49 protein-coding genes and 2 tRNA genes (2 of these 51 cut by a window edge) are annotated in these 57671 nt (G+C 33.9%); 4 read left to right on the top strand and 47 right to left on the bottom strand.

The genetic code is table 11. The features are described from left to right. From minC to QE109_RS09315, 16 genes are all read right to left on the bottom strand, one after another. A protein-coding gene (minC, locus tag QE109_RS09390) for a septum site-determining protein MinC (RefSeq protein ID WP_281094202.1) crosses the window boundary here: on the bottom strand, nt 1–43 show its start. The gene continues 650 nt to the left of window position 1, outside the view; only the first 43 of its 693 coding nucleotides appear in the window; the start codon lies at nt 41–43; its stop codon lies beyond the left edge, outside the window. A 121-nt stretch (nt 44–164) separates the two neighbouring features. Continuing rightward, nucleotides 165–3038: a penicillin-binding transpeptidase domain-containing protein gene (locus QE109_RS09385; protein WP_281094201.1), complete on the bottom strand. Its 2874-nt coding sequence runs from the start codon at nt 3036–3038 to the stop codon at nt 165–167. Then, on the bottom strand, nt 3031–3528 hold the full coding sequence (mreD, locus tag QE109_RS09380; protein ID WP_281094200.1) for a rod shape-determining protein MreD: 498 nt from the start codon (nt 3526–3528) through the stop codon (nt 3031–3033). Before mreD ends, QE109_RS09385 begins: the two co-directional genes overlap by 8 nt. 1 nt (nt 3529) lies before the next feature. Beyond that, nucleotides 3530–4396 (bottom strand): rod shape-determining protein MreC, encoded by an 867-nt coding sequence (mreC, locus tag QE109_RS09375; protein ID WP_281094199.1) that lies wholly within the window; start codon nt 4394–4396, stop codon nt 3530–3532. An 18-nt stretch (nt 4397–4414) separates the two neighbouring features. Then, complete coding sequence (locus QE109_RS09370) at nt 4415–5440, bottom strand: rod shape-determining protein (RefSeq protein WP_281094198.1); 1026 nt, start codon at nt 5438–5440, stop codon at nt 4415–4417. A 19-nt stretch (nt 5441–5459) separates the two neighbouring features. Then, nucleotides 5460–6134, bottom strand: a complete 675-nt coding sequence (gene radC, locus QE109_RS09365; RefSeq protein ID WP_281094197.1) for a RadC family protein — start codon at nt 6132–6134, stop codon at nt 5460–5462. A gap of 12 nt (nt 6135–6146) precedes the next feature. Next, on the bottom strand, nt 6147–6722 hold the full coding sequence (locus QE109_RS09360) for a Maf family protein (protein ID WP_281094196.1): 576 nt from the start codon (nt 6720–6722) through the stop codon (nt 6147–6149). Beyond that, nucleotides 6719–6967 carry a DUF4321 domain-containing protein gene (locus QE109_RS09355; protein WP_281094195.1) on the bottom strand — a complete coding sequence of 83 codons (249 nt, stop codon included), beginning with the start codon at nt 6965–6967 and terminating at the stop codon, nt 6719–6721. The genes QE109_RS09360 and QE109_RS09355 overlap by 4 nt, the downstream gene beginning before the upstream one ends. A 313-nt stretch (nt 6968–7280) precedes the next feature. Continuing rightward, on the bottom strand, nt 7281–8108 hold the full coding sequence (locus QE109_RS09350) for an RnfABCDGE type electron transport complex subunit B (RefSeq protein ID WP_281094194.1): 828 nt from the start codon (nt 8106–8108) through the stop codon (nt 7281–7283). Nucleotides 8109–8118: 10 nt separating this feature from the next. Next, complete coding sequence (rsxA, locus tag QE109_RS09345; RefSeq protein WP_281094193.1) at nt 8119–8700, bottom strand: electron transport complex subunit RsxA; 582 nt, start codon at nt 8698–8700, stop codon at nt 8119–8121. A gap of 12 nt (nt 8701–8712) precedes the next feature. Next, nucleotides 8713–9306 (bottom strand): electron transport complex subunit RsxE, encoded by a 594-nt coding sequence (gene rsxE, locus QE109_RS09340; RefSeq protein ID WP_281094192.1) that lies wholly within the window; start codon nt 9304–9306, stop codon nt 8713–8715. Continuing rightward, complete coding sequence (locus QE109_RS09335) at nt 9303–9896, bottom strand: RnfABCDGE type electron transport complex subunit G (RefSeq protein WP_281094191.1); 594 nt, start codon at nt 9894–9896, stop codon at nt 9303–9305. Before QE109_RS09335 ends, rsxE begins: the two co-directional genes overlap by 4 nt. Next, the gene (locus QE109_RS09330; protein ID WP_281094190.1) at nt 9896–10831 is read right to left on the bottom strand and encodes an RnfABCDGE type electron transport complex subunit D; all 936 of its coding nucleotides are present in this window, start codon (nt 10829–10831) and stop codon (nt 9896–9898) included. The genes QE109_RS09335 and QE109_RS09330 overlap by 1 nt, the downstream gene beginning before the upstream one ends. 13 nt (nt 10832–10844) lie before the next feature. Next, the gene (rsxC, locus tag QE109_RS09325; protein WP_281094189.1) at nt 10845–12158 is read right to left on the bottom strand and encodes an electron transport complex subunit RsxC; all 1314 of its coding nucleotides are present in this window, start codon (nt 12156–12158) and stop codon (nt 10845–10847) included. A 424-nt stretch (nt 12159–12582) separates the two neighbouring features. Next, nucleotides 12583–12945, bottom strand: a complete 363-nt coding sequence (locus QE109_RS09320; RefSeq protein ID WP_281094188.1) for a response regulator — start codon at nt 12943–12945, stop codon at nt 12583–12585. Nucleotides 12946–12960: 15 nt separating this feature from the next. Next, the gene (locus QE109_RS09315; RefSeq protein ID WP_281094187.1) at nt 12961–13671 is read right to left on the bottom strand and encodes a sulfite exporter TauE/SafE family protein; all 711 of its coding nucleotides are present in this window, start codon (nt 13669–13671) and stop codon (nt 12961–12963) included. Nucleotides 13672–13811: 140 nt separating this feature from the next. On the opposite strand from QE109_RS09315, the gene QE109_RS09310 reads away from it, so the two are divergent. Continuing rightward, nucleotides 13812–13896 (top strand) — tRNA-Leu (locus tag QE109_RS09310). A gap of 114 nt (nt 13897–14010) precedes the next feature. Here QE109_RS09310 and QE109_RS09305 read toward each other — a convergent pair. The 9 genes from QE109_RS09305 to QE109_RS09265 all read right to left on the bottom strand — a co-directional run bounded on the left by QE109_RS09305 (nt 14011) and on the right by QE109_RS09265 (nt 23650). After that, nucleotides 14011–15048 (bottom strand): nicotinate phosphoribosyltransferase, encoded by a 1038-nt coding sequence (locus QE109_RS09305; protein WP_281094186.1) that lies wholly within the window; start codon nt 15046–15048, stop codon nt 14011–14013. Between the two features lie 58 nt (nt 15049–15106). Continuing rightward, on the bottom strand, nt 15107–15763 hold the full coding sequence (gene coaE / locus QE109_RS09300) for a dephospho-CoA kinase (RefSeq protein WP_281094185.1): 657 nt from the start codon (nt 15761–15763) through the stop codon (nt 15107–15109). Continuing rightward, complete coding sequence (polA, locus tag QE109_RS09295) at nt 15750–18380, bottom strand: DNA polymerase I (RefSeq protein ID WP_281094184.1); 2631 nt, start codon at nt 18378–18380, stop codon at nt 15750–15752. The genes coaE and polA overlap by 14 nt, the downstream gene beginning before the upstream one ends. Before the next feature lie 105 nt (nt 18381–18485). Further along, entirely contained in the window at nt 18486–19220 is a 735-nt protein-coding gene (locus QE109_RS09290; protein WP_281094183.1) for an SIMPL domain-containing protein, read from the bottom strand. Next, a complete protein-coding gene (locus QE109_RS09285; RefSeq protein ID WP_281094182.1) occupies nt 19210–20559 on the bottom strand; it encodes a DUF4349 domain-containing protein in 1350 nt (449 codons plus the stop codon). The genes QE109_RS09290 and QE109_RS09285 overlap by 11 nt, the downstream gene beginning before the upstream one ends. 15 nt (nt 20560–20574) lie before the next feature. Beyond that, nucleotides 20575–21141 (bottom strand): RNA polymerase sigma factor, encoded by a 567-nt coding sequence (locus QE109_RS09280; RefSeq protein WP_281094181.1) that lies wholly within the window; start codon nt 21139–21141, stop codon nt 20575–20577. Between the two features lie 127 nt (nt 21142–21268). Continuing rightward, on the bottom strand, nt 21269–22234 hold the full coding sequence (locus QE109_RS09275; RefSeq protein WP_281094180.1) for a metal-dependent hydrolase: 966 nt from the start codon (nt 22232–22234) through the stop codon (nt 21269–21271). Nucleotides 22235–22354: 120 nt separating this feature from the next. Then, the gene (locus tag QE109_RS09270; RefSeq protein WP_281094179.1) at nt 22355–23422 is read right to left on the bottom strand and encodes an aminopeptidase P family protein; all 1068 of its coding nucleotides are present in this window, start codon (nt 23420–23422) and stop codon (nt 22355–22357) included. 141 nt (nt 23423–23563) lie between these two features. Continuing rightward, a tRNA-Leu gene (locus QE109_RS09265) sits at nt 23564–23650 on the bottom strand. A gap of 140 nt (nt 23651–23790) precedes the next feature. Between QE109_RS09265 and QE109_RS09260 the strand changes: the two genes are divergently transcribed. Further along, nucleotides 23791–24726 (top strand): stalk domain-containing protein, encoded by a 936-nt coding sequence (locus QE109_RS09260; protein ID WP_281094178.1) that lies wholly within the window; start codon nt 23791–23793, stop codon nt 24724–24726. Nucleotides 24727–24788: 62 nt separating this feature from the next. Here QE109_RS09260 and QE109_RS09255 read toward each other — a convergent pair whose 3' ends face one another. From QE109_RS09255 to QE109_RS09235, 5 genes are all read right to left on the bottom strand, one after another. Next, nucleotides 24789–26909 (bottom strand): EAL domain-containing protein, encoded by a 2121-nt coding sequence (locus QE109_RS09255; RefSeq protein WP_281094177.1) that lies wholly within the window; start codon nt 26907–26909, stop codon nt 24789–24791. Nucleotides 26910–27126: 217 nt separating this feature from the next. Then, entirely contained in the window at nt 27127–28479 is a 1353-nt protein-coding gene (gene hflX / locus QE109_RS09250) for a GTPase HflX (RefSeq protein WP_342637126.1), read from the bottom strand. Between the two features lie 390 nt (nt 28480–28869). Continuing rightward, complete coding sequence (locus QE109_RS09245; protein WP_281094176.1) at nt 28870–30696, bottom strand: polysaccharide deacetylase family protein; 1827 nt, start codon at nt 30694–30696, stop codon at nt 28870–28872. Between the two features lie 8 nt (nt 30697–30704). Continuing rightward, a complete protein-coding gene (locus QE109_RS09240; protein WP_281094175.1) occupies nt 30705–32123 on the bottom strand; it encodes an MBOAT family O-acyltransferase in 1419 nt (472 codons plus the stop codon). A 44-nt stretch (nt 32124–32167) separates the two neighbouring features. Next, nucleotides 32168–32842, bottom strand: a complete 675-nt coding sequence (locus QE109_RS09235; protein ID WP_281094174.1) for a helix-turn-helix domain-containing protein — start codon at nt 32840–32842, stop codon at nt 32168–32170. Between the two features lie 182 nt (nt 32843–33024). Here QE109_RS09235 and QE109_RS09230 point away from each other — a divergent pair, with 182 nt between their 5' ends. Together QE109_RS09230 and QE109_RS09225 are read left to right on the top strand one after the other, a co-directional pair. Then, nucleotides 33025–35478 carry a heavy metal translocating P-type ATPase gene (locus tag QE109_RS09230; protein WP_281094172.1) on the top strand — a complete coding sequence of 818 codons (2454 nt, stop codon included), beginning with the start codon at nt 33025–33027 and terminating at the stop codon, nt 35476–35478. A gap of 11 nt (nt 35479–35489) precedes the next feature. Then, nucleotides 35490–35807 (top strand): metal-sensing transcriptional repressor, encoded by a 318-nt coding sequence (locus QE109_RS09225; protein ID WP_281094171.1) that lies wholly within the window; start codon nt 35490–35492, stop codon nt 35805–35807. Nucleotides 35808–35896: 89 nt separating this feature from the next. On the opposite strand, the gene QE109_RS09220 is transcribed toward QE109_RS09225, so the two are convergent. The 17 genes from QE109_RS09220 to QE109_RS09140 form a co-directional block, all read right to left on the bottom strand. Then, a complete protein-coding gene (locus QE109_RS09220) occupies nt 35897–36895 on the bottom strand; it encodes a LacI family DNA-binding transcriptional regulator (protein ID WP_281094170.1) in 999 nt (332 codons plus the stop codon). Between the two features lie 48 nt (nt 36896–36943). Continuing rightward, entirely contained in the window at nt 36944–38029 is a 1086-nt protein-coding gene (locus QE109_RS09215; protein ID WP_281094169.1) for an ABC transporter ATP-binding protein, read from the bottom strand. A 32-nt stretch (nt 38030–38061) separates the two neighbouring features. Beyond that, nucleotides 38062–38970 (bottom strand): sugar ABC transporter permease, encoded by a 909-nt coding sequence (locus QE109_RS09210; protein ID WP_281094168.1) that lies wholly within the window; start codon nt 38968–38970, stop codon nt 38062–38064. Continuing rightward, complete coding sequence (locus QE109_RS09205) at nt 38970–41063, bottom strand: carbohydrate ABC transporter permease (RefSeq protein ID WP_281094167.1); 2094 nt, start codon at nt 41061–41063, stop codon at nt 38970–38972. The genes QE109_RS09210 and QE109_RS09205 overlap by 1 nt, the downstream gene beginning before the upstream one ends. A gap of 13 nt (nt 41064–41076) precedes the next feature. Next, a complete protein-coding gene (locus QE109_RS09200) occupies nt 41077–41526 on the bottom strand; it encodes a hypothetical protein (RefSeq protein WP_281094166.1) in 450 nt (149 codons plus the stop codon). A 117-nt stretch (nt 41527–41643) separates the two neighbouring features. Continuing rightward, complete coding sequence (locus QE109_RS09195; protein WP_281094165.1) at nt 41644–42990, bottom strand: sugar ABC transporter substrate-binding protein; 1347 nt, start codon at nt 42988–42990, stop codon at nt 41644–41646. A gap of 419 nt (nt 42991–43409) precedes the next feature. Then, nucleotides 43410–45284 (bottom strand): ABC transporter ATP-binding protein, encoded by a 1875-nt coding sequence (locus tag QE109_RS09190; RefSeq protein WP_281094164.1) that lies wholly within the window; start codon nt 45282–45284, stop codon nt 43410–43412. Continuing rightward, nucleotides 45281–47392, bottom strand: coding sequence for an ABC transporter ATP-binding protein (locus tag QE109_RS09185; RefSeq protein WP_281094163.1), 2112 nt, complete (start codon nt 47390–47392; stop codon nt 45281–45283). The genes QE109_RS09190 and QE109_RS09185 overlap by 4 nt, the downstream gene beginning before the upstream one ends. A 33-nt stretch (nt 47393–47425) precedes the next feature. After that, the gene (locus QE109_RS09180; protein ID WP_281094162.1) at nt 47426–47875 is read right to left on the bottom strand and encodes a MarR family winged helix-turn-helix transcriptional regulator; all 450 of its coding nucleotides are present in this window, start codon (nt 47873–47875) and stop codon (nt 47426–47428) included. A 285-nt stretch (nt 47876–48160) separates the two neighbouring features. Then, nucleotides 48161–51088, bottom strand: coding sequence for an N-acetylmuramoyl-L-alanine amidase (locus QE109_RS09175; RefSeq protein ID WP_281094161.1), 2928 nt, complete (start codon nt 51086–51088; stop codon nt 48161–48163). A gap of 169 nt (nt 51089–51257) precedes the next feature. Then, on the bottom strand, nt 51258–51845 hold the full coding sequence (locus QE109_RS09170) for a PI-PLC domain-containing protein (RefSeq protein WP_281094160.1): 588 nt from the start codon (nt 51843–51845) through the stop codon (nt 51258–51260). 10 nt (nt 51846–51855) lie between these two features. Continuing rightward, the gene (locus QE109_RS09165; protein ID WP_281094159.1) at nt 51856–52581 is read right to left on the bottom strand and encodes a glycosyltransferase family 2 protein; all 726 of its coding nucleotides are present in this window, start codon (nt 52579–52581) and stop codon (nt 51856–51858) included. A 38-nt stretch (nt 52582–52619) separates the two neighbouring features. After that, nucleotides 52620–53012 carry a GtrA family protein gene (locus tag QE109_RS09160; RefSeq protein ID WP_281094158.1) on the bottom strand — a complete coding sequence of 131 codons (393 nt, stop codon included), beginning with the start codon at nt 53010–53012 and terminating at the stop codon, nt 52620–52622. Nucleotides 53013–53015: 3 nt separating this feature from the next. Then, on the bottom strand, nt 53016–54659 hold the full coding sequence (locus tag QE109_RS09155; protein ID WP_281094157.1) for an NTP transferase domain-containing protein: 1644 nt from the start codon (nt 54657–54659) through the stop codon (nt 53016–53018). 16 nt (nt 54660–54675) lie between these two features. Continuing rightward, nucleotides 54676–55776, bottom strand: coding sequence for a class II aldolase/adducin family protein (locus tag QE109_RS09150; protein ID WP_281094155.1), 1101 nt, complete (start codon nt 55774–55776; stop codon nt 54676–54678). A gap of 9 nt (nt 55777–55785) precedes the next feature. Further along, complete coding sequence (locus tag QE109_RS09145) at nt 55786–56466, bottom strand: HAD family hydrolase (protein ID WP_281094154.1); 681 nt, start codon at nt 56464–56466, stop codon at nt 55786–55788. After that, on the bottom strand, nt 56456–57671 hold the 3' portion of the coding sequence (locus QE109_RS09140; protein ID WP_281094295.1) for a hypothetical protein. Its footprint extends 803 nt past the window's final position; the window shows 1216 of its 2019 coding nt (coding positions 804–2019); the start codon falls outside the window, past its right edge; its stop codon occupies nt 56456–56458. The genes QE109_RS09145 and QE109_RS09140 overlap by 11 nt, the downstream gene beginning before the upstream one ends.

Genomic DNA, 57671 nt, shown 5'->3' with positions numbered 1-57671 from the left:
CATTCAATTTCCCTTTGAATTCAACTGGACCCTTCAAGGCCATTCCATCACCACCAACTTAACTTATTTTTGTATTACCAAAATTATAAAAATTTAAGTAATACACATTTAAACTTTGCATTATTTATATTTTAACTTATTTTCACATAATTCACAACAACTCATTATTCTTCAACTGTAGGTATTTCAATTACTTCTGTTGTTTCTTGTGGTGGAGTCAAATTAAAATACTGTGCATATACATCTCTTGCAACTGGTGCAGAATAATATCCTTGACCACCCTGAGGAATAAAGATTACTACGGCAATTTCCGGATCGTCATAAGGTGCAAAAGAAACAAACCAAGAATAGTTATCATAAGGTAATCTAAACTGATTTAAATCTTCATCAGTTATAGTGAAATCTGACATTTCCTTAATTGCATCTCTCATTGCAGTTCCTTTATTGAGATAATCCTTTTGAATCAAAGCATCTAACTTGTCAGATTTGATTTGCTTATCTTCTTCAGATTCAGCTTCATCTTTCTGTTTTTCAAGTGTTGCCATCTCTTCACTTCGTAATTTTATGATCTCTATCGTTTTCGCTTCAACATCTTCAATATTTAAAGAAGGTGCAATCTCGTTAAGGTATTCCGTCAAGTAAGCAACTTCATCTAAAGGTGGGATAAGCCCCTCTTTTTGAGCGGTGCCTGTTTTAGCAGCTATATCAACTGGCATGGTTCTGAAAATTTTGTTTACTGAAGAAGAGGTTCCTTTTGTCACTTGTAACATTGCCTTTTTAACATAATCAAGATTACCCTTAGTATCAAAACTTTCGATAACATCTTGATTTTTGTCAATATTGACATCTCCAATTTTTTTGATTAAAGTAAACTCATTTAAGTACCCGCCATTTGCAATAGTAGCAATATATCTTGCTATTTGCATAGGTGTATACGTATGATCCCCTTGACCGATTGATAAGTTAAGTGTATCACTTTCATACCATTTCATTAAGTTAAAATAATCGTATTTAATTATGTCAGCAAGTGCTTCTGTCACATAGTAATCAGGATTACTGCCCAAATCTAAAAGCCTATTGATTAATTCTCCCCTTCCAGGGTTATCGTTAGACCAGCTCACAATTGTGCTTACTAATGCATTTAATTTATCTTCATCATCAATCAACTCTTCTGGAAAATAATTCTTTGCAATTAAATGAAGTTGATTCGATAATAACGCCATAATGGTTTTTTTCTTTTTTTCAGGGTCTGGTAATCCCATTGAAACTTCATTAATTTCAACACCTGTTTTTGAATCAAGTCCAAAAAGCTTTGAGTATTCCGTCATTACTGTGGGATTCATCTCAAAGTTAAGTGGTATTCCTCTATAGTAATCCTTTCCATTTGCAATATTAAAAAAATAATAGTTACAAGAGACTTCTATCGCTTTAAAGAAGTCCGTAGGACCATGCTTACCACCATAATCATTCCAGTACCAACAACCGAATCTCTGGTTTCCAATTTCCACAAACCCATCAGAGTAAAGTTTTTGATAAGGATCAAGTCCTTGCTGAAGTGCTGCGAAGCCTGTCATCATTTTATAGATCGACCCAGGTTGTACAGCCATCATCGTTGCTGAATTATATAAAGGACGCGCAGCTAATGGATTTCTCTTATTTACTGGATTCAGTGCATTCCAATCATCTTGACTAATGCCAGTTGAGAACAAATTGACGTCGTATGAAGGATAGCTAGCTGAAGCTAACACTTCGCCAGTTTTCACATCGACAACAACACCTGCAGCGGTTTCAGCTTTGTCATATTGACTATATTGATAATCACCCCAAGGGCTATCATATATTCCACCTGTTTGCAGCGCATGCAATGCTTTTTCGAGCCCCTTTTCAAGAACGACTTGTAAATCTAAGTCCAATGTTAAATAAAGGTCGTCTCCAGATGAAGCATTTTTGCTATCTAACCCATATGCCGCTTCATCCACATCCGCAACATACTTGCCATAAACATCTACTTCTATATACTTATAGCCATTTTCACCGTGCAAGTCTTGTTCATATACGCCTTCAATCCCAGTTTTACCAATAATTTGATTAGGATTGTATTTTTGTTGATTGACATATGTCTCTATCTCAGTTTCAGTAGCAATTTTTCCCATGTAACCTAGAATATGTGCTGCTGTAGATTTGTTTGGATAAGTACGAATAGTTGTATAATTAACGGTAAAACCTGGAAACTCATATCCTTTTTCTTGCACAAGAACAGCAGTTTCTTTAGAAACTGATGACGCAACTGTAATTGGTTCATATTTAAGATAACCTTGTTCTTTAATCGTATGTTTAAAGATCAAAATTTTATATGCATCTTCATCGGAATAATTACTTGAAATTTTAAATTCTGAACGACTTCTAATTTTATGAAAAGCTTCTTCTGCTGAAATGTCCGCATCAAGACCATACATTTTCAAAAATGTTGTTTTATATATTTTCTCTAAGAACAACATTTTAGAAGTTGATATTGGTAAGTACTTACCTTGATTGTATAAAATACGGTAAGCCTCATAAGCGCTCAATTCAGGATCAATATAGTTTACCGCTCTGATATCATCAAAAACTGCCTTAGCAGTCCACGATTCATCATATCCATTACTTTCTAACCATTTTTTTATACTCTCATCATATCTGTATTTATATACACCATTTTCAATATAGATTGGAAACTCAAGATGGGATTCTCCTTGAGCTTCTAAAAAATCATAAACTTGAATCATGATTTCCGCAAAATTATCTGCTGGTACTATACTGCTATTGAGTTCAATCGAAAAACCTATGTCACTAGTAGCGAGTAACTTACCATTACGATCATAAATATCACCACGATTGGCTAGCGTCTCAATTTTCTTGATACGATTACTTATGGATTTTTGATAATATTCGTCCCCATGCGTTATAGTCACATCATATAAACTATAGGCAAGAAAAATGAAAATCAAAATAAAACCAATAAAAATATGACTTTTTCTATTTTTAAGTAAATTAAGCATTAAAGTCTCCTAATTTATATCCATGAACACGCTTGAAAACCGCAGCATAAAGAAAATAACCAATAATAGCATTTAATAACACTTCAGTCATTATCTTTGTGAGCATTAAACTGAATGGTATCGTTGACTGAACAAAAAACATAATTAAATAAAATACAAAATGATAAATTAAAGTTCCCATTGCCATTAAAAATATAGGCGTTATAAAATTGCCTTTAAACATGATTTCAATTAAGTATAAAACTAAATATACAATGATCCCATATATTAAAAAATTAACCCCTAACATCCGCCCGAGAAAAATATCTTGCATCGCTCCTGATGTAAAAGCAAATATATATGCAGATCTACTTGAAGAAAGTGATGCTAATACAACTGAAAAAATAATAACAAAATTGGGTAATGCGCCATTAATTCTAAACAATTGCATAATTGTACTTGCTAAAATATAGTTTGCAATTGCAAGAAGGATGATGTAACGATATTTCATATCACTCACCACCCTCAGTTTCAATTATAGCTTCGTCATTTTCCTTTTGTTCAGAATAAGGAATAACCATTACTTTATCGATTTTTCTAAAATCTACAACTGGTGTTACTTTGATCCTATTTAAAATTAAATCTTTATCTACAATAACTTCATAAATTTTACCTATCAATATTCCCTTTGGATACATTCCAAGACCAGAAGTCACAATATAGTCGCCAACTTTGACACTCGCTTTAGGATCAAATAAATCACCAATCAGCTCATAATTTGTAGTTCCACTTAAGATCCCATCATAATCGTCAGTTACACGAAGCATTTCAAAACCTACAGAAGATTTTTGATCGATAATTGAGATTACTTTGCTCCAGTTATCTCCAACCTCATATACCAAACCAACTAAACCGTTCCCATTGATAACAGTACTGTTTTTTGTAATACCTTGATTACTTCCCGCATCGATTGTAAACATGTTGAACCAATTGCCAATATCCTTTGAAACAACATTACAAGAAACATAGTTTGTGTTTAGATCAGAGTCGACATATTTTAATGCGCGTTTAAGCTCTTTGAGTTCTGTTAATTCCTTTTGGGACATTGTCAAAGATACAATCTGCTCTTTTAGTGCTTCGTTTTCTTTTGATAGGTTATCATTTAAATCTTTGTAATTTAAGACATTTATGATCGGTTCAGTTTTCTCATCTACAAAGTTTCCAATTGATGTGAAGAACCTTTGTACAGGCATAATAAAAGAACCTAATTTGCTCTCGATGAAGGTGATACGATCACGACCACCAAACGAGAGCACCATAAGGATCAACAACAATGTTCCAACAAAAATTAATATATATTTTCTATAGCGACTGTTCATTATCCACCATCATTTTGACTATAAATTTCTTGAACTAATAAACACTTCTCTAAGCTCATTAAAACTTTCAACAGCTTTACTTGTACCAATCGCAACACAATCAAGTGGATTGTCAGCGATTCTAACTGGCATACCTGTTTCTTTCTTGATTAATTTATCTAAATCCGTTAATAGTGCACCTCCACCAGCTAAAACAATACCCGATTGATATATATCTGAAGCTAATTCAGGTGGTGTTTTTTCAAGTGTTGATTTGATGCCTTCAACGATTGACTGTATTGGCTCTCTAATCGCTTCAAAAATCTCACTTGAATGCAATAAAAGTGTATTGGGTAAACCAGTTACTAAATTACGGCCAGTCACTTCAATATGTCTATCTTGTGATGGAATCATCGCACAAGCAATACTCATTTTGATATTTTCTGCAGTTCTCTCACCTATCATCAAACTATATTTCTTACGGACATAGTTAATAATCGAGTCATCTAATTCATCTCCTGCAATACGTATTGACCGACTTGTAACAATTCCACCCAGTGAAATAACAGCAATTTCAGTTGTACCTCCACCGATATCTACGATCATACTACCTAATGGTTCAGTAATTGGTAAATCAGCACCAATAGCTGCAGCCATTGGCTCTTCAATTAAAAATGCATCTTTGGCACCTGCTGATAAAGATGCTTCGTATACTGCACGTTTCTCAACTTCAGTAATCTGCGATGGAATACCCACAACAACTTTTGCTCCAGTGAACATATTAATGTTTGGAACCGCTTTGTGAATAAAATATTTGATCATTTTTTGTGTAATATCAAAGTCTGCTATTACGCCATCTTTTAGTGGTCTAATTGCGCGAATTTGACCTGGGGTTTTACCAATCATTTCTTTTGCTTCTCTACCAACTGCAAGTACTTGCCCCTTATCGTTGATGGCAACAACTGAGGATTCTCTAACTACGATTCCTTTTCCTTTAACACATACTAGAGTGTTTGACGTGCCTAAATCGATTCCTAGCTGTTTATAAAATAGTCCAAATCTCATCTTCGTATTCCTTTCAATTTTAAAGTTGATTCTGCTCTTTAAAGCTATAGTAGCTTTCTTTTCCAATAATAATATGATCAATCAATGGGATGCCAACTAGTTGACCACTTTCAAACAGTCTTTTTGTAATCGCATTATCTTCCTTACTAGGTTCAATCGCACCTGAAGGATGGTTGTGAATAGCAATTATTGAAGCTGCACTTCGTTTGATCGCTCTATTGAATACCTCTCTAGGATGAACTATAGAAGCATTTAGACTTCCGATTGATATGATTTCCCAATTAATAACTTCATTCTTAGTGTTTAATAGTACAATTACAAATTTTTCAACTTTTGAATCTGATAATTCCATATTGAAAAATTTAACAACATCCGTAGGTGAAGAAATCTTAAGACCTCTTATAGACGAAGTTTGCTTTATTCTCTTTCCAAGTTCTATGGCAGAGAGTATTTGAGTTGCTTTAGATTCGCCAATACCATCAATTGTACAAAGTTCTTCTATGGTAACTTGTGCTAATTCGTTTATATTATTTCCAAATGTATTGACAATTGTTCTACCTAAGTCAACTGCACTTTTATTTCTTGTTCCAGTTCTTAATAAAATTGCTAGCAATTCCGAATTACTAAGAAAACTTACACCATGAGCTACTAACTTTTCTCTTGGCTGCTCTTCATATGGTAAATTCTTAATCATGGAAGGACTCCTTTACTTCATGAGATCTAATTGAACATGTTTTTTCAATAGAACATTAAGTTTAGAGAGTGGCAAGCCCATGACGTTAAAATAATCTCCATCAATTTTGTTTACCAAAAGAGCACCAAATCCTTGAATTCCATATGCACCTGCTTTATCATAGGCTTCGCCAGTTTCAAGGTAATCCTTAATATCAGTATCACTAAGGACATTAAACTGAACCTTTGTGACTTCATAATCAACAACCTTTAACTTGGTTTCATCACATAACAAAGCAATTCCAGTGTATACTTCATGCGTTTTACCACTTAGTTTTTTAAGCATGTTAAATGCATCTTCATAATCCTTTGGTTTTCCCAAAATATCTCCAAAAAATACAACAGTATCACTGGCAATTACAATTGCATCAGTATTTGCTTTTGATATTTGGTAAGCCTTTTCAAATGCTAAGCTCATAACTGCCTGTTCTGGCAATTCGTGGTTACGTACAATTTCATCAATATCACTAGGAATAATATCAAATTCAATATTAAATTGTTTTAAAAGTTCAACCCTTCTCGGCGAAGCCGATGCTAAAACAATCCTCATAGCTTTTTATAGATAATGAAGGCTGTAACAATGCCGATAATACCAGCAAGGTTTAAGCTCAACTTAAATCCAAAAGTAATAATGACTACATTTAGATCAACTACAAATGGATCAACACCAATACTTTTACCAAAATTTAAAATAGGTAAAACATCGCCAAGGGCTGCACCAATTAAGCTACCAAAAATAGCACCAACAAGAATTAAAACTAATAAAACAATACTATCGTTGCTCTTTACTCTCATTTTGACCTCTACATCATACCATAATTTTACATATTTTACCATTAAAAGACACATCCTAGATGTATCCCAATCTAAATTCTAGTTTAACATTGCTTGTAATTAATTACAAGGAAAAGACAATTTTTAAAACATGAATTTTATTACATATTCAACGTAGAACGTCATAACTGTTAACCGTTAAAATCAATAATAAATTCGCTTTATTTGATCCATAAAAAAAACCAATTGTTGATTTGTCAATTTTCGAGACAAATCATCAATTGGTTTTTAAGTTTTAGAATTATAAAAAAGTTTAACTACAGAAAACGAATCATTAAACAGTCACTTCAACAGTTCTAAGTTCAAGATTTCCTTGAATCGCTTTTGTAGGACATTTTTCTACACAAATCATACAATTTGTACATTTATCATAGTCAATTTCTGCTAAGTTATTTACAACATGGATTGCATCATGCGGACAGTTTCGCTCACATATACCGCATGCAATACAAGCAACGCTACAATTCTTTTTAACTTGAGGTCCTTTGTCTTTATTGTTACATGCTACGATTGTCAACTGCTCATATGGCACTAAACTGATCACTGCTTTTGGACATATTTCAACACATTTGTTACATGCCGTACATTTTTCAGGATCAACTTCAGCAAGTCCTTTGTCGTTGATAATCAAGGCATCAAAAGGACAAATTTGTACGCATGAACCTAAACCCATACAACCATACAAACATTTCTTAGGACCGCCATTTAACATATTTGCAGCTACACAGCTATCAAAGCCATCATAATCAAAACGATTTCCACAATTTTCATCATGACCTTCACATTTTACCTTTGCTACTTTTTTTACTGTTGTGCCTGCTTCAAGCCCCATGATTTGAGCAACCATAGTTGCCACTGGTGCACCACCAACTGGACAACCATTAACAGGCGCAACACCTCTTACTACTGCACTTGCAAAGCCATCACAACCCGGATATCCGCATGCACCACAATTGGCACCAGGAACAGCATCTCTGACTGCTATCACTCTAGGATCAACTTCAACTGCAAACTTTTTAGATGCAAAAGCTAGCGCAGCACCAAAAACTAATCCCATAACACCTAAACTCGTTCCTGCTAAAATTAATGAATTCGTATCCATATTGACCCCCTTATACTAAGCCAGTAAAGCCTAGAAAGGCTATAGACATAAGACTCGCTGTAATTAAAGCAATTGGAAAACCCTTAAAAGGTAATGGAACGTCTGAAGTTTCAAGTTTCTCACGAATACCAGCAAAAAGAACGATTGCTAGTGAAAAACCAATTGCTGCAAAGAATGAATGAAAAATTGTTTGAACCATTCCAAATTTATATTGGATATTAAGTAGTGCCAAACCTAAAACAGCACAGTTTGTAGTAATTAGTGGCAAAAACACACCTAATGCTTGATACAAAGTTGGACTCATTTTTTGTAAAACAATCTCAACAAATTGAACAAGCGATGCAATTACCAAGATAAACGCTGCTGTTTGTAGGAATTCCAAGTGAAAATAAACTAATATATAATTATTTACCAAGTAAGTTAGAATACCTGATAACGTCATTACAAAGGTAACAGCCATCCCCATACCAAATGCTGTTTCAACTTGCTTTGATACACCGAGAAACGGACAGATTCCTAAAAACCTTGAAAGAACAAAGTTGTTTACGAGTATTGCACTGACCATTATGGTGAAAATACTTGCATTTTCCATATTCAACCCCCCCTACTTCGCTCTCTTAAATTGGTAACTATTATATAACGCCAACAATAAACCAAGTGCTAAGAAACCGCCTGGAGGTAAAATCATGATGAGTGCAGGTTTGTAACTTGCACCAAAAATTGCTGCACCAAATAAACTACCATTTCCAAACAGCTCACGTACACTGCCTAGAATTGTAAGTGCTAGCGTAAATCCTAAGCCCATACCTATGCCGTCAAAAGCTGAGTCAACAACACCGTTTTTAGAAGCAAATGCTTCTGCACGTGCTAATATGATACAGTTTACTACGATCAAAGGAATAAATAACCCAAGTGATTTAAACAATTCAGGTACAAATGCTTCCATAAGCATACCTACAATTGTTACAAAAGTTGATATAACAACTACAAAAGCAGGAATTCTTACTTGTGCTGGAATCACTTTTCTTATAAGTGAGATTGCAATATTGGAGCTGATCAAAACAGCAGTAGTTGCAAGTCCCATACCAATACCATTTACAGCAGATGTTGTTACAGCTAACGTTGGACACATACCGAGTAATTGGACGAAAATTGGATTTTCTTTGATAATGCCTTTAGTTAAATTGCTTATTTTCAATTTTCAAGCCCTCCATTCTCAATAATCCAGTTAAAAGCGTCTATCGAAGCATTGGCACCATTTGTAATTGCAGCACTAGAGATAGTAGCGCCTGTGATGGCTTGAATGTCGTTTCCATCTGAAGACGTCTTTGAAACACCGATTTGATCTAAAGCACTCTTACCAGCATATTGCTCATAAAAATCAGCATCTTTAGCTTTTGCCCCAAGACCTGGTGTTTCATTATGACTACCTACACGAAGACCAGTTACAGTACCATCATTAGATATACCTGTTACAACTTCAACATTTCCACCAAAACCAGTTGGTGTAGACTTAAATACATATCCTATCGTATTGCCTGATGCATCTAGTCCCATATAAGCTTCTGTCACTGGATTAAACTGACTTACTATAGATTCTAAATCTTCACCCGTTATATCAGCATAAGAAGCTGCATCTGGTAACACTTCCTTTTTTGCTTGTTCATTTGCTAAAAATCTTTGTTCAGCAATTGGTCCTTTAGTCACTTCGTTGGTAAGACCAAGTCCAAGAGCTGCAATAACACAAATAACCAATAATATAAGACCCGTTTTTAATATATCTTTCATTATTTAGCACCTCCAAATACACGTGGTTTAGAATATTTGTCAATTAAAGGTGCCGCAACGTTCATTAATAGAATTGAGTACGAAACGCCTTCAGGATAACCACCATAGAAACGGATGATTGTCGTAAGCAAACCCATACCAACTGCATAGATAATTTGACCTTTTGGCGTAATTGGCGATGATGCATAATCTGTTGCCATAAAGAAAGCTCCAAGAATTAAACCGCCTGAAAGAATATGAATCATCGTTAAATTAACATCAAATCCAGTTATAATTAAAGTTAAAACTGCAACAGTCCCAATATAAATTCCAGGTATTTTAATACTGATCACACCTCTATAAATTAGGTATAAACCACCAAGTAACAATAATAATGCTGATGTTTCCCCAATACATCCGCCTATTGTTCCCATGAGCATATCCGTTATTTTTGGAAGTGGTACATCTAAACCTTCTTTTAAGATTCCAAGTACGGTAGCACTAGTTTGCGTGTCAGGTTTAACAGCAACCCAAGTTGTCATTTGAACCGGCCACGAAGCAACTAGTAGTGCTCTCGCAGCAAGAGCTGGGTTGATAAAGTTATGACCTAAACCACCAAATGCTTGTTTAACTACAGCTATAGCGAAAAAACTACCCACTACAGGAATCCAGTACGGTACTGTAGATGGTAAATTCATACCTAATAATAAACCTGTAACTACAGCACTAAAATCGTATATTGTAATAGGTTGCTTTCTAATCATCTGACAAAGTGCTTCGGTACCAATTGCTGTTAATATAGATAGTACTAAAATGGTTAAAGCGCGTAGACCAAAATTATATACACCAAAAGCTGCCGCAGGTGCAAGTGCGATTGTGACATCTCTCATTATACTCTTAGTTGTTTCATTAGAACGTATATGAGGAGATGAAGATACCGTTAATCTATTTTCCATAGTCATCCTCCCCCTATTTCTTTCTTCTTGCTAAAATTTCACGTTTAGCTACTCTTATTGTTTGTAGTAAAGGTCTCTTAGCAGGACAAATAAATGAACAAGAGCCACATTCGATACAATCTAAGGCATTGAATTTAGCAGCTTTATCATAATCGTGTAACATTGAATATGCACTAATTTGTATTGGCTCTAAATTTATAGGACAAACAGTTACACATTTTCCACATTTGATACATGCAGATGCTTCTGGTAATTTTGCTTGTTCTTGAGAAAAGACCAATATACCGGAAGTGTTTTTCATAGCAGGTAGTTCATCTGAAAATTGAGCAACACCCATCATAGGTCCACCGAGTAAGATTTTACCTGGAGTACCATTATAGCCATCACAGAATTCTATTAAGCTTTTAAGTGGTGTACCCACTCTAAAACGAATATTTTTGGGCGACTTAATCCCCTTACCTGTTACTGTACATACTCTCTGAATAAGAGGCATACCAGTTTCAAATAGATTACCTATTGTTGCTGCAGTTGCAACATTGTTTACAACTACGCCAATATCCATAGGTAAGCCACCAGATGGTATCGCTCTATTCGTACAAGCAAAAATAAGTTGTTTCTCAGCACCTTGAGGATATTTAGTTTTTAGTCCTACCACTTTAATATCCGTATTTTTTGCTGCTTCAGTCATCACTGAAATAGCATCAGGCTTGTTGCTTTCAATACCAATGACACCATTTTTGACACCAAGTGCTTGCATTAAAATTTGTAACCCTTTGATAATCATTGCCGACTCTTCGAGCATTAAGCGATGATCACAAGTTAAATATGGTTCACATTCAGCGCCATTGAGTACAATTGTATCAATGGGTTTTTCAGGTGGAGGCGATAGTTTGACATGTGTTGGAAATCCCGCACCGCCCATACCAACTATACCAGCTTCCTTAATAATATTGATTATTTCTTTACCTGAAAGTGATTTAAAATCAGGTTTTGGCGTAACAGACTCGTGTTTTGTATATTGCTCATCATTTTCAATGACAACGCATGTGTCAAAACCATAAGCAGTATTTTGTTTTCTTACATCAAGTACTGTTCCCGAAACTGAACTGTGAACATTTGCCGAAACAAACCCTCCAGCAGCACCGATCAATTGACCGACTTTGACTTCGTCACCTTTTTTTACAGTTGCTTCACAAGGTGCACCGATATGCTGCCTTAAGGGAATTTCAACTACCTTAGGGCCTAAAAAGTCAACGATGGCCAAATTTTCAGTAGACTTTTTAGAATGTGGAGGATGGATTCCTCCTTTAAAAGATAAAAGCCCCATATATACTCACCCCTTTAGAAATTTTATAATACCTCTATTGATCAAGAAATTATACTGTATACAATTTCTATCCTCACCACTAACAATTCTACTATAAATCACATTATAGGTCAATGCAAGACCCATTGAAATTTCAATCATCCTATGCATTTGTAAGTTAAATAGTTATCAAAGTCAAAAAATGTCCCAGCACTTGAAAAGAGCTATATGAGTGATAAATAATACAATTTTAGTCTACCATAATTGCAGATTATTGTTAACCAAATATCACTTTAAATCATTTTTTTATCATTTTTTTTTACTTCTTGTTGTTTTTTTAAAAATTCAACGATAAAAAAACTGTCCATAATTGGACAGTTTAAATGTATTACTTGTAATTTCTAATTGATTATTAAACTTAATTGTTACTACAGTCCAGTATCAATTAACCAATCAACTTTTGGATTTCAGCGATAACTTTTTCAGCAACAAATGGTTTGACAATAAAACCTTTCGCACCAGATTTAACAGAGTCAATAACCATACTCTCTTGCCCCATTGCACTACACATCAAGATCTTTGCATCTGGAAACTCAGCTGTAATCATCTTAACACCCTCAAGTCCGGTTACTTCAGGCATTGTGATATCCATTGTAACAACATCAGGTAAAAACTCCTTATATTTTTGATACGCCTCTTGACCATTACCTGCTTCTGCAACGACTTCAAATCCAGCTTTTGTTAAGATATCACTTAAAAGTTTACGCATAAACATTGCATCATCGACTACTAAAATCTTCTTCGCCATATTACCCTCCATTTACTAGAACAAATTGAGTATGCCCATTATCATCAACAGGATCAACACAATTTTTTTAAATTTCTGTTCATCAATCTTATTTCCTAAGTATATACCCACGAATGTCCCCATAATCATCACTGGTAATAAAAATAGCATATTAATTATTTCTTTATTTTCAAATAGACCCTTGTTTGCAAATAAAAATATCGTGACAACATTTAACAAGAGAAATAAAAAAGTTAATGAAGCTCTGAACTCATTTTTATTTTTTTGGTCACTAGCAAGCAGAACTACAATCGGTGGGCCACTAAGCGATACGGCACCATTTAATATGCCACTTAGAATTCCAGCTATCATATAGGAAAACGTTTTATGTTTAAGTTTAATTGTAATGCCTTTGAACATGATTACAGATATAATGATGAGCAAAAGCCCAACTATTCTCTTCAAGAGTATTTCATCAACAAATATTAAGACATTAACACCTACCGGTATAAAACATATTGCAAAAAAAGCAAGAATTGCTAGCTCTTTAAATTTTGGAACTAACCTAAGTCTTAATAATATAATTAGATTTAAAACAATACTAAAGATCACTAATGTTGGTACAATAATCTTCAAATTATAAAAATAACCAAGCAAGGGTAAAGCAAGTAAAGAAAAGCCAAAACTTGTGGCACCTTGTACTATAGCAGAAACTAAGATTATCAATGATACAATCACAAACGACATGTTGCCTCCCCCGACTTTTACAATCTTTTATATTATAGCATTAATTAAATGCTAGTGTACTAGGATTATGAAAAAATATTGCGAAATAACGCTTGACTTTTATGGCTACAATAACTATAATAAAAAAGTCGCAACAACACGCGGATGTGGTGGAACGGCAGACACGCACGCTTGAGGGGCGTGTGAGTAATACTCGTATGGGTTCAAATCCCATCATCCGCACCATTTAAAAGACTTCTTTTTTAGAAGTCTTTTTTATTTATATCACTACAAATAAAACCCCAAACAAATTTTGAAAATTTGTTTGGGGTTTCCGTATAGAGATTAAGCCGTTTTTACTTATTCAACAATTTTCTTCAATTTAGGATTATCAACTAATCCAGGAATTCTTCCGCGTTTGGCTACTGATTTACCAGCAACCACTTTTAAATCCATAGTCATATCTATTGGAGATGCTGCTGAAATAAAGCTTCCCACTCCAAAAGAGTCGGCTCCAGCTTCAATTAAAGTTTTAATCTTGTCTGGTGTAAGTCCTCCTGAAACAAAAATCTTAACTTCGTTAAAGCCTTCCAAATCGAGTTTTGCTCTTAATTCCTTCACTAATCCTGGTGTAACACCACCTCTTTCACTAGGCGTATCAAGTCTTACACCATATAAATTGCCATTAAGTGCTTTTGCAACTCTAATTGCTTCTTCTACTTCATCCTTAAAAGTATCTACTAAAACAATACGATTATGACTTGGATCTGATAGTTTATCATATGTTTGAGCCACTTTTACTGTATCACCTGCAACAAGCATTGCGCTATGTGGCACAGTACCAGATGGCTGAATACCACCGAGCTTAGCTGCTAAGATACAACTCACACCACCTGCGCCACCAATTATAGCAGCTCTCTCCATTACTGGTGCTACTGCCGGATGTACATGTCTAGCTCCAAAACACAAGAAAAATTTATCGCCACATGCTTCTTTTATAACACTAGAAGCAGTAGCCCATCCCGAAGCACTAGCCATCATTCCAAGTAACGTTGTTTCAAAAATTGCAAAGTCTTTGTATTTGCCTTTAATTCTCATAATAGTATCTTTTGGTTCAAAAGTTTCACCTTCATCTACTGCCCATATTTCTAAATTACGCCCTTTTAACAAATTTAGAACTTCATTAACGCCAGCTAACATGCCCGGTTTACGTGGAAATATCTCAGCTATAACTTCACTTTCTGCTAAGTCTAACTCTCCTAGTATATCCAGCGTTCTTAAAAAATATACGTCAGTTGTATGTCCATTTAATATCTCATCATGTGTTGCGCTATGCATAAGACGCTCATTAGAAATTTGAATGTCTTTAAGATCTTTAATACTCTCCAATTGTTTCATAACGGATCTTCCTTCCTACCAGTAGTCCTCTACATTATAGTTGATTTGTAGAGGATGTTCAACGTTCGTTATTTTTTTGCCAATTAATACATCTTATTATTAAATTTTGCAAGTATTCAGCTAAAGCAACATTAAGAGCATCAATACCACTATCATTTTCAATGACAAAATCAGCCATTGTTTTTTTTGTATTTATTGAAATCTGAGATCTAATCTTTTTTAGAGCCAGATCAGCATCAATTTGGTCCCTTGTAACTATACGTGATAGTGCAGTTTCATCATCAACATAAATCAACAATACTTCATTATAGTTTTCACTTTGATTTGTTTCAAATAATAGTGGGACATCAACAAATACAATTTGTTCATTGCTAAGTGCTTCTACCTTTTGAGTAATTCTTAAGTGAATAAGTGGGTGTAAAATCTGATTGAGTTTTTTCAGCGCCTCTGGGTTATTAAATACAAGATCACCTAGCTTTCTTCTATCTAGATTTCCGTCTAAATCAAGCATATCAGAACCAAAAGTTGCTACTATTTTCTTTAGACCCTCAGTCTCAGGCATAACGACTTCTCTGGAAACTTGGTCTGCATCAATCACATGATAGCCTTTAGCAATAAGTAGCTTACTCACAGTGCTTTTTCCACTTCCTATGCCTCCTGTTAAGCCGACAACATACGTGTCTTTTATCTGATTCATGATATTAGTGTGCCTCATACCAGCTATCTCCTGTATTCATATCCACTTTTAATGGAACTATCAATTTATAAGCGTCTTCCATACAGTCTTTTAATAAATGCTTCACTGTCTCTATTTCATCATGAGGCACATTTAAAATCAATTCATCATGTACTTGAAGAATAAGCTTTGACTTGAGGTTTTGTTTTTTTAATGCCTCATATACTTTGATCATAGCAAGTTTAATAATATCCGCAGCACTGCCTTGTATCGGTGTATTTCTAGCAATTCTTTCTGCAGCAGATCTCAACATAAAATTGCTGTTATTGATGTCAACTATACTCCTTTTTCTATTGAGGATCGTTTCAACATAGCCTTTTTCTTTACACTCATCAATTATTTCATCCATAAACCCCTTAACCCTCGGGTAACTCACAAAATAATTGTCGATATAAACTTTAGCATCTTTACGTGTGATGCCTAAACTTTCTGATAGCCCAAACTCTCCCATACCATATACGATGCCAAAATTCACTTCTTTCGCTCGACTTCTTTGAAGAGATGTCACTTCATTTTCTGATATATGGAAAACTTGAGATGCTGTTAATGTATGGATATCCATATCAGTGTTAAAAGCTTCGATAAGTTTTGGATCTTCTGATAAGTGTGCAAGGACCCTTAACTCAATTTGTGAGTAATCGGCATCAAGTAGTGTACTGTCTTCATCTGCAATAAAAAAACGTCGTATCTTTCTACCATATGGCAATTTAATTGGTATATTTTGAAGATTCGGTTCAGTAGAACTAAGTCGACCCGTAACTGCTATTGTTTGGTTTAAAGAAGTATGCACTCGGTGATCTCTCTCATCTATTACAAGTCTTAAACCATCTATATAAGTTGATTTTAATTTAGTATAAGTACGATATTCAATAACTTCGTTTATGATTTGATGTTGATTGGCCAATTTTTCAAGCACATCATGACTTGTAGAATATCCTGTTTTCGTCTTCTTTCCCATTGGCAGTTCCAATTTCTCAAACAATATAACGCCAAGTTGCTTAGGTGAGTTGATATTAAAAGTCTCTCCTGCAAGACTAAAAATTGTAGATTCTATTTCCGATATTTTATCAATTAATTGCAAATCTAACTCATTGATTTTATTCATATCAACTTTAAATCCCGTATGTTCAATATCAGCAAGGATTTTAACCAAAGGCACTTCAACCGTTTCAAAAAGAGTTGTTAAATTCATTTCTTCTAATCTAGGGACAAACGCTTTTTTTAAGTTATCTACCCCATTGAGATGTGATATCGCATATGGCTGGACATCTTCAATAGCTATATCTCGATACTTTTTCTTTTTTGCCCCTTTCCCTAGTAAATCTTCGTCAGATATGACTTTAGTGGATGCATTTTCAAACACGATTTCAGCAAGGTCGTAACTTCTTCTTGCAGGATCTAATAGATATGCAGCGATGAATCCATCAAAAGTTACACCTTGTAAGTCAATTTCATGATCCATTAAAAACAGATACTCTCTCTTTAAATCAAATCCATTCTTATGGATAGATGCATTTTCAAAAATAGGCTTTAGGGCTATCAAATCGTCAATATCCGTTAGAACACATACACTATCATCAACCTTAAATGTTGCCATGATAAAATTTCTATCAATAACATTTTCACAATCGTAAAAGATTCTAAATGTAAATTCTTTCTTAGAAAGTATCATATCTATCAAACCATTTATAGAAAGTAATTCTGATTGATCAGTAACCGATTGTGTTTCAACTTTGACCTTTAATTTTGACATCAAATTTGTCAACTCATATTTTTTAAATAAACTTATTGCCTCATCTACTTGAGGCTCACCAAGTATAAAACTATCTAGTTCAAGTTCAACAGGAACTTCTGTAAAAATAGTTGCTAAACGTTTTGACATTAGTGCTTGTGCTGCATGTTCCTCTACAAGTCCTCGAATACGCTTATTTTCAATTTCTTCATAATGTTCAATTAAGTTTTCGACAGTAGTAAAGGCGTCTAATAGTTTAGCCGCTGTTTTTGGACCCACACCAGGAATTCCAGGTATATTATCTGAACTATCACCACTAAGACCTTTAAAATCAATTACTTGGTTTGCATGAACACCCCATTCTTCAAAAATATCAGCATCTTTATATAACTTTAGTTGTGTAATCCCTTTCTTTGTAATATGGACATGGGCACCAAAAGCAACTAATTGTAGAGCATCTTTATCTCCTGTAATAACATTTGCTTCAATGCCATTCTCAACACATGCTTTCGCTAAAGTTCCGATCAGATCATCGGCTTCAAATCCTTGCAGCTCAATACGCTTAATATTTAGTGCATCTAAAATTTCTTTAACTATTGGCATTTGCATTGCAAGCTCATCAGGCATTCCTTTTCTAGTACCTTTGTATTGATCATACGAAAGATGTCTAAATGTAGGACCTTTCATATCAAAAGCAACACAAAAATGTGTAGGCTTAAAGTTTTCTATTAGAGAAAGTACCATTGAGGTTAAGCCATATACGCCACCAGTGTAGATGCCGTTAGAATTTTTAAGTTCAGACATTGCAAAATATGCTCTATTAATCAAACTATTTCCGTCAACTATAACTATTTTTTGTTCCATATTGTACTCCTTTATCTTTAGTGTTAATTATCCTATTTATTATAACATAAATTGACAAAGAAAAAGGAAGGCGATTGCCTTCCTTTATAAATTGGTTTTTTTCTATTAATAGTCATAACCTACAGATACATTTGCTGTAATTGTAATCTCACCTGATTCAATTGGTGTAGAAACTGCAGATTCACTAAGTGCTTTTGCTGGAGAATAATCATAATACATTGTTCCACCATAGCTAACTTCAGATACACTATATGGCATATCAGGCGTTTTGTTAAAGGTACTCATAATCGCTGTTGCTTTTCCTTTTGCATTTGTCATAGCAAGTTTTAGCGCTTCTTGGTAATATTGGCTATCATCTGAAACTGTAAAGCGAATATTGTTGACATTGTTCGCTCCAGCATTTGAAGCTGCATCAATTATTGTACCTACTTTAGATATATCTTTAATTTTTACATTTACGATATTGCTTGCTACATAATAAGGATCGCTTTGTTTATCTGCTGAGTAATCATAAGTCTGATATAAATTGTAACCTGTTGTTTTAATATCGTCAGCATCAATGCCAGCAGCTTTAATTGCCTTGATCACTTCAGTCATTAATTTAGCATTTTCTTGTTGCGCTATAGAAGCATCGGCATTTTTGGTCTGAACACCAAGGTCGATATATGCTAAATCTGGTGTCACAACAATTTTACCTTCTCCATTAACAGTAACCAGTCTTGTGTTTGTATCATTTACATCTGCCATCGAGATATTGTTTGGAGCATTTAACGTAAATACGCCAAAAGCCATGACCAATACTAGTAAAGCAGAAATCCCAACTAAGAGTTTATTTTTCATGAATTTTCCTCCTTTTATTATATATAAGTTTTGTAAATATAGCGATAATTGCAAGTCCAACTAAGTAAGGAGATTTTGCAATTAGCCATATAAAGAGCTGTTCAACAAAATGCGTTATAGCATTAATAGTACCTATAAACCCTTCTTTAGCTTTTCCCCATAAACTTTCATCCAGAGGCTCAACTACAGGTTTTAAGTTTTTAACTTCATTGAGTGTCACTGTTATCGTAGTTAAATCCACAAGTGATTCCCAATTTTTTATTTGTTTTTCGTATGAATTAATATTTCCACGAATACGTGTTAATTCATTTTCTATAGATAAAATATCGGATATTTCAACAGCTTGTGCCATTATTTCTCTCAGCCTAGACTCCGTAATTTTTAAATTTTCAATTTCAGAAGCTGTATCACGATAAGCTTTTGTCACATCAGTAGCATTACTGGAATCATTAGTAACAAGTCCAAGATTTTCGATCTGCTCAAGGATACTGTTATAGCCTTCAGCTGGAATTCTCAATGTCACATAGCCATATTTTAATTGATCAGTATCTGAATTGTAATACTTAAACGAAGTGGATTCATTCTCAATATAGCCATTTGCATTAGCGACAAAAGTCTTAAGCCTAGACATCACATCATCATATTTTTCAATATCCATCTGAATACTTGCAGATTGAATAATCATACGCCCATCGCGATAAACTTCTTCAGCGGGATTTTCATCATCCGGTATCTGTGCAGAAGTTGTAACTGCATTTGATTTAAGCGTCATAGATTCGTTAAAGGAAACTTCTGGAGCACTTCCTGCGACAAAATCAGCACCTTCTTCCCCTCTACCTTGATCCATCTCCAACGCAGCTGCAGTGGTTTCCATCACATAATATTCATCTGATACTGCACTTTCGTTCTTTGACAAACTCCAAAAATCTTTTGTTGCAAATACCATGATGATTAAAACGGCTGGTATAGCTGCATAAGTGTAAAACTTCTTATTGAATTTAAAATTTTTCAAACTACGAACTATGCCTGACATCGGACCATCGTTTTCTTTATGTGAAGCATTATCGTTCGTTTCATTGATTATATGGTCTGATAATTCTAACTCTTTCATTTCAGTAGATGCAAGTAACAATTTTTCATGTAATTCTTCTTCGTAACCTTTTGGTAGTTCTTTCAATTCAATTTCTCCCATGAGTAAAACCATATACTTAAGTTCTTCAAATTCAACTGTACATGATTCACAGGAGTCTAAATGAGCATTAAGTTTGTTCAGTTCTTGATCATTCAATTCATTATCAACAAATGCATTCATCAATTGTTTTGCTTGTTCACAATTCATAAAACTCCCTCCTTTCTAATCATCTGACAGTTGAACTTGTAAAATATTTTTTAATGCACCTCTACTCCGATTTAACCGAGATCTTACAGTCCCTATAGGAATTTGTAAAATCTCACCTATCTCTTCATATGAATAACCTAGTAAATCTTTTAAGACAACCACGGACTTGCTATCTTCAGAGAGTTTATTAAGTGCCTCTTCAATTGCCTCTTTTAACTCAAGTTTTTCGTAAATCAAAATAGGATTTGCGTGCTCATCTTGAATAATATCTTTCAAAGAGCCTTCATCATTATTTAGCGTCGCATCATACGACAAGACTGTTTCTTTCCTTTTTCTGATTTCATCTTTACAAACATTAATCGTAATTCGATAAAGCCAAGTTGAAAAATTTGCCTCCATTTTAAATTGACCAATCGCTTTAAAAGCTTTAATTAAAGTCTCTTGCGACATATCTTTAGCATCTTCTTCGTTGCCCATCATTCTAAATGCAATATTATAGACATAACGATTGTATTTGACAATGAGTTTTTCGAAACTGGCGACATCTCCTTGAACGCTTTTTTCGATGAGCAGTGATTCCATTATTCCACTCCTTTCATGAAAGGTATACTATTAAGACGAATATAATTTAATAAAGTTCCATCATCATTATAACATTTCCAAAAAAAATAAGCCCTAACAATTCATAAGAATTGTATGGGCTCAAAATTTATTGATAAATAGGAATCGCCTTATTAATATTGTACGGATGCAAATATGAAGAAATAAACTGCATGTCTTGATCAAGTACAAGTGTTGCATGATGCATGAAACTTTTCTTAACAAAATAACGTAAATCAGTAGCTCTTAAAATATACTGATTGTTTAATTCATCTCTTGTAACATTGATATGCAAATTCGGTGAAAAACGAGTGAAGATTTCTCCTACTGCAGTAGATTTAAACAAATCATAATACGTTGTGTCCACTAGTTCCATCATATGTTGAATTTTAATTCTTTTCTCAGTCTTTGCCATTAACCACCACGGGTTAAACTGACCTACAATATTATGTGTTTCAGTATGAGCTACAAAATCCCATTTGTAAAATGCTTTTAACGAAGGCATCACAAATACATCGGTTTGCTTATACTGTTTACTAAAATAACTTTCTAATGTGACCAATGCGTTATGTCTACTTATGTTTCTCATCAAGAGATAAATACCAATAATCAATACTCCAGTTATAAGTTCATACATTGTGTTTGTACCGTTTATGATTAAGCAAATTCCAACAATTGAAATTACTGGGTCATATAAAGTCAAAATATTTGCTTTTCTTTTCTTTCTGAACAATTTTGCACCATATGAGTTAAGTATATCTAATCCTGTATGGGACAAAGCACCAATAAAAGTCCAAAGCAAAGTCGTCAAAAAGTTAAAACCTACAAATCCCATTTGGGATAACATGATTGTGATTATAGTACTAAATCCCACTAAAAAAGGAATTGAATGTGATAAACCACGATGATGTTCCAAATATGCAGCATCGTCTTTGAATAATCTGATGACAAAATCTAAATCTGGTGACATTGCACCAAGCATTGCACCAATAGTCAATGGGTTATCTATAGAAACTGCTGTTCCTGAGAATGCGGATATCGCTACGCCGACTAGTCCATGTGTCAATGGGTCCATTATTGCTCCTCTTTAAATCAAGTTATATGTTTTAGTTATGTTAACCATGTTGATAGTCTAACACACTGAACTTCATAAATCAAACCAAAATAGCTTTTAAAATGTAAACTTTTTGCCGCACTACTTTCTCACTGAATTTAAAACTTCACAGCCTTCCTCTGTTACTAGAACAATATCCTCTATTCTCACACCAAACTCTCCCAGAAGATATATACCGGGTTCTATAGAAAAAAGCATCCCTGGTTCACAAGTTGATTCACTGATCATACTGACATCTGGAAATTCATGGACGTTGATCCCTATACCATGACCAGTTCTATGTGTGAAGAACTCACCATATCCACCATTTTCTATAACTTGACGCGCTGCGTAGTCAATTTCCGAGAGTTTTACACCTGGCTTAACTGCTTTTATTGCAGCCATATTTGCTTTAAGAACAAGCTCATAAACTTCCTTATACTTATCCGTAGCATCTCCATAATAGAAACTTCTCGTCATATCAGAACAATAACCTTTTTTTCTACCACCCATGTCAATTACTACTGCCATGCCTTTTTTTAATACGGTATCGTCGCAGTCATGATGTGGCTCTGCACCATTTTTACCAAAAGAAACTGAAGGGGTAAATGATAATTCATAGATACCATACCCTTCGTTAAGAGTCTTGATCTTTTTCTGAACCTGTATTTCAGTTAGGTTTCCTTTAGGTGCTTCTTCATATATATATGCAATTATTTCATCCATTATGCGGTCATTGATTTCAGATGCAGTTCTCATCCTTTTGATTTCTTCACCATCTTTAAGCAATCTTATGGCATCAACAGCTTCAGAACCAATTTCAAATTGATGGTTAGGTAATTCTTTCATGAGTTTAAGTAGAAACTGACTTGGCCAGAATTTATCAATCCCTATAATTGTTTGAGGCTTAATTTCTTTAGCTAGTATCTTTATAATATCTTCTTCATCTTTGAAATAATAGACAGGGTATTGAGGATTATCAATTGGGAACAATGCGCTTACGAATAATTTAGTTTCATCTTGCGAAATCAGCAAAGCCAATAGACGCTCACCTGGATGAATCTCCTCACCCAACAAATAAAAGATTGCATCAGTAGAAGTTACAATTAGATGATCAAAACTCAGTTGATTCATTTTAATTCTTATTTTACTTAACCTATCAAGATTCATTTAAATTCCTCCTAAGTCATTTCTAAAATTGTTTGATCAATAACATGATATACTTAGTATACCAATAAACGGTTTGGGGGTCATCCTAAATATTAATACAAAAAAAAATAAAACTAGATACAATAATGTACCTAGTTTCCTTGGTGCCGAAGGCGGGGGTCGAACCCGCACGAGTGTTACCTCTCCGGATTTTGAGTCCGGCGCGTCTGCCAATTCCACCACTTCGGCTCGCAGCTATTTTATATTACCATAACTTATCTAGATTGACAATATACATTTTTCAAAAAAAATTATTTATTTTTATTTTTAAGGAACTTTAGTAGTATGCTTAACGTCATATTATTAAGAATTAAATTTAGGAGGCAAAAATGAAAACAACTCAAAAAATAATGTCACTTGTATTAGCAGCTGGTATTTCAGTAACTGGTCTGTCATATGGGGACTCTAATCAGTTAGAACAAAACAATCCTATTACTATTGGAAATGTAACTTTAGAGCGTTCATATCTTGTAAATGAAGACGATACTACTTTTATCCCTATAAAAGTTGTCGCTGAAGCTTTAGGCTATCAAGTAAAATGGTTTCAAGAAGATCGTCATGTCGAGTTGATTAAAGGTGCGCGTTTTATAACCATAAAAACAACAGAAAATTATTTTACCTTTAGTAAAATGGCTCCAATCAAACTCTCTTCTCCAGCATTTATTAAAGATGGTACAACTTATGTCCCTACTGACTTTGTAAGCGAAATTTTAGGTGGTGGCGTCTATGAAAATGAAGGTAAAATTGAAATTTATTCTGAAATTAGTGATAAAGTAAGTACAGGTGGTTTCGTCATCACAAGCATAGAAGATCAAAAAATATATACTACGCTAAATGGCGGAGAAGCTCATATATTACTAAATAAAGAAACACTTATCAAAGATCATGCAGATCATCAAATCTTAACTTTAGATGATTTAAAAGTTGGTGACACACTTAAAATAACACATCCATCAATTATGTTGATGATTTATCCACCTCAATACAATGCTTATGAAATCGAAAGAATTAATGATGTCGCTTATTCTGAAGGCTATATACAATCTATCAATGAAGATTCTATATTGGTTAAAACAAATAATAATTTAGTACAGTTTAACATTGATGAAAGCACTGTAATTACTGGTATGATGGATAATCCAATTGAATTATCTGATATAAGAATTGGAAATAACGTAAAAATATATCACAGTATTGCGATGATGGAAAGTCTTCCGCCACAATCACCAGCATATGAAATTCAGGTTGATTCAGCTATCAAGTAACTAAAAAACATCTATTTTAAATAAAAGCCCATAAAATCAGAGATTTTATGGGCTTTTTCACTTTATATAATCAATGGCTCAGGTTTGGAATAAACATAGCCTTGAATGATCAAACAGCCACATTCTATAGCTTTTAGTACTTGTTCCTGACTTTCTACACCTTCTGCCACAACATCGCACTCTAAAGCATTTGCTATTTTTACTATAGATTTAAATAAAGCTTCAGAGGTTGGATCTGTTATGATATGGTCGACAAAGGTTTTATCTACCTTTATTTCATCAAATTTAACTTTAGTAAGATAATTAAGTGATGAATACCCCGTCCCAAAATCGTCAAGTGAAATTTTGATACCCATGTTTTTGATTCCTTCAATTTGAATTTTTATTAGATCAAAATCACTAATAAATACGTCTTCTGTTATCTCTAGCATAATCTTTTGTGGATCGATCTTGTATTTTTCAATGCTTGTTTTGATATAATCTATAAAATCCACTTCAAATAATAGATTAGGCGGTATGTTGATAGATAATGAAATTTTATCATTATATTTTTCCTTCAACTTATGAAAATCTTGAAAGCTTGTATCTATAATTAACTTAGTAAATTGAGTCATCAAATTAGCTTTATATAGTAATGGGATAAATTCAGCTGGACTAATGTTCCCAAGTTCTTCAGTAAACCATCGCGCTAAACTTTCAACACCAACCACTTCACCCGTTATTGCATTTACTTTAGACTGATAATTTACCGTAAAGTCATTTTGTTTAATTGCAATCTCTGATAATTCGATAATTTTTGATTCTCGTTCAAGTATTTGATGCATCTCATCATTATATTGATTAATATGAATATGTCCTTTTGTCTTAGAATATTGAAGCGCTATAGAAGCTTTCTTATAAGCTTGATCAAAATCTATTTCACTCCCATCTAAGATTACCAAGCCCATATAAAAATCTAAATGATTGATATAATTATTTTGTTTTAATAGCATTTTTAGTTTTTCAATATATCCATAAATACCAATTTCAATTGATGAAACACTTACATTGTCCATCCATACTGCAAATTCATTACCGCCTACCCTTGCTACAATCAGATCGCTCTCAGTATTTGAGACCATATTATTACCTATAAATTTAATAATTTGATCACCATATTCTGACCCATATATTGAATTGATAAAATTGAAATCTTTAATATCTATAAGTAACAAGGCCCTTTTACCATTAGGACTCGCTAATTTAGAACTTACTGAAATTTTGAAGAAGTACGCATTGGGTAACCCACTTAGGCTGTCATAGTAAGCAAACTGAAGTAATTGATCATCTTTACTTATAAGCTCCGATTGAGATTTAGTGATAGACTCAATCATATTATTAAAACCAGCTACAAGATGTCCCATCTCATCATTACTGCTCTTAAGCTCTATTGTATGATAGTCCCCTAGCTCTGCATTGCTCATAGCATTTACAACTTTTGATAATGGTTTTGTGATCAAATGAATATATTTTCTTGAAAATAAGAATCCTAAAATTACAACAAAAAAGATAATTGCTGCTGTAATTTCTATGATAATAAAAGCTTCTGCATCAAAGTCAGATATATAAGACCCAGCAGTAACGACCCACCCCCACGAAGGTTCATATTTGGAATAGACTATTTTCTTTCCAAGTTTACTAGAGAATGGATACTCCCAAGTATATTCTGTAAATCCACCACCAGTCAGGGCCTTTTCGATCTTATCTTGAACAAGGTAAAACGGTTTAGTCTTTTCATTTTTGTCTTCAAAAAACCAAACATTTTGTCCTTCTAAATTTGGATGCATCAACTCAATTCCTTCTAGGCTATATGCAATATAATAGCCATTTTCGCCAAAATCAATTTGATTGGTAATCAGCCTCGTACCATCTTCTAACAGAGGACCAATCAATTGTACTTTCACTTGTTCTTGAGCTTCTTCTAAAGTAATTGAACCCTTTTTGACTTCTTTGTTCATCTCAGCGATCAATATAAGTGCTGAATTAACACCATTTTTTAGCGTGATTTTACCGCGTTCTATTAAAGCGTTTCTAGCGACATAATAACTAGATAAACCAATCGCCAAACTCGAAACGATTAAAAGTCCTGTTGTAAAAAAAACTAATTTCTTTCTCAAAGTATTAAAATGAATTTTATTTCTCATAAAGGCTCCATCTATAAGTATAAATTTTATGATTATTGTAACATAGCAGTTTGTTTTTACTTATTATTTAATATGTATTTTAGCATCATTATCTATATTAAGTAGATATTAATCACACATTAACAATTATACTTTATTTAGGTATTAAACTCAATGCGTTCAACAATTAAGACCCACTAATCAACAAGAGATAGTGGGTCTTGATTTATAAGATTCTTTATATTGTAACGATATATTTCTCAAGTCTAGCGTGATCATAAGGGCTACATTCAATAGAAAGAATAATATCATCTTCTATAAAACTTGTATCCATTATATAGGTGTTTTCATTGAGATATGAATAAAGCTTGCCATCTTCTGAGGGTATTCTTACCACACATTTGACATAATCTTTAAAAACAGTATCTTTAATCTTATCCACCAACTGATCTATGCCAACATAGCTCTTCGAACTAAGACTAATAGCGTTTTCTGCCTCTAGTTGGTTGAGCTCTTTTTCACTAACCAAATCAATTTTGTTAAGTACATTGACTATTGGAATCTCTGAAGCACCTATCTCATCTAAAGTTTCAAGTGTTACTTTCATATGATTTTTGTAGTTTTCATTAGAAGCATCAATTACATGTAAGAGTAAATCCGCATTCTTAACTTCCTCAAGCGTTGCTCTAAACGCTTTAACGAGCTCGTGAGGCAATTCACTTACAAAACCAACTGTATCTGATAGTGTAAAGGCTTTTCTATCTGGTAATCGGATTTGTCTGACAGATGTTTCTAGCGTCGCAAACAACATATCCTTTTCAAAAACCTTTTTGCCAGCTGTTCTTGAATACAAATCTAACATTGCATTCATCAAAGTTGATTTTCCGGCATTGGTATAACCAACTAAGGCAATATTTGGCATTTGCGCTTCAACACGACTTTTTCTTTGTGTTGTTCTTTCTATTCCAATCGTCTCAATCTCACGATTGAGTTCGTGAATCTTCTGTTCGACTTTTCTACGGTCTAGTTCAAGTTTTTTCTCACCAACACCTTTGTTTTTCGTACCAACACCACCACTTTGTCGGCCAAGCGACGCATATGAGCCGATTAATCGAGGGAGTAAATATTGGAGATGTGCTGCTTCAACTTGGAGTTTGGCTTCCCTAGACTTAGCACGTTTTTCAAATATTTCTAGTATAAGATTGGTTCGATCCACGACTCTAATATCAAGCATTTTTTCAAGATTTCTAAGTTGCGAGGGTGACAACTCGTGATTGATAATGACGAGATTCGCATCGAAAGCTTCAATCGCCATCCTAATCTCATCTACTTTCCCACTACCGACATAATACTGAGCATGAGGTCTTTTTAGATTTTGATCTAGTCTCCCTACACATTTGATATTACATGCTTTAGCTAAGTTGATAAGTTCAGTCATAGACTCTTCATATTCTTTTCGATGATTGATATTCACCCCTACAGCTATTGCCATTTCTTGAGTGTTGTTTTTTTCAAAATAAGTGTTACTTAAATCCAAATTGTTATCATAATCATTTTGTTTATTTTTTTTGTAATTCGTATTTTCAGTCATATAATTCTCCTTTCAGTGCTTCGGACATCTGCCGTAACGCCACCTAATTGGAAACCACTTAGGATGGCATTTAAGCTCGTAATTTGATATAGTTTACAGTTTTTTTAATTAACATGACACTACCTCCTAATTTTGACAAAAAAAGCTGCAAGACAAATGCTTGCAGCTTAATAGACTTACCTATTCAGTTAGGATGCAAGTTTTGATGAACTCACTGTACAACAGCAAGAACTTTGGTATTTAGTTATCGTAATTACCTCTTAATTTCATCATTTTTCGCACCTCACACTTAATTAACTTTACTATACCATATTGTATTTACATTTTCAACCAATTTTTGATATATAAAACCATTGATAGCAGTTATAAATTGGTATAGTGTTGCATCTTTTACTTATAATATGACTCAATTTTGTTTATAATGTCATCACTTGATAACCATTTTGAAGCATCTATCCTTTTTAAACTAAATAGCGAACTAGGATCACGTGTTATACTATTTAAGCCTTCTTCAACAGTCACACTGCCATAATAACCTAGTGTTTTAAGCAAGCCCTCTGTGAAAGGATTATAATAACCATATGGATATGTGAAGAAAGTTGGCCTTTTTTCAATATTAGTGATCATACTTTCTAACATGCGCTTGTGATCATTTTTAAACACTTCAATGTACTTTATCGTATCTTCACCTGGAAGTTGCAAAACACCACTGCGCGATTGCTCATCAGTCTGTAGAGCATGTAAGTCATAGCTATGAGATTGAAATTCTATGATTCCTGACGCACTCATCTCTTTAGCTTCATTCCAGTCAAAGTGCGGGATGATATCACTTTCTTTAACTGCATCATACGATTTTCCCACTGACCATCCAATTAAAGAGATCACAGCTTTCATATCATATTCTTCAAGTAATGGATATGCAATTTCATAGTTACTTAGATATCCATCATCAAAAGTAATGATAAGAGGTTTCTCTGGTAAAGAGACATCATCATATACATAATTGATTAAGTCTTTGTATTGAATTGTCTCAAAGCCTTCAGCTTGATAAGCTTTTAAATCTTCTTCAAACTTATCACGTGTTATATTTTGAGTGTCATCATCATTCGCTAAAATATGGTGATACATCACAATCGGTACATTTACTGACTCTGTATCAGTCTCTTCTACTCTATTTGATAACATTTGAAGTAGTCTCTCTTCAACATTTTGAGCTGTAGTATAATACCCAAAACCATCAACTTCAATTTCATCATTTGAAAACATCTTATGGATCATCAATTCGCCTAAGTTGTTGCGATAATGCATTCTATCATAGAAATTTCTAGCATCATATGATAGCACATTATATCCGGTAAAATCCCAGAAATCTGTTACACTTGCAATGCCTCGCCATAACCTTTGCAAGTCCTCTGTAGCATATCTATCCATTTCCTTATAATACGTTGGGGCAGCTACAAAAGTAAATGAAATCCCTTTTTCTTCTAAATAGGTCTTAATTCTCTTGATAGCTTCGACATTATCATCTATGGCTGTTCCGTATAACGGCCATAAAGGTTCACTAAACTCCGGATATTTAATCAAAAAATCTTCTAAGGAACCCAAATCTTCTTGATCACGTTGACTTTTATTATAAACGCCTAGTTCAGGAACAAAAGTCGAATATGCCATAGGGTTTACCGTTCTTTGGAGTAACCCCTCTAACTTCTTAAAACTATGTTCTAAGTTTAATGTTAAATACTTTGTATAATATTTAACTTTATTTCCTGACAAAACTTTTTCACTTAATTCCGTGTTTATGTTTCTCGGACTTTGATTATAATGGTCAATCTCTTGCATGCTCATGTGGAGAATTATATTTTTCACTTCATAATGTTCAACTAAATAATGGATGGTTTTTTCATAGTCATAAAAATCACCACCATACATCATCATATTATAGAACGAGGCATCCTCAAAATATTGATTGAGTAAAGCTGGTGAAAGTGAACTCGATTTTGACCCCCCTATTACATATGAATTATAGTCCTCATGATGTGTATCAAGATATGCAATCTTAGCTACCCTAGGGTTGTTGTTCATATCATAAGCATAAAAATTGATAAACCTATCACCAAAAACACCAAAAGGATCAATAACTATATTAAAGAGGAATAATGCCAAGCAGCTCAAAATAGCTGCGATTATCATATATTTAAACCATTTGCTCGATTTCATAATGCCTCCTAAAATTGAAAGTATAAAAAGTCAGCCACATTAGACATTTGAAACAAAGACAATATGATCAAAGCGCCAGTAGCAAATGCAAATTTATACGAAGCATCAAATTTTTCGGTAATTTCTTTTGTATTCTTGAAGAAAAATGCAATGATCATACTCAAAAACAACAAAGACAACACATATACGTTATCAACAGTAAAATGCCATAATTCAGATAAAATCGCACTTTTAGCCCACCCGTTATAAACGGTTATATTTACCATTTTTTTCATAACAAAAAAAGCTTCGTGTGTTGAATTTGCTACAAATATAATCCGTGTCCCAACTATACCAACAAAAGTTAAAAACCAAGCTAAAGCTGTTGGTAAAGACCAATTTTTGCGCGTCATAAAATGTACCATACATACAAAAATCCCGTTGATGCCACCCCAAAGCACAAACCTCCAACCTGCACCATGCCAAAAACCAGATACCAAAAATGTCGTCATAACAGCACCGTAAAACCTAACTGAACCAGCGCCACTTTTATAGACTGATCTAAAGACATAATCTGATAGAAATTTGGAAAGCGACATATGCCAGCGTCTCCAGTAATCTCTAAAATTCCTTGATTTATACGGTGAATTAAAGTTTTGTGGCAAGTTAATATTAAAAAACAGTCCTAAACCAATTGCCATGTCTGCATAACCAGATAAGTCAAAATAGTACGAAAATGTATAAGAAAGCGATGAAAACAAAGCCATAAACAAACCGCCACTGTTTACATCGTTAAAGTATGCTTGAGCGAAATGTGTTAGTGGATCTGCGATCATAACCTTTTTAGCGCAACCAAGTGAAAAGATAAATAACCCTAACATAATATTGTGTTTATTAAATTTCAAATTATTTTTATTTTCAAACTGAGGCACTACGTCTTTATGATGAATGATTGGACCCACTATCAATTGAGGGAAAAATGTAATAAAGAGCAAGTAATTAATAAGTGAATACTCTTTCGTTTCTCCTCTATAGCAATCCACAATATAGGCAATCAACTGAAATGTAAAAAAAGAAATTCCAATTGGCAATGCCAGATGAAGCAAATCTAAGTTTGTTTTAAAAACAAAATTAAAGTTCTCAATAAAAAAATCTGAATACTTAAAGTATCCTAATAATGCTATATTTTCTGCAAGACCTAAGCCAAATAAGAGCTTTCTTTTTATGGTAGATTTTTCTCGGACAAGCAAAGTTCCAATCACATAATTATAAAATACCGTAAAAATAAAAAACGGTAAGAAACTCAAGCTCCCCTGTGCATAAAAATAAAACGAGGATAAGACTAGCCAAACTTTTGCAAATTTACTTTGACCAGTCAAATTTAATATATAGTAACCACTAAATACTATCGCTAAAAATAGTAAAAAGCTATACGAAGAAAATATCATTCATGTCACCTTTCTTTCAGAAAAAATACAGCGAAATCGCTGTATTAGAGATAATGTTCAACTTTTATGGCTTTACCAAGTACTTTAATAGATTTAAGTCCAGTCTCAACAACATTCTCATTTTTTCCGGTAGAAATGACGACTTGTGTATTACTAATTTTTTCTATATATCTAACGGCTTTTTTTTGTTCATATTCAATATAATAGATTCCATTACTTGAATAGTCACTTGTATTTTGTAGCGTTATAATATCATCTTTTAATAAACGATGTTGTGGCATTTCAGTATGAGATAACTTAACAAAACTCACTTTATCATACAGGACACCATCAATTTTCTTGCTGATTATTGATAATTCTTTAGTGCCTACTACTTTTCCATTTTCATCTACAATAGGATATGTTTTGATTACGCCTGATAGCGCATCCGCCCATTGACCAGTAGGTGTAATTGCTTTACTTTCTTCCTTAGAAAGTTGTTTTTTTACTTCAGGTTGTTTAACGATAGTCTTCTTCTCTTCTTCTTGATCTTGAAACAAATCAATTTTTTCTCCAAGTATCTTAAGAATTTGTTCTGCTATTTTTTCGTTAATTACTTTTTTACCAGATTCAATTTGTAAAATGTAATTTATATTTTGACCACATGCTTTCGCTAAGTCCTTTTCACTCATTTTAGCTTTTATTCTAGCTTCTTTGATTTTTACTGCTAATCTATTCATATTGCACCTCACTTGTATACTAGTAATATGATATTATAATCCAAGCTATTTTACAATGACATAAGCATTAAATATCCTTGACAATTATACCCCCTAGGGGTATTATATGATTAAACATACCCCCTAGGGGTATATGACAAATAGAAAGTTTAAGTTACTACTTAATATACAAAGGAGTTTTTATGAAAACAGAAGTTTATGATGTTAAAGGCATGACATGCGCATCATGTTCAAGTGCTGTTGAACGCGTTACAGGAAAAATTAATGGTGTTGATACTTCAAATGTAAATCTATCAACTGAAAAATTAACCATTACTTATAATGAAGAAATGGTTACTCAAGATAATATTATTGAATCTATAAAGAAAGCTGGATATGAAGCAAAGCCTAAATCCCTAGATAAAGAGATTACCATTCCAATTGAGGGGATGACTTGTGCATCATGTAGTGCGGCTATTGAAAGGAAGTTATCAAAACAACAAGGTGTATCTAGTATCTCGGTTAATCTTGCAACTGAAGTTGCTCAAATTAAATACAACCCTGATGAAATTAGATTATCAGAAATAAAAAGTCATATCACAAAACTTGGCTATACACCTAAGGAAATCCAAGTAAAAAGAGATGTTGATGAAGATCAAAGAAGAAAAATGGCAGAAATAAACAGCTTAAAGAACCGTTTGAAGCTATCAGCCCTTTTCTCAATTCCACTTTTCTATATAGCAATGGCGCCTATGATTGGATTCCCATTTCCAAGTGCTATCGCGCCAATGGAACATCCATTAATATACGCAGTTATACAGATGCTTTTGGTTTTACCCGTTATATGGGCAGGGCGAAAGTTTTATACTGTTGGTTACAGACAGATATTCCACCTATCACCAAACATGGATTCACTTATTGCTATAGGAACTTCTGCAGCATTACTTTATAGCTTTTTCTCTGTTTACCAAATTGTCTCAGGAGATCATATGGCTGTTGAGCATATGTATTTTGAAACTGCAGGTGTAATTATCACTTTGATCCTACTTGGTAAAACTTTAGAAGCGATTTCAAAAGGTAAAACATCAGAAGCCATAAAAAAATTAATGGGATTGACCCCCAAAACGGCTATCGTTCTCATTAACGGTGAAGAAATTGAGATGCCAGTTGAAGAAATTGAGATTGGCGATATAGTTGTTACAAGACCAGGCGGAAAAATTGCCGTAGATGGTATAATTACAGAAGGTTACTCAACTGTTGATGAATCTATGTTAACCGGAGAAAGTATGCCTATAGACAAACAGATTGACGATTCTGTATTTGCTGCAAGTATCAATAAAACAGGTATCATTAAATACAAAGCAAATAAAGTTGGTAATGAAACAGCACTTGCACAGATCATAAAATTAGTTGAGCAAGCGCAAGGTAGTAAAGCGCCTATCGCTCGTATGGCAGATATCATATCTGGTTATTTTGTACCTGTTGTATTTGGCATTGCTCTTATATCTGCATTGGCTTGGATGTTTTCAGGTCAAGATTTGATTTTTACACTTAAAGTCTTTATAGCTGTTCTTGTAATTGCTTGTCCATGTGCACTTGGCCTTGCAACCCCTACTGCCATCATGGTTGGCACAGGTAAAGGTGCAGAACTTGGTATCCTCGTTAAAAGTGGTGAAGCACTTGAAACTGCACATAAAATTGATACGATTATTTTTGATAAAACTGGCACATTAACCAAAGGAAAACCTGAAGTTACAGACATTATAAGTTATGAGAACTTTACAGATGATGACGTGTTAAGTTATGCATATTCTGTAGAATATGGCAGTGAGCATCCTCTAGCAGTGGCCATCATTAAAAAAGGAATTGAAAGTAACATCAAAAGAAGTGAACTCGCTAAATTTGAAGAAATTCCTGGTCATGGTATCAAAGCTTTAATTAACAATCACACAATCTTACTTGGAAATATCAAATTACTCAGTTCAGAAAATGTCGAGTTTGATTCCTTTGCAACTGATTTTGATCGACTCGCATTAGAAGGTAAAACACCAATGTTATTGGCTGTTGATGGTAAACTGGCTGGGATAATAGGTGCTGCCGATGTACTTAAAGAAAACTCAGTTATAGCGATTAAGAAACTTCATGAGATGAATATTCGTACAATGATGATCACTGGCGATCATAAAAAGACCGCCAAAGCTATTGCAGATTCTGTCGGTATTGATGATATCTTAGCTGAAGTGTTGCCTGGCGAAAAAGCTTCTGCTGTGAAAAAACTACAAGACGAAGGCAAAGTTGTAGCCATGGTTGGTGATGGCATCAATGATGCACCTGCACTTGCACAGGCACATATTGGTATCGCAATTGGATCTGGAACTGATGTAGCCATGGAATCTGCTGATATTGTCCTTATGAGAAACGATCTTTTAGATGTCGTCAGTGCCATAGGGTTAAGTCGTGCTACCATTAGAAACATAAAGCAAAACCTATTCTGGGCATTTATATATAATGTTATAGGAATCCCTGTTGCAGCTGGTGGACTCTATCTATTTGGAGGGCCTTTGCTTAATCCAGTTATAGCTGCTGCAGCTATGTCCATGAGTTCGGTATCTGTTCTTACCAATGCACTTCGTTTAAAAACTTATAAAGTAAAATAAGGTGGTATATGATGAATGAACTTGAAACAACTCCGGTTTGTAACTGTAATCGAATAACGCATCGTTCCGAAAAAGAACGTAAAGCACTACTTAATCGCTGCAATCGAATAGAAGGTCAAATTCGAGGTGTTAAAGGAATGCTTGAAAAAGATGTATATTGTGATGATATTTTAAATCAAATTGCCGCCGCACAATCTGCACTAAATGCTCTTTCTAGGGTGATTTTAGAGAAACATATTAAAACATGTGTGATTGACAGGCTTCAACAAGGTGAAAATGAAGTCATTGACGAATTCATGATAACCCTTGAAAAACTAATGAAAAAATAGTTTATTTCGACAAAATAAAAAGAGTTGATTGTTCAAATATGATGACTTATCATATTGAACAATCAACTCTTTAATTTATAAAATAGTAATTATAATGTTGATTCGCGTTCTACAAGTTCAGTCCCTACAATATAGTGATTAACTGTATTTTCAACGCCTTCTAGTGCCTTGATGAGTAACTTGGCCGCATTATACCCTAGATCCTCTGCTTTGATATCAACAGAAGTAAGGGCTGGATTTTGATATTCTGATAGTGGAATATTGTTAAAACCCGTTACTTTAACATTTAACTCATGCTCTCTAAGGTATTTTAGAACACCAAAACCAAGAAGATCATCAGTCGTTACTACTGCATGAGGCACTTTTATTGCACATATTTTAGCCATAGATTGATAACCATCTTCTTCAGTAAAATCTTTTGCTTCTATAATTAAGTCCTTATTAACTGTTAAATTTCTCAATTCTAAAGCTCTTTTGTACCCTTCTAAACGGTCTTTTGAAAATATATATTTCTGCGGACCACCAACAAACGCTATATCCTGGCAACCCTTTTGTATCAAAGAATTAACAAGGTTATAAGTTGCTTGAAAATTATCATTATCAACCCACATGATGTCGTGAATATTATAAGGTCTACCAACAACAACAAAAGGAAAGGCTTCTTCACTTAAATACTCTATGCATAAATCGTTTTCATATGCCGTAAGTAGAATAATCCCATCTACCCACTTTGAATTCACAAACTCATGTACAAAACTAAGCTCATCTTCAGGACTTGCACCGTAATTGAACATAATTTTGTAATTCTTTTTTTGAGCATATATGCTTATTCCACGCATTGCTTGTATGAAAAAAGGATTTTTAAATAGATTTTCATCTTGATTTGGAATGATTAATCCAAGTGTTTTAGTAGAAGCATTTGCTAAATTTCTTGCTATGGCATTGGGCTTGTATTTTAGCTCGTCCATTGCTGAATAGACAAGTTTTTTTGTTGCATCACTAATTCTAGGACTTTGAGATATGACTCTAGAAACAGTTGATGGGGATACATTTGCTAGTTTTGCAACATCTTTTATAGTAATTGCCATATAACATCACTTCCTTAAAGTAAGTTCAATTTTATAATATTTTGTAATCTAGTTGATTCTTAAACCTGTCACAGTATCAAAAAAGTGTATTGCGCCGACATCAAAACCAAAAGAATGTACTTCATCTACAGCGTATTCAAAGTGACCAGGTGTTGAAATGACTAGCTCAGAACCATTATCTAGTCTTGCGTATAAGATTTTTTCTTTACCAAGCATTTCGACGACATCAACGGTAGCACTGAATGTATCGCCAAACTCCCCACCACTTTCAAAACGTTCTGGTCTAATTCCTACTGAAACTAATTTGCCTTCAAAAGGTTTTAATTTAAGCGCATCGTTAGGACTTGGCGTAATCTCAATCAAGCCATGGTCAGCAACGAATTTTCCTTCTTTTATGATCCCTTCAATGATATTCATCGTTGGAGAACCAATAAACTTAGCGACAAAAATATTCTCAGGTCGATTGTAAAACTCATCAGGTTTACCAGCTTGTTGAATTTTTCCATCATTCATAAGTACAATTTTTGTTGCCATGGTCATGGCTTCAGTTTGATCATGTGTTACATAAATTGAGGTCGTACCAAGAGCCTTATGGAGCCTAACAAGTTCAACTCTCATATGCTCTCTAAGTTTTGCATCTAGGTTTGATAATGGTTCATCCATTAAGAAAACACTAGGTTTTCTTACCATTGCTCTACCAAGTGCTACCCTTTGTCTTTGACCACCAGATATATCAGATGGCTTAGAATAAAGGTACTCCTTGATTTGTAATAGTTCCGCAGCTTCCATAACCCTTTCATCTATCACTTTTTTACGTTCTTTACGCATAGAAAGTGAAAATGCCATATTATCATACACCGTCATATGAGGATATAAAGCATACGACTGAAACACCATCGCAATATCTCGATCTTTAGATGGTACTTTATTCATTCTTTTTTTATCAAACAACAAATCGCCTTCAGTGATTGAATTTAGGCCAGCAATCATTCTTAGCAAAGTTGTTTTTCCGCAACCCGATGGTCCTAGTATAACACAAAAATCTTTGTCTGCAATTTCCAAATTTATATCTTTAAGGGTAAATTCTTCTCTACCCTCATACTTCTTACCAATATTTTTAAGTACTACGTTCATTTTAGCCTCCTAAAATCACATTTTTTAATGACTTAACCTTTAACGGAACCTTGAGATAAACCTGAAACCAATTGTTTTTGAAGTACAATGAATAACGCAACGATTGGAATAGCTGTTAGTAAACCACCAGCTGCAAATGCAGGTTGGTTCATCGTTCTGAAATCATTGATCAAAGTGAAAAGTCCAGCCGCCAATGTATAAGATTCTGGGTTAGTCAGCAATACACGTGGTAATAAATAATCCATAAATGGACCTATAAATGACCAAAGTGCAATAATCGCAAGCATTGGTTTAGCAATTGGCATTATGATCAACCTATAAACTTGCATGCTAGAACATCCATCTATTCTTGCTGCATCATCGAGTTCCGTTGAAATTGAATCGATGTAACCTTTGAGGATAAAAGTATTACTTGCAATCCCACCACCTGCATAGATCAGGATCAGCATCATTTGTCTTGTGAAAAAAGGTGCAATTGATGAGATAACAGAGTGCATTGTAAAGTAAGCTGTAATACCAGCAAATGTTGGAATCGTTTGTATCAGCATAATAGCCATCAGAGATGCCTTTCTGCCTTTAAATCGATATCTGGAGTATGCAAATCCAGTAAAACTAACAATGATCAACGTGATAACCGCTGTCATAATTGCAATAAACAAAGTATTTTTCACCCAACTTAGATACAGTGTTTCGTTGAATAGGTAATCAAAATGTTTTAAAGAAAACTGAAAATTATCATTTAGCATTATATACTGCTCTTGTCGACCATTAAATGCCGAAACAACCATATCAGCGAGCGGTAATAAGATAATAAGCGCCCAAGCAAATAATACAATATAAGATAGAAAAAGCATGAGTTTTCCAACTGTACTTAGAGGTTGTTTATCAGAAAGGTATAGTTTATTTTTCTTATCTGATTTTTTCTTATCTGATTTTTTCATTATAACCTCTCCTCCTTAAATGCTTTTGAGTTCTTAAAGCCAATAAAGGCAAAGAGCATGAGTCCAAGCGATATAACAATTGTTATAGCAGCCCCAATCGATTGATATTGATTTTCCATCGTCAATTTATAGATGTAGGAAATCAATAAATCTGTACTTCCAGCTAAGTTGCCATATTTTGACGGATTAAAAGGTCCACCACCATTAAACAGATAGATGATCGAGAAATTATTAAAATTAAACGTATACTGTCCTACTAGTAAAGGTGCAGTTTGGAAAAGGACAATTGGTATAGTGATACGTTTTAGTTTTTGCCATTCAGTGGCACCATCAATTTGTGCTGCCTCGTATAAATCACCTGGGATTGCTTGAAGTACACCTGTTGATAATAAGAACACATACGAACTACCAAGCCACGTTTGTAGCAAAATCAAAACAATTCTTGAATAAAATGGATCTGTCTTAGCTGTTAACTGGATATTAAAGAAATTATCTAGCAAAGTGGTAATTGAACCATTTTGTGAAAACATAATACTAAAGAACATAATTGTGATAAAAGCAGGAACAGCCCAAGGCAGTAGATAAACAACCCTAAAGAATGTTTTTCCTTTTATACGATCATTGTTAGCTATAATTGCCAGCATAAAACCAACAAATATTGCAAGTGAAGTTGCGCAAACAGTCCAGACCAAAGTCCAACCAAGTATTGACCAGAAAACTGATCCAGCAAGACCAGAACCAGTTGCAATTAATTTATAATTTTCGATACCAACCCAAGTAAACTTAGATTGATGCTTTGGATCCATACCGGTAAAAGAAAGCATAATCGCAGTTGTGATAGGCACAATAACGATAAATACAGTTACAATTAAAGCAGGTAAAGATACCAAATAAGGAAAACCTTCTTGACCAATTTTAGAATAAGACTCAAACCAGTTTCTAGGTCTAATGCCTTTCATTGCATCTTTTTCAACCTTTTTCACATCAAAGTACGACAACATAAGCAAGGCAGCAGAAAACATTAGTAAAAAGATCGCAACAATACCTTCTATCATGAAGATCAGCGATTTATCTACCTTCTTCCCTCCTTCAGCTAAAGAAATAAGTCCCGAAATACCACTGCCTTGATAATTACCAAAACCAAGTGCATAAGGAATTGCAATTACGTATATAAATAGTGTAGCGAATGCAAAAACTATCGCTTTTAAAGCCTGTTTATTGAGAAGTTGACCTATTCCTGGAAATAAAACTGTAATTGCTGAGAAATATGGCTTTGTTTTACTAAGTTCTATAGGGGTTTTTCTTCTTAAATCAGAAATATTAGATTTAAGTACATTTAGTTCTCTTCTAATTCCTTTGTTGAGTACGTATTTTTTATTTTCTATCAACTCTTTTGTAGATTTTTTATCAGATTCATAACTTTTAAGGTTAATCGCCTCAGAACGTTTCTTTTGAAGTTCAATAATACCATTTTTAAGTGCTTTATCAGAAATTAATTTAGAATGTCTCTTTTCTTTTAACTTTAACTTTCCTTCATTAAAAATAGCCTTTTGTTTAGAAGCAAATTCCTTGATTTCTAATTTGACTTTTTTTTCATTTTGAACATCAATTTGTTTCAAATGCGCCTTTGCATTAGTAAGTTCATCTTTTGTTGTTTTATACTTTTGTATAATCTCTGGCAATTGATCTCTCATGATGCAATTACGTTCGTAAGCAAGTGCAGCATCATGTGTTAGAGGAACATATTTTTTATAAAATGAAGCTTTTTCTGTGCTAATAAAGAGATCTTTTTCCATTTTTTTAAGTTTGCCATCAATCGACTTATCTAAATTGCTAACAAATACTTTAACTTTTGCATTCAAAGTAGTAAGGAAATTTTTCTCCTTACTTTTATATGAGGATAACTCCAAATTATATGGATTATTTTTCTTGTTTTTAATAAGTTTTTTTATTGCATCATTTATTTCTAACTTTTCTTCAGCTTTTGCAGTTTTGAGTTTGCTTTGTAGTTTTGCCAGCTCGAGTAAATAAAGGTTTTTACGTGCATACTCGTTGCCTATGTCATCATACAGAAATTCATTATATTTTCCCAAGATCGTCCCACCTTTACTTTGATTTGTTTTCACGGATTACATCAATCAGCGATAATAAGGTCAATAACATAATAACATATCCTAAGATATTGAAATAATAAAAAATAGAATCCAGTCTCAGTTCAACTACGGTATATGCTAATCCACCTATATTTAAGACCGTCCAAATAAATACATATAACTGATTAATTCTGATCTTAATATAAGCATAATACGTATAAATTGCAAATATTACGGGAATAATTATTTTTGAAAAAAAGATGCTTAAATTAATACTAATATAATCATTTAAAAGTAACGTATTGTCACCAATAAGTTGATTTGATTCAACCCAGTCATTAAATAACATTGTATCTTTAACTTTGATCATCGTCTCAAGAGATGATATAAAAATAATAAGTGCACAAGATAATAAGATCAAATAAAGCTTTTTTGTTGGCAGTTTAGTGTTTGTATTCATCATGAATCCTTTCGAATAAAATCTTTAGGTGTCGAGCCCTCAGATTTTGTCACAGAGTAGTTGTGACTCAAAAATAAAAGAGAAGAAAGGCTTAACCTCTCTTCTCTTAAATTTAAGTTATTAGAAGTTTAGCATCATAGCTTTAAATGAAGCTTGAACTTCTGCATAAGCTGCTTCTACATTTGCAGGTTTTACAGCAGCCCAAGAAAGTAATCCGTTTTTCCAAGTATCCCAAACTGAACCCCATTCAGTGAATAAAGGTCTAGCAGGTGCATCTTGATATGACTCAATAACTGCTGCAACTACTGCTTTATCTGCATCAGATAAGTCAGAAGATGCATATACAGAAGGATCTACGTTTTCTAAGATTTTACCAGTTGCTTTAAAGAAATCAACAGCGTATTCTGGGTTAACTACTTCTTCAATAAATCTTTGAGCAAGCATCATTTTAGCATCATCGCCTTCAATTCTTGCGTTAACACCTAATCCCCAGCCACCTTTCCAGTGAGCAAGTGGTTTACCGTTTAAAGTAACTTGATTAATTGGAAGAATTGCTAAATCTTTGCCTTCTCCAGCTAAGTTTGATAAGCTACCTGTTGACCAAGGTCCTTCAAGTCTGATAGATGTTTGTCCACCAGTTGTGAAAGCAGAGTCCATATAGCCCCAAGCTGCGTTGCTATCCCATAAAGAAGTACCAGCTTGATCATGTGCTTGCCAGTAATTGAAAAGTGCTGTAAATACAGCTTGCTTATCAGCTGGTAAGTTTGCCCAATCTTCTGTTAAGTCAGAATATAATGAGCCATCATCATTCATGCCTAGCATTTCAATACTAGCTGAGTTTGCTAATGAAACACCAAACCATGCATCAAATACAGGTACTAACATATCTTCTGGATTTAATGTTGTAAACTCAATAGGTTGTGTTAAATCGATTCCAGCTGCAGCTGCGTTAGCAGTATTCGCGAAATTGATAAGCGTCTCAATGTTCATAGGGAATGCTAAGTAGTCGCCATCGATGTTAAAGTTGCCACCAAGACCAGCGTCATAATCAGCAAATCCACCAACTTTAGCTGCCATTGATTGTGCATCAATAGTTGCTAAAACTTGATTTTGTGCAAGTCCGTAGATTCTGTCAGCAGGAAGTGCAAATACATCTGCTACATCAGAATTTGAAATATCAGTTTTATCAATTGTATCTAAGTGATCAAATGATGCTACTTCGATAAAATCAATTGTTGCATTTGGATTTTCAGCTTTAACTCTGTCAGCTACCGCTTGGTAATACTCTAACCAAGATGTTTCAACTTGAACTGAAATTGAACCGTCAAGTGTTTGAACCGCTTCTGTTGTTGCTTCAGTTGTTGCAGCTGCTGCTGTTGTTTCTTCAACAACTTCTTCTTTGCTACCACAAGCAACTAATGAAAACATCATTACCATGACTAGCAATAAACTTACTAACTTTTTCATTTTAATCCTCCTACATCTCCCATTTAGAACTCGACTTGCATACAATATTTAGCAAATCTCATTTTTTGCTGAAGTTATATTCTCAATCATTTTGAAAACTCAAACACAATCTGTGCATTCGTTTGCACAAAATGGTTAAAAAACAACCTCATTTACGCTCATTATACAATGAATTATTGATACTGGCAACAATTTATTCACACATTTTCACTAAAAAGTACAATTATCTATGCAACCGATAGCACGATTGTATTATTAGTCAAACATGAACTATGACATATTTACCCATCAATATATAAATCAATCTATAATCTTTGCTATAGATGCACAACTAAAAAAAATCTATACACCAAGTAGACAATCCAACTTGAAATATAGATTTTTAGTTTTAAATTCACATATAAAGTTTATTTATGCGACTAGCTTGCCACTTCACTTTCAAATTGGCTGTTATATAGATTGGCATAGAATCCATCTTTAGCAAGTAGTTCTAAATGTGTTCCCTGCTCAACGATATCACCATGATTCATAACCAATATAAGGTCAGCATCTCTAATCGTTGAAAGTCTATGTGCGATAATAAAGCTCGTCCTATTCTCCATTAACCTTGACATAGCGGTCTGAATTTGTACCTCAGTACGCGTATCAACTGAACTTGTGGCTTCATCAAGTATAAGGAGTTTTGGATCTGCTAAAAATGCTCTCGCAATAGTAATAAGCTGTTTTTGTCCTTGGGATACATTAGATGCTTCTTCATTTAATAACATGTCATATCCTTTAGGAAGCATATGCACAAAGCTATCTACATGTGCTGCTTTAGCAGCTTCAACGATTTCTTCATCAGTAGCTGTTAAATTACCATATCGGATATTGTCTTTAATAGATGCATTATATAACCACGCATCTTGTAAAACCATGCCGAATTGGTCTCTCAAGTCAAATCTGCTAAATTCTTGGATATTTTTGCCATCAACTAGAATCTCTCCTGACTGGATATCATAGAAACGCATCAAGAGTTTGACCATCGTTGTTTTACCAGCACCAGTAGGACCTACTATTGCGACTTTTTGGCCTTTTTCTACTTTTACTGAGAAATTATTGATAACGGTTTGATCTGCATTATAACCAAAGTGAACATTTTTAAATTCTACTACACCATTGATATTACTTGCATCTACTGGATTTTTAGTTTCAACAATTTCTTCATTTTCATCTAAAAATTCAAAAACACGCTCAGCTGCTGCTGCTGTTTGTTGAAGGACATTTGAGATATTCGCAAGTTGCGTAAGTGGCTGAGTAAAGTTTCTTACATATTGTATAAACGCTTGAATATCCCCTACTTCTATTGCACTTTTAGCTGCAAGTGAGCCACCAAGCACACAAACTGCAACATAACCGATGTTGCCAATGATTGTCATCATCGGCATCATAATTGAAGATAAAAACTGTGATTTCCATGCTGTCTTGTAAAGATTATCATTGAACACATCAAAACGTTCGATGCTTTTTTCCTCGCCATTAAATGCTTTTATGATTACATGACCACTGAACATCTCTTCAATATGACCGTTTACATGACCAAGTTGCTTTTGTTGTTCTTTAAAAAACTTTTGAGATTGTTTTACGATGAGCATAACAAGTCCCATGGACACTGGGATTATTGCTAGTGCTACAAGAGTCATCGATCCGCTAATGCTAATCATCATTGCCAAGACACCGACTACCGTTGTAAAAGAAGTGATAATCTGTGACAAACTTTGATTCAAGGTTGTACTTACAGTATCGACATCATTTGTAATCCTAGATAAAACTTCACCATGATTTGTATCATCAAAGTACTTCAGTGGAATTCGATTGATTTTCTCAGAAATATCTTTTCTCATGTTATAACTGATTTTCATTGAAACACCAGTCATAATAAAGCCTTGAATATATGACAAAAGTGCACTCATACCATATAGACCAACCAAGGTTAAAAGGATTCCACTGATATAACCAAAATCAATTCCTGAACCAACTCCAGTGAGATTCCCCATAAAGCCTTCATAAATTTTTGTTGTTACTTTACCTAAGAGTTTCGGTCCAATAATTCCAAAAGTAGCACTACCTATTGCAAAGAATATAACCAAGATGATTCTTGCTCTATATTCTTTTAGATAACTAAGCAATCTTTTGATTGTACCTTTAAAATTCTTAGCCTTTGCACCACCGCCCATCATTCCCATGGGGCCGCCCATTCCTGGTCCTCTGCCGCGTCCTTGAGGCGCTTTATTACTTGTGTTTTTTTCACTCATGATAATTCCTCCATGCTTAACTGCGACAATGCAATTTCTTGATAGGTTTTACAATTTGCCATCAATTCTGCATGTGTGCCTTTACCAACCAATTTACCTTCATCTAAAACTAATATTTGGTCAGCATTTTTTATAGTTGATATACGTTGAGCAACTAAAATTACAGTTGCATTATTTGTCTTTGTTTTTAAAGCGGAACGTAAAGCTGAATCGGTTTTATAATCAAGTGCAGAAAACGAGTCATCGAAGATGTATACTTTTGGCTTTTTCATAAGTGCTCTAGCAATCGATAATCTTTGTTTTTGTCCACCTGATACATTACCACCACTTTGTGAAATTGGCGCAAGTATACCTTCCGGTTTTTCTTTAACTATTTCTTCAGCTTGTGCAATTTCTATAGCTTCATTGATTTGATCTAAGTTTGCATTTTCATCACCGAACAGTAAATTGCTCTCAATTGTACCACTAAACAGTGACGCTTTTTGAGGTGCGTACCCTATTACATTTCGCAGATCCTTTTGCTTAACTGATTTAATGGACACACCATCAATTTTTATTTCACCCGAAGTCACATCATAGAATCTAGGAAGTAAATTTACAAGCGTCGTTTTACCTGAACCGGTAGAACCAATAATTGCTGTAACTTTTCCAGCTTCTGCTTTAAAACTTACATTTTTCAACATTGCTTCTTCAGCACCTGGGTATTTAAACGAAACATTATCGTATTCAACGATGCCTTTGCCTTGGGTATTCATTTGAACAGGAGTAATAGGATCTAAGATTGTTTCTTCAGTTTCTAAAACTTCAGCTATACGCCCTGCACTTACAGATGCTCTAGGAATTAAGATAAACATCATAGACAGCATGAGGAACGACATGATAATCTGGATTGCATATTGCATAAATGCCATCATATCACCAACTTGCATAGTAGAACTAGCAATTTCATGTGAACCAATCCAAACGATGAGTAAAGTCGTACCATTCATTATAAGCATCATCATCGGCATCATAAATACCATAACTCTATTAACAAATAAGTTCGTGTTTGTGAGGTTTTGGTTGGCTGTATCAAATCTTTTCTCTTCAAACTTTTGAGTATTAAATGCTCTAATGACCATCATACCTGTTAAATTTTCTCTCACTACTAAGTTTAGTTTATCTACTAATTTTTGTACTGCTTTGAACTTAGGAAGTGCAATTGTAAAGACAACTGCGATTAAACAAAGTAATAAAACAACAGCAAGTGCAATGATCCATGACATTTGATTACTTTTATCAAGTGCTCTGATAACACCACCAACACCCATAATAGGTGCATAGAACACCATTCGAATCATCATTACCATTAAGGTTTGAATTTGAGTAATATCATTTGTACTTCTAGTGATCAAGGATGCGGTTGAAAACTTATCAAATTCTGCATTTGAAAAACCTTCAACTTTTGTAAAGACAGCCTTTCTTAAGTTCCTACCCATACCAGCTGCAACTCTTGAAGCAATTAAACCTACTGAAATCGAGGCAATTGCACCTAAAAGAGATATAAACAACATGATACCACCCGTTTTTAGGATGTAATTCTTTTGAATTTTTGCCACATCAAGGCCTATTGTTTTAACATACTCACTCACACCAGAAGCACCCATTTTTACGAGCATTGATTCATCTAATGCATCGATGTTAATCGGATTTTCAAGTTTCATGTTTGCAATTGTTAAAAAACTCTTTGCTACAACTACTTCAAGATCATAAAGATCTTCAGTTGAAAGATCCTTTAACTTATATACATTTTCACCTGAAAGCGCTGTGTAAGATGCTTTAATATCATTATATTCAGTAGGATTATCATTTTCAGTAATCAGTGTATAGCTATTTTCAACTATATTTCTTTCTTCTGTAGTTAACATTTGTTTCATACTATCAAGGTCACTCGCTTTAAATACATCTGGAGCTGCTTGATCAACGCCGTTGTTTTGAATCCCTACGTTGACTATATTAGACATATAGTCTGGTAATGAAAGATCTGCCATTGCTTGACCATATAAAAGCGCTATGGCTACCAGGATCATCAAAGTAAACGGCTTTAAGAATTTGATTAATTTTGTCATGTAACTCTCCTTATTTTTTTAATGTAACTTTCGCTAAAGCCTTTTTTCTTGTGCCTCTTGCATCAGTCTTTCAAGAATAGATAATGCATCTAAAATCGTTTGCAACTCTTCTTCTGTTGCTAAGTTGAGGCTTTTACCCCATATGTCACCTGGTCTTGAAAATGTTTCTGCAGAGGATTGTTTAAAGGTATCCGTCAGTCGAATGAGAATAACTCTACCATCTTCGTCACTTTTCTCTCGAAGTATAATATCGTCTCTTTCCAATCTATCTAGAATTCCAGAAACTGTACTCATGGATAACCCCATATGTTGAGATATATCACTGATCTTCAGTGACCCGAATCTCATTAAGATGCCTACTACCATCCCTTGAGGGCCTGTAAGGTTTGCATCTTTAAACAACTTGCTCATTCCTTCATGCATTGATTCTTTTATTCTTTTAACTCTACGTATGACTTCATAACTCCGTTCAAATTCGTCCATTGACAACTTCCTTTTCAAATTAAATATACTCATATTATCTACACCGTACGTAAAGCATCGTATACGATATTTCGTGTACGATGTTTCGTGTACGAAGTATATTTTAACTTAGATTGTGAAAGATGTAAATAGACTTATGTTTACAATTTACTAATTTATAATGAACTAAATGTGAACAATACGCTTTATGTAAAAAAAGTGTCTATTTTCCACAATACTATACCCATAGTTTGTAGAAAGTAGACACTTATCAAGTTGATTTGCAATTTTAATTATTTAATACGATTAATTACTTTGGCTAAAATATTTTACAATTGTCTCGCCTATGGTTTTAGCAAACATCTCTTGTTCATATGCATCTGTTAGCCATTGAAAATCACTTGGATTTGGCATAAATCCAGTTTCTATTAATACTGAAGGCGTCCAAGTTCCTCTCACAACATAAAAGTTCATATTTTTTACGCCTCTATTCACTATTGCATGCTTAGACGAAATTGTCTCTTTTAGTGAATTTGCAAAAGCTTTTGCAATAGGATCTTTGTAATAGATAGTAAAACCACGCACTTTAGATATATCTGCTGAATCATCTAAACTATCTGCATGAATTGAGATAAACAAATCTGGTGATTCAGCTCTAGACAACATCAGTCTACTATCAAGACTCACATATATGTTTTGATCACGCGTCATAATCACATCAGCGCCTAAACCTTCTAAAATTGCCTTGAGATAAAAACTATAATCTAAAACAACACCTTTCTCAGTATACAAAGTACCTAAAAGGCCAATTGCTCCCGAATCAGTTCCACCATGACCTGGGTCAATCATAATTACAGCACCCTCTAATGGAAAATTAGGATTCACAGAATATGCAGCAAATTTTTTCTTAAGCACTAATTTTACACCTTTTGTTGTATTTTCCATATAGTAACCAGCTAAACTTTCTGGGTTACTTATTTCAAATCTAACTTTCATTAGACTATTTTCTGCTATATGTTCTGAAGATTTAATTAGACTGCTATTTTGACTGCTAAATTCTGGTATCTTATAAGTGTTGGCAAAACTAATTTCAACAAATTTACCATCATAATCAACAGAACTTACAACTTGCTGAGACATATCAAAATAGATTTCTTCTTTTTTACTTGTATTACTCGTAGAAATTTTATTGATAACATTTTTACTAAGCGTTGAATTAGAAACAGAAATATCATTTGTCTTCACCCATATCCCAGAAGATAATCGTGTATAATCACCATTTTCTCCTGTTATATAGTCTTTCATCCCCTTTTGTAAAATAAAATGTGCGCCATTAGATGTAGTAGCTGACTCGTATGAATTTATAAACTCGTCATTAACTATTGCTACAAGTGGGGCACCCTCCATCGCAATTTTCACATTGACGTTTCCTGTCTCTGTATCAACAGTTCCTTTGTATGACATCTTATAAATTGGTTTTCCAAGGTCAACAATCTTAGCACTACCCGACTGAACAGGTGCTTTTATTCTCAGTGAATAAGAAGTCGAATAGAGTGCAGTAGAAGTAGTTGATTTAGTGTTTGGAATAAGGTTGTATGTTTTTCCAGCTAAAGTTGCTGTAACGGTTGCACCAATTGGCGCACGACAGTAAAACTTCAATTCTTCATCGGTGCTTATCATAGTAGCCGTTTGAGGCCATGTAGAACCTGTGATAATCTCAGGTTTTGTCATTGGTGAAGCTTGAGTAGTCGACTTAGAAACTCTTGTGATTTTGCGTGTAACTTTTTTGCCATTTTGACTGATGACAAATGTATTTACACCATTTTTGAGGGGGACATACGTACCAAAATAACCGGACATAGTTCTTATTCTAATTTCCTCACCATTGAGGTAAACAGGATAATTAACATCTGATGCACCTCCGATGAAATAAAAACTACTTGTAGTCGTTACATCCTTCACTGGGCGACCAATAACGAGCAATTTTTGTACAGAACCTATACCATTGCTATTATTATGAACTGTTAATAGATTAGACAAATCCATATTATCCTTAAAAAAAGCATATCTGAAATAGATGCTCCCCTTGATCTGAGCATAAGATTTATTTAAAGTGAGTTGTCTCGAAATTTCATCCACACCATACCAAGGACTAGTTACATCTTTATCTCCAACTCTATATGCAGCTTGTCCAATGTATAGATTCGCTTTTGAATCCTTTGCGGCGTCTGCCCACCATGCTACAAGCTTGCTATAATCTGCCGCATTGTATCCGATATTCCAGTATAATTGTGGCGCTAAATAATCTACCATATTTGTTTGAAGCCATTTTTTTGTATCCGCATATTGGCTATAATATGACTCAAAACCATTAGTATCGCTACCCTCTTTGTTATTTTTAGCGTTTGCCCATATTCCAAAAGGACTTACACCAAACCTTACTTGAGGTTTTTCTTCTTTTATTGCAGTATATACATCGTTAATTAAAGCATCTACATTATTGCGGCGCCAGTCAGAAAGTGAGTTAAAGTTTGCACCATATTTTTTATATGCATCTCCATCATTAAAACTCGTACTTGGATAGAAGTAATCATCAAAATGAATACCATCTACATCATAATTACTTACAATTTCCATAATACTCTCTACTATATGTTCTCTAACTTCTGGTAATCCAGGATTAAAATATAAATTACCATCAGTATGTTCAACCACCCACTGTGGATGTAACTTTGCAGGGTGATTACTTGCTAGACTACTATAATCATAAGATGGCTCTGAACCATTTTTTCTTGTAATTCTATATGGGTTTAACCATGCATGAAGTGCAATGTTACGCTTGTGTGCTTCATCGATCCAAAACTTTAATGGATCAAAATCATCAGACGGTGCTACACCCTGTTTACCTGTAAGGTATTTAGACCATGGATAAATTTTAGATTGATATAATGCATCTGCTGAGGGACGAACTTGTAATACAATAGCATTAATTCCCATGATCTGTGCTTTATCCAATATCTCAATGGCTTCTTTTTTAAGTGTGGCACTATCAGTTGTAGCTTTACTTGGATAATCAAGGTTTAAGACCGTAGCAACCCAAAGCCCTTTAAAATCGTTATTAATTTCCTCTAATCGGGTATCGGTAAGTGTGCCCGCATAGGATGGGCTTGCATTGTTGGAAAATAGAATCAGTGTCAAAAAAAGTATGAAAATTATTGCGTTTCTATTTTTCATAAGTGTCTCCTCCTCATAAATCGTTGTAAAGTTACAGCTTTATTTTATCTTATAATCTTTCATTTGTGGCAATTTGTATCAACACTTAATTTCTTTGTAATATATATGAAATGATAGTTGAATATTTTAAAATAAAAAAAAGTAGCGGCATAAATCGCTACAATTATAATTACTTCCATCGATGAAAATTGTATAATTTTGTACATATAGCATCCCAAACGATACCTTGAGCATCACTATAGGTCTTATAGGCTTCTATTGCTTCATCTCTCCCTTGCAATTCAGGTGAAACTAAGCATATTTTGTAGCCCAGTGCCTTTATTTCATTATATATAACTTGATCTATTGGAAGATATGAGAAACAATCAACCCATATCCATTTGACCTTGCCAGCCATTTTTCTAATCGTATCCAACCCTTCAAACTCAGAGAATCTAATGGCAATATTTTGCTCACCTTCATTTGAAAGCAAATAAATCATAGGAAAAGACGAATCTAAGAAAAAGTACTGCTCAATGTTATATTTTTTAATTAATTCCAATACTTTATGTTCGATTCGCTCACTTTTAATATTTAATATCATTGTCCCATGGTGATAATGCTTCAGATAATCTTCAAACTTTTCACCAATAACAAATGGATCATGAGATATGATGATTTCTCCATTTTGATCTCTAAGGTCTAATTCTACACCACAAGTTTCCGGTGTTTCTTTAAGCGCTTTAATAGTATTAACTCTATGACTTATAAATTCCACTATAATCTCCCTATTCTAAATTTTGTGTTTTTAATTCTGACTTAAGTAAACGACTAAAAGATAAAGTTCTTTTTATGAACTTCCATTTTGCTTTTAAAGTTTGATCATTCCACTTTGATTCACCGTGAATTCGGTCCGTAAACAGCACCTCAAAACGTTCAACTTTTAAATCATATTCTCTTGCCATTACATACATATAAAGATCCAATGAAAAGTCATCAGGAAAAAAAGCTAATCTATCAAAGAAAACTTTTGGGAAAATATTAGGTTGTGCATTGATATCCCATAATTTCATCTTAAAATTAACACTCTCGTAAAGACTCATTCCCACAGTAAAGACAACATCTATGAGTGGTCTCTTTTTTCTCAGTCCTTTATAATATATATTTTTAGGTTTATCCGTATCTTGTGCGCAAATCATATCGTAAACAAGAGCTACATCTCTTGGATCAGTTTGCATATCAGCATGAGTCCAGCCAATGTAATCACCACTTGCAGATTTTAAGCCTGATACAATCCCAAAGCCATAACCTCTATTTATAGGAACTGATACGAGTTTTGCAAAATTATAATTTGGGACTAAATCTTCAAATACCTCGTTACTGCCATCAGTGGAACCGTTATCGACTAAGATCACGTCAATCGAACGATCTTTAATAACTTCAGAAAAACGATTTAAAATAAGTGGAATATTGTCTTTTTCATTATAGCAAGGGACAACAATTGAAAGTTGCATTTGTTTTCCTTTCTAATTACTTAGATTTTATTGTATGATTATCCTATTTTTTTAAATACCCAAAATTTCTGTCCTATATAGTTAACAATGATACTTGTTCCAGTTGCAAATGAAAAGCCTAACAGCGCAATTTCACTAATATTTAAAACAAAAGCATTAATCACGACATTTAACGAAAAGCTAAATGCATATAAAACTGTAAATTTGATCAGTGCTATATGAGTATGATGAGATTTACCGGCATCAAAAGTCCATGCTCTATTGATTAAAAAAGCTAATAAAGCTCCTGAAATATATGAGATTCCCTTAGAAATCGAAGGATTAACCTCAAAAATAAGGTAAAGCATCATGTATATTAAAAAGTCAGTTGCAACTGCACTTAAACCTGACACGAGATATCTAACAACCTCTAGTTCAAACCACTTTTTCATTATTTACCTATTTTCTTGCTGAAATGCATAAAATTTCTCATTCCACTCTTGTACCTTTAACGGATTAAAGCTTGGGTCTAGTTCAATCCTATACGGATGAAAATTAGATTTATGAAAGAAACTTTGCCAATAACTGTACGTTTTGTAATCATTAGGAGTCCCCCAACTCTCATAATCACAAGTCAAAACATAACCCGTTACATGAAGTTCATTTAGTATTCCCATAATTGAATCTATATAGAATTCATTGTTTACCCTTATATTATGTTCTTTTAAATACGCCACACCATCTACAAAGTATTTTGCTTTAGCAAAATAAAATGCACCAACAATTGCATGATCTTTTGTTGGATTTTCTGAGAGCGGTATTTTTACTGAGACGTCTTTTATACAGCCAGTATTGTCAGTTTTTATATACCCATAACCCTTTGGATTTGCCCCTACTGTGGGATTATTTTTAAAAGTAAAACAGATGACATCGCAATTTTGATCAGCCATTAAACGACGGTATTTCTCTTCGTCTATTATAAGTCCATTATCACAAGCCGCAATTAACAATGGTTTTTCGAGGTCTCCAGCATTTATACCTAAGGATGCCGTAATCGCTTGTCCTTCAGTAACGTGATTCAATTTCAAGATCTTTGCTCCCGAGTATTCTGACTTTAGAACATCGTCAATTCCATATGCGTCGCAATGTTTTTCAAGAACTATAAACCTTGCATTATCCGACTTTGGATAGCTATCAAAAGCTTGTAAAATCATTGGCTTACCAGAAATTTCAATGAGCGGCTTAGGTGTGATATAGCCTTCATTACTAAACCTTGAACCTTCCCCTGCTAAGGGGATTAGATTGATCACATCTGGGTTAGTAGCATGATACGGTTTATTATGAATTAGTTTTTTAAAATAGTTCGAATGATACAAATAATCTTCTACATCCTCAGGTGTTCCCCACTGGAGCATATGTTGTATTTCATAGATGGATACCTTTAACTGATCTTGTATCAATAAGTTGTAAACAACAGATACATAAAACTCACCATTTAAATTTAAATCTCTTTCAACTGTTAAATCAAAATATTTCTTGAGTAATTTACCACTTTTAAAATAATATGTTCCTGACGAAGCGTATTCTGCCATTCGATTATCAGTAAATGGCTTTTTCTCTTGAATTTCTAACATCCATTGTTCATGATCCCGCATAAATGCATAATTTGTTGTTCCAAGCATATGAGGATGAAAACCTTTGTATGCCGGTATCGCACCATCCGCATCACGCTCTCTGGTATGCGCCAAAAAATCTTGATAATTCCAGTAACAACCGAAATCACAGTAATTAACAATTACTTCTTCATCAGCATCAATATATGTGTATGCCTGTTGTACTGCATATATTGGTCCAAGTTTATGTGGCTCAATTGCAATAATTCTACCCTTTGGCGCAATTCTATTCAAAATTGCCTTCATATTCGTCGTTTCTAAATGATCCTTTGCACAGATAAATATAAACTCATCTTCACCAGGAAACATGTCGACAACATGTTCTATAATGGGCTTTCCATCTACTTCAATCAATGGTTTCGGTACTTTATAGCCTTTGTTTATAAAACGCTGTCCTCTACCAGACATAGGTATAATAATCTTCATGAAAAAACCATCCTAACTATAATTTTTTTCGATACTTTTCAGCTTCCCAGTTGAGAAGCTCATATATTTGAGCAACTTCAAGCAAGTTAAGTTTTTCACCTAATTGCTCATCTAATAAAAATTGAATTTTAAGTACATCTTGAATCTCTAAACATTTTTTTATGGTCGTTGCTACAAAATATAAATTCTTTTGATAAACAATGATTTTAGGAAAATCATTATATTTGATCTTATATGCTTCAATGTGATCAATCAGTTGATCATAGTTCTCAGAGTAAATTGCCTCAGGACCACAGAAAACAACTGCATCAGGAAATGATAATCGAAGACGCTTAAACCTTACTAAATCACGATCCTCGTTTAATCTCACAAAAACTTGCAAATTATCGAAAGAAGATGCAAATGCTCTTTTGATATCAATGATTTGTCTGTATGAAGAAGATGTCTCCACAGGTAAAACCATTTGCTTTAACAAGTAATCTTCACTCTTAGTATAGAGTTGCTCTACTTGCTCAAGATCATCTGCAGCAATAATAATACCGTGATTTTTCAAAAGTATGATCTGAGGTGTTTTATGATATACAGCTTTATACATATTCAACTTTTGTTGAAGTTCGAGTGCTAGTTTCATGCCAGGTTTTTCATAGCCTACACATAGAAAATCATGGTCGTAGGTGTTTGGTTTGTCAAATTGATGTGCAACCCTTTTACTATAATCCTCAGTAGATGTATAACGCAGTGCTGCAAATGAATGTAGATGTAGCACATGTTTAAACGGTAAAAGTGCATGCAGATATGTTTCAATCGACGGACGTAATTTAGATAAATTCGCCTCATTTACCATTTGATTTTGTAACGATTCATCATCAATTGAAATTATATTCTTCTGGACGCCATCAACAATTGCGATTATTTTATCTAAATCAATTATACTAAAGCCACTTTTATCATCTACTTCAGACATTAGAAAACCCGATGCTTTAATCATCATTTTTTTTGTACTTTCATTTTCAAGTAAATACTTTGTCGATGCATTTCCTCCGCCTGCTTGTATCAAATCCACAGCATCAGAATATTGATGACAAAGTGCAATAAATTCTCGACTTATTGATCCCATATCGCTCTCCTATTCTAACCAATGAATAATGTCAAAAAAACTATTAAACGGATGAATCCCCTTACTTAAATCTTCTAAATCAGAATTGCCTTTATATAAGATACTGTCTATACCACATGCACTTGCACCCAAACAGTCCTTTTCATAGGAATCTCCTATCATTATAACTTCACTGGCTTTTAGACCAAGTTTCTGTAGACCTAAAGTAAATATAAATGGATGAGGTTTTTCAACACCAGCTTCTTCTGATGTAACTAGGTGCGTAATCCATTGATCCATGTCTAACTTTATGATTTTGTTGTACTGTGCCATAGCAGTAAAGTCTGTAATGATACATTTGGGTAAATCAATTTCCTTTAGGAATTCCAAAGCAAAGGGTTCAGGCTTTATCAAGCTATAAAACAGTTGCCAATAATTAGACTCAAGTTTTAATGTTAATGAAAAATCAAAAGCACCAACTTCCTCAAGCATTCTTTGAAAATACAAAATTCTACTATGGGAAGATGCCGTTCCATGTAATTTAATATGATTGCTCTTTTTAGCTAAACTAAAGATGCGCTTTGCATCGCTAAACGTTAATCCCGTTTCTTTTGAGAAAAGAGTAAGTGTATCAGTCAAGGCTTCTTCATGTGCAACGTCATAATTATAAAGTGTGTTATCAAGATCTAGCAATATGCCTTTATAATTCATTTTCTTCTCCTTTTTTGAAATGATGACTTAACAAAATCAAAGTAAATAATTGAATCATACCTTGATAACCATTTTTCCATATGATCTCATGTCCATTGATTAGTTCATCAATATTTTCAATATAGCTTTCTGCAATAAGTTTTAAAACATCTTTAGGAACTTCATTCTCAAATATTATGTGCTGAAAGCTCATATCGGTATCATAAAAATGAGTACTTTCAAATCCAATTTCTTGAATTCGCTCTAAAATACCTTCAACTTCAACATCTAGTGATAATTTGATTTTAAGTTTTAATCTTGGATTATCATCACTACCAACTTGGAAAAGATCATCCGTAAAAAATTGTATAATTAGGTCTGCATAATTCATTTGCGGATGAATATACAACTGTGCATCTTCTTCTCTTGCTTCAATTTGAGCTGTAATTTGTTCGGCAGAATACCCTCTCGTAGCAATATCTCTTCTGATTTTCCAGTGTCTTCTAAGTGATTCCTGCGTATCAAGGTATATCTTGATATCAATCAGCTTACGCGTCTGTGGCAAATAAAACGGATGCAGACCTGCTACGATGATAAAATCATTAGCATATACTTTTAAAGGTTCTGAAAAACCGCCAGTATCATGATTGTACTCTACTCGCTCAATATTGGAACCGTTCTTTAGTGCTTTTAAATACTGCGCTTGGCGGTATAGATAATTTGCTTTGGGATTAAGATGTGTTATATTTTCCCAGCTCTGATCGCCACGTCCCCATTTATGATCACCATCTGATTCAATTGGCACTATATTTTCAGCACCTAATAATTGAACTATACTTTGTTTAACTGTTGTTTTACCAACGCCAGAATCTCCACCAATACCAATTAGAGTTGCATGTTCTTTTTTCTTATATACTCGGTTAGACTTAATCCCGTATTTATAAAGAACGTATACAACAAACATCAACACACCTTCAAAAGTAGTAAAAACAAGATTTTTATGTTGTAAATTCTCTAAATACGGCGCATATAGAAAAGTAATAAGATACATAGTTGAAAACAATGCACTTAAAGCATATGCGATTTTAACGCGATCTAATAAACTTATAAAGAGTACTGAACAAAGGACAAAACTCCATACATACCAATTTTCAGAGGGTGGAACAAGCAACACAAATACAGAATAAACAACTGCTAAAAAATTGTGTAACAGATCCTTATTTACT

This window comes from Fusibacter bizertensis (genome assembly GCF_029914245.1).
Lineage (GTDB): Bacteria > Bacillota > Clostridia > Peptostreptococcales > Acidaminobacteraceae > Fusibacter_C > Fusibacter_C bizertensis.
Note: the sequence above shows the minus strand (reverse complement) of the source record. Positions and strands in the feature narration are given on the sequence as shown.

Bases quoted from the DNA above. Each gene is read 5' to 3' on its own strand.
- QE109_RS09200 (WP_281094166.1), bottom strand. From the start codon at position 41,526: ATGATGAATACAAACACTAAACTGCCAACAAAAAAGCTTTATTTGATC.
- QE109_RS09255 (WP_281094177.1), bottom strand. From the start codon at position 26,909: ATGAGAAATAAAATTCATTTTAATACTTTGAGAAAGAAATTAGTTTTT.
- QE109_RS09290 (WP_281094183.1), bottom strand. From the start codon at position 19,220: ATGAAAAATAAACTCTTAGTTGGGATTTCTGCTTTACTAGTATTGGTC.
- QE109_RS09305 (WP_281094186.1), bottom strand. From the start codon at position 15,048: ATGAAACAATTGGAGAGTATTAAAGATCTTAAAGACATTCAAATTTCT.
- radC (WP_281094197.1), bottom strand. From the start codon at position 6,134: ATGATTAAGAATTTACCATATGAAGAGCAGCCAAGAGAAAAGTTAGTA.
- rsxA (WP_281094193.1), bottom strand. From the start codon at position 8,700: ATGGAAAATGCAAGTATTTTCACCATAATGGTCAGTGCAATACTCGTA.
- polA (WP_281094184.1), bottom strand. From the start codon at position 18,380: ATGGAACAAAAAATAGTTATAGTTGACGGAAATAGTTTGATTAATAGA.
- QE109_RS09330 (WP_281094190.1), bottom strand. From the start codon at position 10,831: ATGGAAAATAGATTAACGGTATCTTCATCTCCTCATATACGTTCTAAT.
- QE109_RS09275 (WP_281094180.1), bottom strand. From the start codon at position 22,234: ATGGACCCATTGACACATGGACTAGTCGGCGTAGCGATATCCGCATTC.
- QE109_RS09335 (WP_281094191.1), bottom strand. From the start codon at position 9,896: ATGAAAGATATATTAAAAACGGGTCTTATATTATTGGTTATTTGTGTT.
- QE109_RS09355 (WP_281094195.1), bottom strand. From the start codon at position 6,967: ATGAGAGTAAAGAGCAACGATAGTATTGTTTTATTAGTTTTAATTCTT.
- QE109_RS09360 (WP_281094196.1), bottom strand. From the start codon at position 6,722: ATGAGGATTGTTTTAGCATCGGCTTCGCCGAGAAGGGTTGAACTTTTA.
- mreD (WP_281094200.1), bottom strand. From the start codon at position 3,528: ATGAAATATCGTTACATCATCCTTCTTGCAATTGCAAACTATATTTTA.
- QE109_RS09180 (WP_281094162.1), bottom strand. From the start codon at position 47,875: ATGGACGAATTTGAACGGAGTTATGAAGTCATACGTAGAGTTAAAAGA.
- QE109_RS09175 (WP_281094161.1), bottom strand. From the start codon at position 51,088: ATGAAAAATAGAAACGCAATAATTTTCATACTTTTTTTGACACTGATT.
- QE109_RS09260 (WP_281094178.1), top strand. From the start codon at position 23,791: ATGAAAACAACTCAAAAAATAATGTCACTTGTATTAGCAGCTGGTATT.
- QE109_RS09155 (WP_281094157.1), bottom strand. From the start codon at position 54,659: ATGAAGATTATTATACCTATGTCTGGTAGAGGACAGCGTTTTATAAAC.
- QE109_RS09315 (WP_281094187.1), bottom strand. From the start codon at position 13,671: ATGTCGTTTGTGATTGTATCATTGATAATCTTAGTTTCTGCTATAGTA.
- QE109_RS09285 (WP_281094182.1), bottom strand. From the start codon at position 20,559: ATGAATTGTGAACAAGCAAAACAATTGATGAATGCATTTGTTGATAAT.
- QE109_RS09280 (WP_281094181.1), bottom strand. From the start codon at position 21,141: ATGGAATCACTGCTCATCGAAAAAAGCGTTCAAGGAGATGTCGCCAGT.
- QE109_RS09225 (WP_281094171.1), top strand. From the start codon at position 35,490: ATGAATGAACTTGAAACAACTCCGGTTTGTAACTGTAATCGAATAACG.
- QE109_RS09350 (WP_281094194.1), bottom strand. From the start codon at position 8,108: ATGGATACGAATTCATTAATTTTAGCAGGAACGAGTTTAGGTGTTATG.
- QE109_RS09235 (WP_281094174.1), bottom strand. From the start codon at position 32,842: ATGAATAGATTAGCAGTAAAAATCAAAGAAGCTAGAATAAAAGCTAAA.
- QE109_RS09165 (WP_281094159.1), bottom strand. From the start codon at position 52,581: ATGCAACTTTCAATTGTTGTCCCTTGCTATAATGAAAAAGACAATATT.
- QE109_RS09185 (WP_281094163.1), bottom strand. From the start codon at position 47,392: ATGACAAAATTAATCAAATTCTTAAAGCCGTTTACTTTGATGATCCTG.
- QE109_RS09370 (WP_281094198.1), bottom strand. From the start codon at position 5,440: ATGAGATTTGGACTATTTTATAAACAGCTAGGAATCGATTTAGGCACG.
- QE109_RS09195 (WP_281094165.1), bottom strand. From the start codon at position 42,990: ATGAAAAAGTTAGTAAGTTTATTGCTAGTCATGGTAATGATGTTTTCA.
- coaE (WP_281094185.1), bottom strand. From the start codon at position 15,763: ATGAGGCACACTAATATCATGAATCAGATAAAAGACACGTATGTTGTC.
- mreC (WP_281094199.1), bottom strand. From the start codon at position 4,396: ATGAACAGTCGCTATAGAAAATATATATTAATTTTTGTTGGAACATTG.
- QE109_RS09245 (WP_281094176.1), bottom strand. From the start codon at position 30,696: ATGAAATCGAGCAAATGGTTTAAATATATGATAATCGCAGCTATTTTG.
- QE109_RS09215 (WP_281094169.1), bottom strand. From the start codon at position 38,029: ATGAACGTAGTACTTAAAAATATTGGTAAGAAGTATGAGGGTAGAGAA.
- QE109_RS09210 (WP_281094168.1), bottom strand. From the start codon at position 38,970: ATGAAAAAATCAGATAAGAAAAAATCAGATAAGAAAAATAAACTATAC.
- QE109_RS09150 (WP_281094155.1), bottom strand. From the start codon at position 55,776: ATGGGATCAATAAGTCGAGAATTTATTGCACTTTGTCATCAATATTCT.
- QE109_RS09190 (WP_281094164.1), bottom strand. From the start codon at position 45,284: ATGAGTGAAAAAAACACAAGTAATAAAGCGCCTCAAGGACGCGGCAGA.
- QE109_RS09270 (WP_281094179.1), bottom strand. From the start codon at position 23,422: ATGAATCTTGATAGGTTAAGTAAAATAAGAATTAAAATGAATCAACTG.
- QE109_RS09230 (WP_281094172.1), top strand. From the start codon at position 33,025: ATGAAAACAGAAGTTTATGATGTTAAAGGCATGACATGCGCATCATGT.
- rsxC (WP_281094189.1), bottom strand. From the start codon at position 12,158: ATGGGGCTTTTATCTTTTAAAGGAGGAATCCATCCTCCACATTCTAAA.
- QE109_RS09160 (WP_281094158.1), bottom strand. From the start codon at position 53,012: ATGAAAAAGTGGTTTGAACTAGAGGTTGTTAGATATCTCGTGTCAGGT.
- hflX (WP_342637126.1), bottom strand. From the start codon at position 28,479: ATGACTGAAAATACGAATTACAAAAAAAATAAACAAAATGATTATGAT.
- QE109_RS09320 (WP_281094188.1), bottom strand. From the start codon at position 12,945: ATGGCGAAGAAGATTTTAGTAGTCGATGATGCAATGTTTATGCGTAAA.
- QE109_RS09240 (WP_281094175.1), bottom strand. From the start codon at position 32,123: ATGATATTTTCTTCGTATAGCTTTTTACTATTTTTAGCGATAGTATTT.
- QE109_RS09145 (WP_281094154.1), bottom strand. From the start codon at position 56,466: ATGAATTATAAAGGCATATTGCTAGATCTTGATAACACACTTTATAAT.
- QE109_RS09385 (WP_281094201.1), bottom strand. From the start codon at position 3,038: ATGCTTAATTTACTTAAAAATAGAAAAAGTCATATTTTTATTGGTTTT.
- QE109_RS09220 (WP_281094170.1), bottom strand. From the start codon at position 36,895: ATGGCAATTACTATAAAAGATGTTGCAAAACTAGCAAATGTATCCCCA.